Source organism: Sphingopyxis sp. 22461, assembly GCF_052044915.1.
Taxonomy (GTDB): domain Bacteria; phylum Pseudomonadota; class Alphaproteobacteria; order Sphingomonadales; family Sphingomonadaceae; genus Sphingopyxis.
Window position 1 is genome coordinate 283,633 of sequence record NZ_JBQENY010000001.1, and the last position, 57,671, is coordinate 341,303.

Here is a 57,671-nt window from a genome sequence, read left to right on the forward strand (position 1 = left end):
CAGGATTTCCGGCGCATCAGGGCCGATCATGTGCAGGCCGACGACCTGGTCGGTCGCGGCGTTGACGATCATCTTGTACAGCGCGCGCTCGTTGCGGCCCGCGAGGACATTCTTCATCGCGCGAAAATCGCTGGTGTAGACGCGGATCGAGCCGAGCTTGTTGCGCGCCTCGGCCTCGGTCATCCCGACCGCGCCGATCGGCGGATGGCTGAACACCGCGCTCGGGACATTGGCATAGTCGACGATCGTCGGCTTGCCGCCGAACACCGAGTCCGCAAACGCCTGCCCTTCGCGGATCGCCACCGGCGTCAGCTGGATGCGGTTGGTGACGTCGCCGACGGCGAAGATGCTTGGCACCGACGACTGGTTCGTCTCGTCGACCTTGATCGCGCCATCCTTGTCGAGTTCGACGCCGATGTCTTCGAGGCCGAGCCCCTTGCTGTTCGGAACGCGCCCCGCGGCGACAAGCACCGCGTCGGCCTGGATCGGATCGCTATTCCCCAGATGGACGGTCAGCGAACCGTCGTCATTCTTCTCGATCGACTGGAAGGGCGCGTTGAACTTGAACTCGATGCCCTTGGTCATCGAGATCTGAAGCAAGCGGTCGCGGATCTGCTCGTCATAGCCGCGCAGGATCGTGTCGCCGCGGTTGACGATCGTCACCTTGCTGCCGAATTCGTTGAAAATGCCGGCGAATTCGTTGGCGATGTAGCCGCCGCCCGCGATCACGACGCGCTTCGGCAGCGTTTCGAGGTGGAAGACCTCGTTCGACGTGATCGCATGTTCGCTGCCCGGGAATTCGGGGACGTGCGGCCAGCCGCCGGTCGCGATCAGGATGCGTTCGGCGCTGATTTCCTGCCCGTCGGCGAGGCGGACCTTCTGCGGGCCGATCACGGTCGCGCGCGTCTTGAACAGCGTGACCTTATGGTTGTCGAGCGTCTGGCCGTAGAGGCCTTCGAGCCGATCGACCTCGGCGAGCACATTGTCGCGGAGGCGGTTCCAGTCGAACTTGCAGTCGGGGACGTCCCAGCCGAATTGGCGCGCGTCCTTCAGATCCTCGGCGAAATGCGCGCCGTAAACGAGCAGCTTCTTCGGCACGCAGCCGCGGATGACGCAGGTGCCGCCGACGCGATACTCCTCCGCCAGCGCGACGCGCGCGCCGTGCGACGCGGCGATGCGCGAGGCGCGAACCCCGCCCGACCCGGCGCCGATGACAAACAGGTCGAAATCAAACTCGCTCATTCAAAACCCCTGATCCTTATGGTCGCGTGTAATTCGCGTCGGCGGCCTATGTGGTTACCCCGGCATGCGATGCCAATCGAATTTTGCGGTCACGGTGATGGAGCGGAGGGCTATTCGCAGCGCGCGGCCTTCATCAGTGCCTGAGTCGCGGCGTCGAATTCGACCGTTCCTTCGGCAAGACCCTTGGCCATTTCCTTGCCCAGCTCGACCCCGAACTGGTCGAACGGGTTGATGCCGAGCAGCACGGCATTGGCGAACACCCGATGTTCGTAGAAGGCGATCAGCGCGCCGAGGCTGCGCGGCGTGACCTGGTCGAGCAGGATCGTGGTCGACGGACGGTCGCCCGGATAGTTGCGCGCGCCATCCTCGCTGGCGCGCCCCGTCATCAACGCCGCGCCCTGTGCGATGCAGTTCGCGACGAGCGTTTCGTGATGCGCATCGTCGAGCAGATGGTCGGGCTCGCGCGCGACGACGAACTCGACCGGGGTCAAGTGCGTGCCCTGATGCAGCAGCTGGAACACCGCATGCTGCGCGTCGGTGCCGACCCCGCCCCAGGTGATCGGCGCGCTTTCGCGGCCGACGGGCTGGCCGTCCAATGTAACCGACTTGCCGTTCGATTCCATTTCGAGCTGTTGCAGATAGTCGGGAAGCAGACGCAGCCGTTCGTCATAGGCAAAGACCGCGCGCGTCTGGCAGCCGAGGCGGTTCGCATAAATCTGGTCGGCGAAGGCGGCGAGCAGGCAGATATTGTCGGCGCCGTCGGCAAGGCGGAAATGGCGATCCATCTCGGCAGCGCCCTCGAGCAGGTCGGCAAAAGCGTCCCAGCCGAGCGCGAGCGCGGCGGGAAAGCCGATCGACGACCAGAGCGAATAGCGCCCGCCGACGCTTTCGTTGAACGGCAGGATGCGCGTTTCGTCGATGCCCCACTCGATCGCGCGTTCGGGCTTTGCGGTCAGCGCGATGAAGCGGCCGAGCGGGTCGGTAACCCCGGCTTCTTCGAGCCAGAGCAGCGCCGAATTCGCGTTGAGCAGGGTTTCGGTCGTCGTGAAGGTTTTCGAAGCGACCGCGACCAAAGTATGTTCGGGGCTGAACCGGGCGAAGGCTTCGTCGAGCGCGGCACCGTCGACGTTCGACACCACCGCGACGTCATAACGGTCGCTGTGGCGGCCGAGCGCGTCGATGAGCAAATCGGGGCCGAGCGCCGATCCGCCGATGCCGATGTGGAGCAGGTGGCGGATCTCGCCGAACGCACCCGCCTCGATCGCGTCGATCATCATCCGCATCCGCTGGTGCAGCGCCTGCGCGGCGTGGACCGACTCCGGCGCACCGTCGCCGCGTTCGGCGCTATGCTCAGCGGCGCGGTCTTCGGTCGGATTGGCGATGCCGCCCGAGAAGAGCGTCTTGCGCCGGCCCCCGAAATCCTGTGCGTCGGCGAGGCCCGAGAGAATATCGACAGCCGCCGCATCGAGATGCGTCTTGGCAAAGTCGAAACGGATGTCGGCGACGCTCCGCACCAGCGCCTGCAGGCGCGTTTCGGGGTCGGTGGCGACCAGATCGGTCAGCTTCTGCGGCTGCCAGTTCGAAAGGGCCTGCCAGGCGTCGGATGCGGTTGTCATCGTCTATTGTCCTCGAAGGGGGAGTGAATCGCGGACTTTCTCTAAGCCCACGGCCACCCGCGCGCCAGTGTCGTCCACCGATATTTGCTTGACGTGGCAACCTATTCATCGCCAATGCGCGGCATGACCCAAGCCAGCTTTACCGCCGATGTCACGCCCCCGACCGGACCCGCGCCGTCGTCCCCGACCCCGGCACCGGTGTCCGCCAAGGAAGAGGCGGTCGACACCGTCCGCTTCCTCGCGCTGCTCGCGATCGCGGTGCTGATTTTCCGCAGCTTTTTCCTGTCGCCGTTCAACATCCCGTCGGAATCGATGCAGCCGCGGCTGCTGATCGGCGACTATCTGCTCGTGAACAAGATGGCTTATGGCTATTCGAAATACAGCCTGCCGTTCAGCGCGCCGCTGATCCCGGGCCGGATTTTCGCGCGTACCCCCGAACGCGGCGACGTCGTCGTGTTCAAGGCGCCGCCGGTCGCCGACAATGATTATATCAAGCGCGTGATCGGCCTGCCCGGCGACAGCGTGCAGGTGAAAGAGGGCATCGTCTGGCTGAACGGCAAGCCGCTGAAGCGCGAAGCCATCGCCGATTTCGTCATTCCGGTGACGCCGAACATGGTCGAAGCCTCGCGCATGACGGGCACCCTGCCCTGCTATTCGCCCGAGTTCGAGGAAGTCGCCGCCGACGGCCAGCGCCAGTGCCGCTACAAGCAGTTCAAGGAAACGCTGCCGAGCGGCAAAAGCTATAACATCCTCGACATCACGACGATCCCCGAGGACAATACCCCGCTTGTCGTCGTGCCTGCGGGCCATCTGTTCCTGATGGGCGACAACCGCGACCGCAGCGCCGACAGCCGTTTCCCCGCGATGGAAAATCAGGGCATCGGCCTCGTTCCCGAGGAAAACCTGGTCGGCCACGCACTGGTCGGCATGTTCTCGACCGACGGATCGGCGAGCTGGATCAACCCGATCAGCTGGTTCACCGCCGCGCGCTGGGGCCGCATCGGGGACGGTTTTTGAACGATCCGCTTAACACCGGGGCGCTCGCCGAGATCATCGGCTGCACCCCGGACGACCCGGCGCTCTACGATCTGGCGCTGACGCACGGCAGCACCGGGCGTGCCGATTATCAGCGGCTCGAATTCCTCGGCGACCGCGTGCTCGGGCTCGTCATCGCCTCCGAGCTCTACACGCGCTTTCCCTCGGCGAGCGAGGGCGAGATGTCGTCGCGCCTGCACGTGCTGGCATCGGGCGCGACCTGCGCCGCGATCGCGCAGCGGCTGAAGCTCACCGACCTCGTCCGCTTTGGCGCGCAGGCGCGGAGCGATGGCGGACGGTATAGCGACAATATCGCCGCCGACGCGATCGAGGCGCTGATCGGCGCACTCTATCTCGATCAGGGCGCCGACGCCGCACGCCGCTTCATCCTCACCCACTGGGATGATATGATCGACGGCCAGCAGGAAGCACCCAAGCATCCCAAGGCGGCGCTTCAGGAATGGGCGCTGGCGCGCAAACGCCGCCCGCCCGAATATGAAATCATCGCGCGCGAAGGCCCCGACCATGCGCCGCGCTTTCGCATCGCGGTCAGTATCGGCAAGCTCGCGCGTGCCGAAGCCGAGGGCGCCTCAAAACAAGCGGCCGAAAAAGCCGCGGCGGCGGCCTTGCTCGCCGAACTCGAAGGAATGAAGTTATGACCCACCGTTGCGGATTTGTCGCCGTCGTCGGCGCGCCCAACGCGGGCAAATCGACGATCGTCAACGCGCTCGTCGGCCAGAAGGTCGCGATCGTCAGCCCGAAGGCGCAGACGACGCGCACCCGCCTGATGGGCGTTGCGATGGACGGCGAGACACAGATCGTGCTGATCGACACGCCGGGTATCTTCGCCCCGACGCGCCGGCTCGACCGCGCGATGGTCGCGGCGGCGTGGAATAGCCTCGACCAGGCCGAAGCGATCCTCGTGATGATCGACGCCGCGGCGAAGCTCGGCGAACGCGCCGAGCGCGTGTTGCAAGGGATCGAGGGGCGGCCCGAGAAGAAGTTCCTCGTCCTCAACAAGGTCGACCTGACCAAGAAGGACAAATTGCTGACGATCGCGACGCAGCTCAACGAGCGCGTCAAATTCGACGAAACCTTCTTCATCTCGGCGAGCACGGGCGACGGCGTTCCCGAACTCAAGGCGACGCTGGCGGCGCTGATGCCCGAAGGCCACTGGCATTTTCCCGAGGACGAGGTCAGCGACGCGCCTGAGCGTATGCTCGCGGCCGAAATCACGCGCGAGCAGCTCTATCGCCAGCTCCACGAGGAACTGCCGTACCAGTCGACCGTCGAGACCGAGAAGTTCACGACGCGCCCCGACGGCAGCGCCGAAATCCACCAGCAAATCCTTGTCGCGCGTGACAACCAGCGCGCGATCATCCTCGGCCACAAGGGCGAGCGGATCAAGGAGATCGGCAGCAAGTCGCGCGCCGAGCTGACCGAGTTGCTCGGCCGCAAGGTCCACCTGTTCCTGCACGTCAAGGTCAAGGCGAACTGGGACGAGGACCGCGGCGTCTATCGCGACATGGGGCTTGATTGGGTCGATTGACCCTTTCCTCGTCATTCCCGCGAATGCGGGAATCCCGCTTTTTTCTCGCGGTCGCTGAAGCTTGATCCCCGCATCAGCGAGGATGACGAACAGAGGAGTTAAATCCGCCGGCAGTCGTTCGGCGGCGGGTTACCATCGAAGCGCGAGGTGATCCAGCCGATCGTTTCCTGCGAACTTTCGCGCGCGCTTGCCCCGTGATCGCCCGTCATGTCGATCCAGCGCAGCGGCGTTCCGCGCCGGCAGACCGATTTGGCGAACTTGCGCGTGACCGCCGGCGCGACGATCGTGTCGTTGCGGCTCTGCGCGATCAGCAGCGGCCCCGGCACGCGCGCGGGATCGACGCTGTTGGTGCGCGCGAAGGAGCCGAAGGGCTCGATCTGCGCGATATCCTTGTTCTTCGTTGCGCGGACGATGGTGAGGATGCCGAGGATGGTGCCGAGCTTCGGCTTCTTGTCGAAGCTCACGCAATTATTCTCGGCGAGCCGATGAATGATGCCCTGGTTCGTGCGGTTGGCGATGGAATCGAGCGAAAAGCCATAGAGCGTCGACCAGCTGTGCAGCGTGAAGGACAAGAGCAGCGCACGCGCATTCTTGTCGCTGCCTTCGCGGAGATTGGCGGCGAGATCGGTTGGCGGGGCGGCCGCTGCGGTCGCGATGAGCCGCAAATCGGGGGCATAGGAACGCGCGGCGATTGCGGTCCAGAGCGCTGCATGGCCTCCCTGCGATTCACCCCAGACCGCAAAATCGGCGCCGGCAGCAGCGCCGGGGATTTCGCGCGCTGCACGCACGCCGTCGAGGACCGACTGCGCTGTGTCCGGGCCGACGAGGAACGGATGCATCGTCGGGTTGGCAAGGCCGATATAATCGGGCGCGACGACGACATAACCGCTGCGCACCGCATCGATCCCCGCGGTGGCGGCGAAGAAATTCGGGCTGAGCGAGGGCGCGCATTTCCCGGCGACGCCCCAGGCGCCGTGGGTCCAGGCGATCACGCGGCGCGGACGCGGCGGAATCGCCTCCATCGGGGCGGCAACGATGCCGGTGACGGCGAAGCGTTGGCCATTGCCGTTGGTGGTCCAATATTGCACGCGCCACGCCTGCACGCCCGGGGGCGCGTCGGTCATGGGCTGGGCGGAGATCAAATATCGGGAAGACTGCGCCGCGGCGGGCAACGAAAATACCGAGAATATGGTAATCAGGGCGGCGGCAAGCAGGTGGCGCATGGACAGTCTCCCGGATGACCACCGTAACACGGCTTGGCGGCGACGGGAACGCGGACTGTAACGTCCCCCAAAAATTCGTCATTCCCGCGAAAGCGGGAACCCAGCGAGCAACCGTTGCAGCTGGGTTCCGCTTTCGCGGGAATGACGAGATAAAGGGGTGAATGCCTTTCCGCCGGCGTTATTCGGCCGCCTTCTTCTTCGCCGGAGCCTTCTTTGCAGGCGCTTTCTTGGCTGGGGCCTTCTTCGCCGCAGCCTTCTTTGGCGCTGCTTTCTTCTTGCCCTTCGCCGGCCCCTTTGCCGCGCGTGCGTCGATCAGCGCGATCGCCTCTTCGAGCGTCAGCGTCGCGGGGTCGGCGCTCTTGGGCAGCGTCGCGTTGGTCGTGCCGTCGGTGACGTACGGACCGAAGCGCCCTTCCATCAGCTTCATCTCGCCTCCGCTCGTCGGATGCGGGCCGAAGGTGTTGAGCGGTTCGGCCTTGGTGCGCCCGCGCCCGCCGCCGGCTGCCGCTTCGGCGATGCGGACGACCGCGGTGTTCATGCCGATGTCAAAGATTTCGGCGGTGCCGGTCAGCTTCGCATATTTGCCGTCGTGGAGCAGATAGGGGCCATAGCGCCCCAGCCCCGCCATGATCGGCTTGCCGCTTTCGGGGTGCACCCCGACCTCGCGCGGCAGGTTCAAGAGCCGGATCGCATAATCGAGATCGAAATCCTCGCCCGGGATATCCTTCGGGATCGACGAGCGCTTTGCCTCCTTGCCGTCGCCGAGCTGGATATAGGGACCGAAACGCCCGCTGCGCTTGGTAACCTCCAGCCCGGACTCGGGGTCGGTGCCCATCGTCTCGGGGCCGGTATCGGCACCGTCACTGCCGCCCGGCTGCGCAAATTTCCGCGTATATTTGCAGTCGGGATAATTGCTGCACGCGATGAACGGCCCGAACTTGCCGCCGCGCAGCGCGAGCTTGCCGGTGCCGCAATTGGGGCAGATGCGCGGGTCGCTGCCGTCGCCCTTGTCGGGGAAGAGATAGGGGCCGAGGAATTCGTCGAGCGCCGCGGTAATCTCCGACGGCTTCTGCTCCATCACCTCGCCGGTGCGCGGCTTGAAGTCGCGCCAGAAGCGTTCGAGCACCGCCTGCCACTGTGCGCGGCCGCCCGACACGTCGTCGAGCTCTTCCTCGAGCCCGGCGGTGTAATCATATTCGACATAGCGCGCAAAAAAACGTTCGAGGAACGCCGTCAGCAACCGCCCGCTTTCTTCCGGAATGAAGCGATTCTTTTCGACCGTCACATAGGCGCGATCCTTCAGAACCTGCAGGATCGCCGCCCAGGTCGATGGACGCCCAATCCCCAGCTCTTCCATCTTCTTGACCATGCTGGCTTCGGAATAGCGCGGCGGCGGCTGGGTTTCGTGGCTTTCGACCTCGACCCCCGTCTTCGCGGGTGCATCGCCCCTGGCCATTGCGGGCAGCAAACGTGCGTCATCATCGTCGCTGCTGTCATCGCGGCCTTCGTCATACAGCGCAAGAAAACCGGGGAATTTGATGACCTGCCCGGTGGCGCGCATCATCGTTTTTCCGGTGCCGTCGGTCAGGTCGATGCTGGTCCGCTCCAACCGCGCCGAGGCCATCTGGCTCGCCATCGCGCGCTTCCAGATCAGTTCGTACAGCCGTGCATGATCGCCGCTGCCCGCCTTGTCCTTTGAAAAGTCGGTTGGACGGATCGCCTCGTGCGCCTCCTGGGCATTTTTTGCCTTGGTCTGATAGAGGCGCGGTTTGTCGGGGACGTAGCCGCCATCATAGCGGTTCGCGATGGCGGCGCGCGCCGCGCTGATCGCGGCGCCGTCCATCTGGACGCCGTCGGTTCGCATGTAAGTGATCGCGCCGTCCTCATAGAGTCCTTGCGCGACCCGCATCGTGTGGCTGGCGGAAAAGCCCAGCTTGCGCGCGGCCTCCTGTTGCAGCGTCGACGTCGTGAAGGGCGGCGGCGGGTTGCGCGTGAGCGGCTTGGTTTCAACCGCATCGACGGTGAAATGCCCCGCCTTCACATCGGCTTCGGCGGCGCGCGCATCGGCTTCGCTGGTGATCGACAGCCGCTCGATCTTGTCGCCGCGCCATTGCGCAAGGCGCGCCTTGAATGGCGTGCCCGACATTTCGAACAGGCCGGTGATCGACCAATATTGCTGCGCAACAAAGGCTTCGATTTCGCGCTCGCGTTCGACGATCATGCGCAGCGTAACCGACTGGACGCGGCCCGCTGATTTGGCGCCGGGCAGCTTGCGCCACAGCACGGGCGACAGCGTAAAACCGACGAGATAATCGAGCGCGCGGCGGGCGCGATAGGCGTCGATCAGATCGTCGTCGAGCGCGCGCGGCTGCGCCATCGCGGTGAGCACCGCATCCTTGGTGATCGCGTTGAAGGTGACGCGGTCGACCTCGGCGGGCAGCGCCTTTTTGCTGCGCAGCAATTCCTGCACATGCCAGCTGATCGCTTCGCCCTCGCGATCAGGGTCAGTCGCGAGAATCAATCGGTCGGCGGTCTTTGCCGCATCCTGGATTTCCTTCATCCGCTTCGTCTTGTCGGGATACAGCTGCCACTGCATCGCGAAGCCGTCGTCGGGATCGACCGACCCGTCCTTGGGCGGCAGGTCGCGGACATGGCCATAGGACGCCAGCACCTTGAAATCGCGCCCCAGATATTTCTCGATCGTCTTCGCCTTGGCGGGCGATTCCACAATTACCAATTGCATGAAAAACCTTTAGTTCTGACTGTGCCTTACGTACGTACGCGTGAGGGTGGCGCCGACGGGCGCCGCGTCAACCGAAAATTTCGGCGCTGCGGGTCGTGCGGCGACCGATGGTCAGATACATGGTAGCGGCGGCGGCGATACCAAAGACCCACGCGGCCTGCGACAATGCATTTGTGACCAACAGCGTTCCAATGCGCGTGATGTCGCCCTCTGGGACGAGATACATGCCGGCGACAAGCGGCACCCCCTGGCACAGGAAGATCACCACGGCGATGATCGAGCACGCCAGCCAATGCTGCTCGGTCGCATCCCAACTCGCCTGGATCGCTTCGGACACCGATATATCTTCGGCGAAAAGCGCCGGGGCGGCGAGAAACCAGCGGCCAGCGAAAAATATCCCGGGGAGGACCAGCACCAGCAGTCCGAACGCAATCCCGAGCCCGGTCACCAGCCCGACGCCGAACAGCGAAGCGATCCGCCATTTCCGTGATGGAACGATCTGCCCGCCGCTGTTCAAGACCGCGATGATGATGCAGGCTTGCAAGAAGAGGTTGAAGAACATGAAAGCGAAAACGTAGAGGAGCGCGGCTTCGCCGAGCGCTGGACTGAGGTCCATCCCAACGCCCGCCGTCGTCGACGCCAGAAAAATCAGCGCGAACGTCCGCCAATTCGCTTTGATGTGGACAAATGTATCGCGCGCCACCGGCGCGACCAAGCTGGCATCGAATTGCATTTTATTCCCCCGGCCCCGTTCTCAGGCGCGCAAGGGTGGCTGGTGCCTCGCTATCCCGTCAAGAAGGATTTGGCCTTGCACCCGCCCGATGCGGGGGCAGGATGCATTTGCCCGCATCCTGCCTGCCGTCGCTACGGATGATTTCCCGATCGCCGGGTCACATGAGAGAAATCTTCGCTCCGGCATGGCGCTCGACCCGGCCCGCCAGCTCGAGTTCGAGCAGGACGAGCTGCACCGTCGAAGCATTCTGTCCCGACTGCCGCACCAATTCATCGACCGCGACCGGCGTCGGGCCGAGCAGGTCGATCAGCGACCGCCGTTCGCCCTCGCCCGCGTCCACCGGCGCGGGCGCGGCGGCGTAACGCTGCACCGGTTCGCGGACCATGCGCGCGTCGATCGGCCCGACCGCTTCGAGCACATCGTCGACCGTCTGGATCAGCGTCGCGCCCTCGCGGATCAGCAGGTTGCAGCCCTGCGCGCGCGGGTCGAGCGGCGAGCCCGGCACCGCCATCACCTCGCGTCCATAGTCGCCGGCGCGGCGCGCGGTGATCAGCGATCCCGACCGGGGCGCCGCCTCGATCACCACCGTTCCGTGCGCGACCCCGGCGATGATGCGGTTGCGCGACGGGAAATGACGTGCCAGCGGCTCGGTTCCGGGCGGCTGTTCGGCGATCAGCAACTGGTCGCTCGCGATCTTTTCCTGCAGCGCGGCGTTTTCGGGCGGAAAGGCGATGTCGATTCCGCTCGCGATGACGCCAACGGTCGATCCGCCGAGCGCGCCGATATGCGCGGCGGTGTCGACCCCGCGCGCCAGCCCGCTAATCACCGTCACGTCGCGCGCCGCCAGATCGGCGGCGAGCTGCCGCGCAAAGCGGCACGCGATCGCTGATGCATTGCGCGCGCCGACGATCGCAACGCACGGACGCCGCAGCATCGCGGTATCGCCGCGCACGACGACGACGGGCGGCGCGCCCTCGACCTCGCGCAGCATCGGTGAATAGCCATCCTCGTCGCTGAAGATATGGCGCGCGCCCAATTGGGCCACGCGCTCGATCTCACGCTCGGCGGCCTCGACCGGTGCGATGCGCGCCTTCCCTGCCCCGCCGCGCAGGACGAGATCAGGCAGCGCATCGAGCGCGGCCTCGCCCGATCCGAAGCGCAGCATGAGCTGATGCCAGCTGACCGGGCCGACATGCGGCGTGCGGATCAGCCGCAGCCGCGCCAGCCGCTCGGCGTGGGTCACGCTCCGCCGGCTCCTTTGGGGCCGTCTTTCTTTCCGCCGACCCGCGGCTCGGTCCCGGCGCGCAGCCGTGCGATATTTTCGCGGTGCCGCCACAATACGATCACCGCGAGACCGGCAAGGCCAATGGCATAAACCTGATGGCCGAAGGCAAGCGCGGCGAGCGGCGCCGACACCGCGCCGAGCATCCCGCCGAGCGACGAGATACGCAGCAGCAGGACGGTGCCGAGCCACACGATGGCGAACACCAGCCCGATCGGCCAGGCGAGCGCGAGCGCAAGGCCGAGCAATGTCGCAACGCCCTTCCCACCGCGAAATTTCAGCCACACGGGATAGCAATGGCCGATCATCGCCGCGGCGCCCGCGATCATCGCGGCATGGTCGCCGAGTTCGGGGACGAAATGGCGCGCGAGCAGCACCGCCACCGCGCCCTTTGCGCCGTCGAGGATCAGCGTCGCCGCCGCCAGCCCCTTGCGCCCGGTGCGCAACACATTGGTCGCGCCGATATTGCCCGACCCGATCTGGCGGAGGTCGCCCGCACCGAACAGGCGCGTCAGGATCACGCCGAACGGGATCGACCCCAACAGATAGCCCGCGGCAATCAGCAAATATAAAGTCATGACGCTCCCCGCTCCGTTCGGCACCAGTGTGGCGATGTTGGACGATGCAATCAACGGATTAGGATGGCTTGGCCGCCAAAACGGATTAACCCGTCGCCCCCGCCTTCGCGGGGGCGACGGGAAGCAATTGAGCACCGCTCTTTCCGCTGCTAGGCGAAAGCCCATGAACGCTCCCGCGCCCGATGCGCCCATTCTCTTCTTCGACAGCGGCCTTGGCGGGCTCACCGTGCTGGGTCCGACGCGCGCGCTGCTTCAGACCGCGCCGTTCGTCTACGCCGCCGATTATGCCGGGCTGCCCTATGGCAAGAAGAGCAACGACGAACTCGCCGCACGGGTTCCCGCGCTGCTCGGCCGCCTCGTCGAACGCTATCAGCCGCGGCTTGCGGTCATCGCGTGCAACACCGCCTCGACGATCGCCCTTGCCCACGTCCGTGCCGCGCTCGACCTGCCGATCGTCGGCACCGTGCCCGCGATCAAGCCCGCCGCCGAACTCACCAAAAGCGGCGTCATCGGCGTGCTCGGAACCGAGGCGACGGTGCGCCAGCCCTATGTCGACGATCTCAGCGCCAGGTTTGCGGACAGCAAGACCGTGCTGCGCCACGGCAGCCCGGGTCTGGTTACCGGCGCAGAGGCGAAGCTGCGTGGCGAGGCGGTAGATCCCGACACGATCGCGCGCGCGATTGCGGGCCTGCGCGACCAGCCCGGCGGCGACCGGATCGACGTGATAGTCCTCGCCTGCACGCATTTTCCGTTGTTGCAGGACGAATTGCAGGCTGCGGCGGGGCCCGGGGTGACCCTGATTGATGGCGCCGCGGGCATCGCACGGCGCATCGCCTATCTGACCGAAGGCCAGCCGTGGCCCGCCGCGGCCGCCCCCGGTGTCGCGGTCTTTACCCGCAGCGACGACCACCCGCCGCCGCCGCTCGCCGCGCTGGCTCCCTATGGCATCGGCTCGATCGAGACGATCTGATAGGACAATTTGTCCCATAAGTTGCGAATCGTTCGCACTGGATTTCAGCCAGATTCGGCGTTATTGGCCCGCCTGTTAATCGCCGCCGGAGGGAGCGGCCCAAGAGCCTGATTGGCACCTGACTGCGGGGCTGAAACGTGAACTATAACGACATCTTCGCTCGGGCCATCGACCGGCTGCATGAAGAAGGACGCTACCGCGTCTTTATCGACATCCTGCGTAATCGCGGTGCTTTTCCGAACGCACGCTGCTTTGCCGGCCACAACGGGCCGAAGCCGATCACCGTCTGGTGCTCGAACGACTATCTCGCGATGGGCCAGCATCCCAAGGTCATCGAGGCGATGGAAGGCGCGCTGCACGACGTCGGCGCCGGTTCGGGCGGCACGCGCAACATCGGCGGCAACACGCATTATCATATCGATCTCGAGCATGAACTCGCCGACCTCCACGGCAAGGATGGTGCGCTGCTGTTCACCTCGGGGTATATCTCGAACGAAGCGACGCTCGGCACGCTCGGCAAGCTGCTCCCGAACTGCATCATCTATTCGGACGAGCTCAATCACGCGTCGATGATCGCGGGCATCCGCAACTCGGGCTGTGAAAAGCGCGTGTGGCGCCACAATGACCTTGAACATCTTGAGGAACTGCTCGCCGCCGACGATCCCGAGGCAGCGAAGCTGATCGCGTTCGAAAGCGTCTATTCGATGGACGGCGACGTCGCCCCGATCCACGCGATCTGTGACCTCGCCGACAAATATAATGCGCTGACCTATTGCGACGAAGTCCATGCCGTCGGCATGTACGGCCCGCGCGGCGGCGGCATTTCGGACCGCGATGAAGCGGCCGATCGCATCACCATCATCGAGGGCACGCTCGGCAAGGCGTTCGGCGTGATGGGCGGCTATATCGCCGCCGACAAGAATATCATCGACGTGATCCGCAGCTATGCGCCGGGCTTCATCTTCACGACCAGCCTGTCGCCGGTGCTCGTCGCGGGTGTGCTCGCGAGCGTGCGCCACCTGAAGGCGTCGAGCGTCGAACGCGACGCGCAGCAGGAAGCCGCGGCTTACCTCAAGCAATGCTTCCGCGACGCCGGCCTGCCGGTGATGGATTCGACGACGCACATCGTCCCGCTGATGGTCGGCGACCCGGTGCGCGCGAAGAAGATCAGCGACATATTGCTCGCCGAATATGGAGTCTATGTGCAGCCGATCAATTTCCCGACCGTGCCGCGCGGCACCGAACGCCTGCGCTTCACCCCGGGTCCCGCTCATGACGAGGCGATGATGCGCGAGCTGACGAGCGCGCTGGTCGAGATCTGGGACCGGCTCGAACTGCAGCTTCAGAAGGCCGCGTGACGACGGCACCCGGTTTCGATGACGTCGTCGTCGGACGCCGCTCGATCCGCGGCTTCCTCGACAAGCCCGTTCCGAAGGCATTGATTGCCGAAATCCTCGGGGTCGCGATGCGTGCGCCCTCGTCGTTCAACAACCAATGCTGGAATTTTTCCGTCGTCACAGGCGAACCGCTCGCGGCGATCCGGCGGGGCAACACCGACGGCATCCTCGCGGGCAATCCCGACAGCCGCGAATTCCGCCGCTTCGACGGCATCGCCGACGATCATCGCGCCCGCCAGATCGAGATCGCGAAGCAGCTTTTCGGCGCGATGGGCATTCAGCGCGACGACAAGGATGGGCGGCAGGACTGGCTGCTCCGCGGTTTCCGCCAGTTCGACGCGCCGGTGAGCGTCGTCGTCACCTATGACCGCGTGTTGCTGGGCAGCGACATCGCACCGTTCGATTGCGGTGCCGTCACCAACGCGCTCGTCAACGCCGCCTGGTCGCGCGGGCTTGGCTGCGTGATCAACAGCCAGGGCATCATGCAAAGCCCCGTCGTGCGCGAGCATGCGCGCATCCCCGACGATCAGGTCATCATGATCTGCGTCGCGATGGGCTGGCCCGATGCCGATTTTCCGGCCAATGCGGTGGTGTCGAACCGCAAGAGCGTCGATGACGCGGTGCGGTTCGTCGGCTTCGACGACTAGCGCACCCTTCGACAAGCTCTGCATGACGCGATAGGGTGGAGGCCGAATCCCCTCCCCGGTCGCGAAAGATTGTCATGTCGACACAGCGTTATAGCTATACCGCCATCACGCTTCACTGGCTCATCGCATTGCTGCTGGCATTCCAGATCGCGCTCGGCTGGGCGCTTGAGGGGAATAACAGCCCCGAATTGTTCGCGCGATACCAGCTGCACAAATCGATCGGCATCACGATCCTGCTGCTCAGCCTTGCGCGCCTTGCGGCGCGCCTGTTCACACCGCGCCCGCCCGCATCCGACGGCCCGGTATGGACGCGCGCGCTCGCCAGCACGGTCCACTGGCTTTTCTACCTGGTGATGATCCTCGGCCCCCTCACGGGGTGGCTGCTCGTCTCAACCGCGCGGGTTCAGGTGCCGACTTTGCTCTACGGCCTCATCCCCTGGCCACACCTGCCCGTTGGCCGGAGCTGGCACGAACCCGCGGAATCGATCCACGGCGCGATGGCTTGGCTCGCGATCGGACTGTTCGCGCTCCATATCGCGGGTGCGCTGCGTCACCAGTGGCTGCTCGGCAAGCCCGAACTCCAACGAATGCTTCCCTTTGCGCGCGGCAAGGCCGCGGGGGTCGCCATCGGCGCGCTGGCGCTCGTCGGTGCTGCTTTTGTCGCGGGCCAGACGGTCTATCCCGAACGGCCCCGGCCCGCTGCCAAAAAAGCGGCGCCGCCTTCGGTCGCCACGCCAACCACATCGGCTATCGTTCCCGTAGCGAAGGATGACGAAACGACGGCGATCGAGGCGGCGGAGGAAGTGCCGGAGGATACAGCCCAGCCGCTCGCCGACTGGACGGTCGCGCCCGGCGGACGGCTCGGCTTTACGGCGCGTTGGAACGGCGAAGCGGTCGATGGCCGTTTCGATCGCTGGCGCGCCGCGATCCGTTTCAGCCCCGACGAGCTCGCCAAATCGACCATTCGCGTCACGGTCGACCTCGCTTCGGCCGACACCGGCGACGGCCAGCGCGACGATTCGCTGAAGAGCAGCGATTTCTTCGATGTCGGCGCACACCCGAGCGCGGTCTTTGCCGCGCGCGACATCCGCCACCTTGGCGGGGACAAATATGAAGCGCGCGGCACGCTCGACCTGCGCGGCGCCAGCAAGCCCGCGACCCTGCGCTTCACGCTGCGCATCGACGGCGACCGCGCACGCGTTGCCGGAACTGCGCGCATCGATCGCACCGCCTTTGGCGTCGGTCAGGGCGAATGGGCGGCAACCGACGCGATCGCCGCCGCGGTGGATATCGCCTTTTCCTTCAACGCGACGCGCCCGGCGTCCTGATCGATCAGGATGACGGGCGCATCATGCCCCAGAAATGCGGGCCGTCGGGGACGTCCCACTCCACTTGCGTGATGAAGCCCAGCCGCTCGTAGAGAGGTACATTTTCGGGCGTCGCGGTCTCCAGCCAACAGGGCAGACCTTCGGCATCCGCAACAGCGGTCTGCGCGCGGATAATCCGCCCGCCATGCCCCTTGCCCTGATGGTCGGGGCGGACGCCGACATAATGGAGATACCAGAAGCGCCCCTTGGGCCGGTGGGCGTCGATGCTGCCCTGCACCTTCAGCCCGCGCGGCAGAGCGGTGCCGAAGGTCGCGACGAGCGGGATGACGGTGCGCAGGAATTCGACTGTACCGCTATGCGCCTGTCCCGGTGTGCGCCAGAGCGCCGCCGCCTCGTTGCCCGGCGAGCGCAGCGCGATCCCTGCACGGACGTCGGCGGGGACAAGGGTCCGAAACAGGCTGCGGAGCGCGCGGGCGCGATGATCGGGATCGGGCAAGATCCACGATAGCGCGGGGTCGGTCTGAAAGGCCTGCGCCAGCGTTTCGGCAATCGACGGCAGTTCGGCGGTCCTCGCCGGCAAGATCATATCGGTCATTGCGCCTCCCCCAAATGAGAGGAGCAGCTGTTGCGCCGCTTGGCAAGGCTAGCGCGGGCGTTTGTCGAGCCGCAACGCCCACGCATAGCCGCGATAAAGGCGCGTCACCGCGAGCCGCGCGCCGGCGTCGTTCGCAGCCTCGCGCGCCGCTTCGATCAACAGCGCGCGCGGCTCGACATGAAAGCGCGCGAGCCAGGCGAACAGCGCAGCGCGGAACCAGTCGGGCATATCCTCCTGTTGCCCGAAATCGACAATGTGCAGCGATCCATAGGTCGACAGGTGGCACATCGCTTCGCGGATCGCGCCTTGCCAGTCGGGGATCATCGACAGCGTATAGCTTTGAAAGATGCGGTCGAAACTGGCGGTGCGGAACAGCGCGTTCGGATCGAAACCCGTCGCGTCGGCCTGCGCCACGCTCACCCTTCGGGTCAGCCCCGCGTGGGCGATCGCGGCGCGCGCGGTCTTCAGCATTTCTTCCGAAATATCGATGCCATGGAATTTTGCGCCGGGCCAGCAGCGCGCCGCCGCGATCAGGTTGCGCCCGGTGCCGCAGCCGATTTCCAGCACATGCCCGCCGACCGGCGGCGTCAGCTCGTCGATCAACCGGTCGCGCCCCAACAGATAATATTTGCGCGTCAGGTCATAGATATGCCGCTGACCGCGATAGACGCCGTCCATACGTGCGGCGTGACCCTCCCCCCCGGTCATGGCATCAGTCTTTCAGGATATAGAGATGGACCCCGCCATAAATGGCCGAACGATCGCGCCGCGTAAATGCAAGCGATTCAGCCGCGCGATAATCCCACCGCCGCAGCAGGTCGTCGGGGAGCCGCCCGGGGAGCAACGTCGGTTCGGCAGCGGTACGGAAGAGAACGCGCGCGCCGGGACGCGCGGTGCGCGCGACCTCGCTCCACAGCGCGGTCAATTGCGCGTCGCTCATCCAGTCCTGCGCGTCGAGGAAGATATAGCGGTCGAAGCTCGCGGCGTCGGCGGCGGCCAGCATGTCGGTCATATTCGCGTGCAGCATCGTGACCCGCTCGGCGCGCGCGCGGACGGCGGCATAATGGACTGCCTGCAAATAGGGCGGCAATGACGCCCCCGCACCCTTTCCATAGCTGCGGCCAAAGGCCTGCCAGGCGAAATAATTGTCCTCGAGTGGGAAGTCGCAGGTCAGTTTTTCGAGGCGCGCGCGCAGGACATCGGCCATCGGCTTCCCGTCCGCCAGCGCGTCATATTGGGTCGGCGGAATGCCCAGCCCGAACAGCGACGAGCGCTGGTCGGTAACCCAGCGGATGAACTTGCGGTCGAAGAAAGGCGCAAACTTCGTCTCGAAAATCGCGCGCTGTTCCTCGATCGTCTTTGCTTCGAGGAACTGGCGCGGATCGACGCGGTGCATCCGCGCGACCAGGTGGGCGAGCCCGATAAAGCTGCCGAGCAATCCGCGCTTGTAAAGCCCGTGCGCAAAGCCGTTGATCCGGCGCCGCCCGACGAGGTCGCGGCCTTCCCAATAGCGCCGGCTCACCTCGTCGAGGTGCGGACGGACGAAGGCGCGATAGTCGGCGATGTTCCCGCTGCTGTCGGCGTCGGCAAAAAAGCGGCGAAGGCTGGCGTGATCGGGCAGCCGCTGGATCGCGACGCGTTTCAGATTGTTGAGGGCAACATGCGCGGTGTTGAGGTCGACCGCGACGATCTCCACCGGGTCGGCCGTCAGATAGGAAAAGACGTTGCAGCCCCCGCTCGCGATCGTAGCGATCCGGTTGCCCGGCGCGATCGCCAGCGCCTCCATGTCGACGACCGGGTCTTCCCAGATCTGGGCATAGACGAGGCCCTTGAACGCCAGCGCAAAAGCGCGGTCGAGCAGGCGTTGTTTCTGTTCGCCATCCTCGCGAACGACGGCGGCGGCGATCTTGCGATTGGGTTGGCTGGCCATTCGAATGGGTTCCCCGGACAATGTTGATCCGGGGCCGCGCATGGCAGGCTTTCATGCGATTTCCGTGCCGGTTCGATGACAATCCGGCGACATGGGTGAAATTCTTTCCTCGTCATTCCCGCGAAGGCGGGAATCCCGCTTTTGCCGCATTAGCGGGATTCCCGCCTTCGCGGGAATGACGAAGTTATTTGCTAGTCCCGGCAATAGCCCTCGCCCGACTTCACGATCAGGCATTCCTTCTTGCCGAAGAGATTTTTGAGGCCGGTTTCGTCGCCGTTGCCGCGATGCAGACTCAGCTCCTCAGTGCCGCGCTTGAACTTGATGCCATGCTCGCTGTCCTCGCCGTCATAGGTCCCCTTTGTGTCGAGGTCCGACTGCATCTCCAGCTTATACTTGCCCGGCTCGGCGGGGGTGATCGTGGCGTACATGCCCTCGACCCCGGTCCATTTGCCCGCCCAGCTCGCAAAGCGATGCGGCGCGGTCGCGGGATCGGTCGCCTCGGCGCCTTCGGGCGGCATGGTTTCGACCGGAACCTCGGTGGTCGTGGCATCGGTCGGCGCAGGCGCGGGCGCCTCGGCCTTTTCGCAACCGGCCAACAGGACCAGCGCCGCGGCGCTCGCCAAAATTACACTCTTCTGCATCATGCTTCTCCTTCCCCGTTCAAACGCTCGGGCGCGGATAAGTATCCGCGAGCCTATTCGGTGATGATCTCCGCGAACTTCAACGGGTCGACATTGCCGCCCGACAGCGTGACGAGCGTCGAGTCGGTCAGTGGCACCTTGCCCGCGAGTACCGCGGCGAGCGCGGCGGCGCCGCCAGGCTCGACGACGAGGTGCAGTTTCTCGAACACCGTCCGCATCGCATGGCGCACTTCGCTCCGCGTCACGACGACACCGCGCACGCCGCGCGCCTGCAGCACCGCGAAGTTGATCGGCCAGGTCTCGGGGGTCTGGAGCGCGTCGCACTCGGTCGGATAGGCCATATCCTCGACCGACAGGATTTCGCCGGCGGCAAGGCTGCGCGTGACATCGTCCCAGCCCTCGGGCTCGACCGCGACGATCTCGGCATCGGGAAGCGCAAGCGCGAGCCCCGCCGACAGGCCGCCGCCACCGCAGCACGCAACGACCTTGTCGGGACCGCCAATCCCGCGCGCGGCCATCTGCGCCTTCGCTTCAGTCCCGGTGCTGCCCTGCCCCTCGATGATCCACGGGTCGCCATAGGCATGGACGAGCGTCCCGCCGCGCTGTTCGAGCAATTTCGCCGCGACCGCATCGCGCGATTCGGTGACGCGGTCGTAAAGCACGACCTCGGCGCCCAATTGGCGCGTCGCGGCGAGCTTCATCGCCGGCGCATTGCTCGGCATCACGATCGTCGCCTTGATCCCCAGCCGCTTGGCGGCCCAGGCGACGCCTTGCGCATGATTGCCGCTCGACACGCCGACGACCCCCGCCGCCGCCTGTTCGGGCGTCAGGTCGGACAATCGGTGCCACGCGCCGCGGATCTTGAACGCGCCGACGGGCTGCAGGCATTCGGCCTTGCACCAGATGGTCTTGCCGTCGACTTCGAGCGGCAGCAGCGGCGTTTGCGGGAGCAATGCAGCGACTTTCGCCGCGGCGCGTTCGACCCCTGCAAGCGTGGGTGCGCGGTTCGGATCGAGCAGGGGATCGGGGCTTTGCTGTGTCATGGCTTCGTCCTATAGGGCCGGCCATACAAGACAAGCCACATAGCTAGGCGCAGGAGATTTTTCGATGAGCAAGGTTCTGGTGATCGGCGCAGGCGGCGTCGGTTCGGTCGCGGTGCACAAGATGGCGATGAACCCCGACATTTTTCCCGACATCACGCTGGCGAGCCGCCGCAAGTTCAAGTGCGACGCGATCGCCGACTCGGTGAAGGAACGCACCGGCGTCACGATCAAGACCGCCGAGGTCGACGCCGACCATATCGACGCGACCGCGGCGCTGATCCGCTCGATCGGCGCGACGCATGTCGTGAACCTCGCGCTCCCCTATCAGGACCTCACGATCATGGAGGCGTGCCTGTCGACCGGCGCGCATTATATGGACACCGCGAACTACGAACCGCGCGACGAGGCGAAGTTCGAATATCACTGGCAGTGGGCGTATCAGGACCGCTTCAAGGACGCCGGCCTGATGGCACTGCTCGGCTCGGGCTTCGATCCCGGGGTGACGAGCGTCTTCACGACCTGGCTCAAGAAGCATCATTTCGACCGCATCGACACGCTCGACATCCTCGACTGCAACGGCGGCGATCACGGCCAGCATTTCGCGACCAACTTCAATCCCGAGATCAATATCCGCGAAGTCACCGCGGTCGCGCGTCACTGGGAAAATGGCGACTGGGTCGAAACCCCGCCGATGTCGGTGAAGCAGAAATTCGACTTCGAGGCCGTGGGCGAAAAGACGATGTACCTCATGTATCATGAGGAGATCGAAAGCCTCAAAACCCACCTGCCCGAAATCAAGCGCATCCGGTTCTGGATGACCTTTGGCGAGGCGTATATCACCCATCTCACCGTGCTGCAGAATGTCGGCATGACGCGCATCGATCCGGTGATCTACGAAGGCCGCGAGATCGTCCCGCTGCAATTCCTGAAAGCCGTGCTCCCCGAACCGTCGAGCCTCGGCGAGACGACCAAGGGCAAGACCAATATCGGCGTCATCGCGACCGGTCTCGGCAAGGACGGCAAGGAAAAGACGCTCTACCTCTACAATATCTGCGACCATGAGGACGCGTTCGCCGAAACCGGCAACCAGGCGGTGAGCTACACCACCGGCGTTCCCGCGATGATCGGGGCGGCGATGATGGTCACCGGGACGTGGAGTGGCGACGGCGTGTTCAACATGGAGCAGATGGATCCCGATCCCTTTATGGAGATGCTGAACCAGCATGGCCTGCCGTGGCAGGTGAAGGAACTCGACGGCCCGCTGGATTTCTGATCGACCTTCCATTTTCGTCATTCCCGCGAAAGCGGGAACCCAGTAGCCACGGCGGAACTGGGTTCCCGCTTTCGCGGGAATGACGAGAGGTGGTTGATATGAAATTGCGAATTGCGGCGTTCGCGTTGCTTGCTGCTTTCGCCGCGCCTGCGGCGGCCCAACCCGAAGATGCCTATGCCCCCGCCCGCGCGATCGTCGCCGACATCGGCAAGATCGTCACCCCGAACGGGGTGCAGGAAACCTTTGAGGTCACGCTGGGCGGTGCACGGCAGGTCGTGAACGTGCGCGGTGCCGACCGCGACAATCCGATCCTGATTTTCGTCCACGGCGGCCCCGGCGCGGTCGAAATGCCCTTTGCCTGGGCGTTCCAGCGGCCGTGGGAGGATGTCTTTACGGTCGTCCAGTACGACCAGCGCGGTGCCGGTCGCAGCTACCCGCTGAACGATCCCGCGACGCTCGCGCCGACGATGACTCCCGATCGCTACCGCGACGATACCATCGAATTGATCGAATTGCTGAAGAAGCGCTATGCCAAGCGCAAGGTCGTGCTGATGGGCCACAGCTGGGGTTCGATCGTCGGCCTGTCGGTCGCGGTGAAGCGCCCCGATCTGCTCTACGCCTATGTCGGCGTCGGCCAGGGCATCGATTTTCGCGAAGGCGAGAAAGCCGGCATGGCGTGGACGCGCGCCAAGGCGCTTGCGGCGGGCAACAAGGAAGCCGTCGCCGCGATCGACGCGCTCGCGCCCTATCCGCAGGGCGAGTTCACCATCGCCAAAGCCGACGGCTGGCGCAAATATGCGATCCCCTATGGCTCGCTGATCTACAACAAGCCCGACCTCAAATATTATTTCCAGACCCCGCGCCTTTCGCCCGAATATAGCGAGGCCGATCGTCAGGCGTGGGGCAAAGGCAGCGAGTTTTCGGTGACGACGCTCTGGCCGCGCCTCGCCGACGTCAGCTTCACGAAGGTGAAGAAGGTCGAGGTTCCGCTGATCTTCCTGCTCGGACGGCACGACTATACGGTCCCTTCGCCGGTGGCGGCCCAGTGGTTCGGACAGGTCAAGGCACCCTCGAAGAAGCTCGTCTGGCTCGAGCATTCGGCGCATATGCCGATGGTCGAGGAACCGGGGCATTTCTTTGCCGCGCTGCTTCGCGATGTACTGCCGCTGACGAAAGACCCCAAATGACCGCCTATCTCGCGCCGATCGGCCTGTTGTTCGTATCGAACATCTTCATGACCTTCGCCTGGTACGGGCAGCTCGGGGCCGTGTCGCGGCCGATCTGGCTCGCGGTGCTGATCGCATGGGGAATTGCCTTTTTCGAATATTGCCTCGTCGTGCCGGCGAACCGCATCGGTTACGGCGTTTACACCGCCGCCGAACTCAAGACCTTGCAGGAAGTGATCACACTGGTCATATTCGCCGGGTTCGCGGTCTTCTGGCTCGGTGAGAAGCTGACCTTGAACCACCTCGTCGGCTTCGGTTTGATTGCGGCGGGGGCGTTCTTCATCTTCAAGGGACCGATTGCGGTCTGACAGGAATATACAGCGACATGGAAACCCGTGCCGGCGACCCCGGAGCCTTTGCCCGCTTCGACCTGACCAGCGTGCCCTCTCCCGCCTTCGTCGTCGATGCCGCGAAAGTGCGCGCGAACCTGGCGGTGCTCCGCCAGATCGGCGATGCGTCGGGCGCGCGCGTGCTTGCGGCGCTCAAGGCCTTTTCAATGTGGTCGCTGGGGCCGGTGGTCGCCGAATATCTCGACGGCGTCTGCGCGTCGGGCCTCTACGAAGCCCGGCTCGGCCGCGGCGAATATGGCGGTGAAGTCGCGACCTATTGCGCCGGCTATAAGGAAGCCGACCTGCCCGAGATCGCGGCGCTGTCGGATCACCTCATCTTCAACTCGCCCGGTCAGATCGCGCGTTTCCGCCCGCTGCTCGACGAGCTTCGCGCCAAGGGTGTGACCTTCGACATTGGCCTGCGCATCAATCCGATGCACAGCGAGGGCGAGGTTGCCAAATACGACCCCGCCGCGCCGTGCAGCCGCCTCGGCTTCCCGGTCACCCAGCTGCTCCCCGAACATATGGAGGGCATCGACGGCGTGCATATGCACAGCCTGTGCGAGCAGGATTTTCCGCCGCTCCAGCGGACATGGGAAGCCGTGCAGCCGATGCTGCGTCCCTTCTTCAACCAGCTCAAATGGATCAACTTCGGCGGCGGGCACCATGTCACGCGCGCCGATTATCAGGTCGACGACCTGATCGCCTTCCTGAAGCAGGTCCGCGCATCGACCGACTGCGACGTGATGATCGAACCCGGCGAGGCGATCGCGCTCGACGCCGGCATTCTCGTCGGCGAAATACTCGACCTGTTCGACAATGGCATGCCGATCGGCATCACCGACATTTCGGCGACCTGCCACATGCCCGACGTGATCGAAGCGCCGTATCGCCCCGCGATGCTCAATGAGGGCAGCGAAGGCATGCCGACGCGCCTCGGCGGCCCGTCGTGCCTCGCAGGCGACGTCATCGGCGACTATCGTCTGCCCGGCGGCGCGCGCATCGGCCAGCGCTTCGCCTTCCTCGACCAGGCGCATTATTCGATGGTGAAGACCAACACCTTCAATGGCGTCCCGCTGCCGTCGATCTGGCTTTGGGACAGCGAAAGCGATAAGCTCCGGCTGATCCGCGAATTCGGTTACGAGGATTTCAAGACGCGGCTGGGTTAGCGACGAGCCGCGCGACGGCGGGAGTGGAGCGTTGGATCGACGGCATTTTCTGCGCGCCGGCGCGGGCGCGGCATTGGCACCCGCGATATGGGCCTGCGGCGAGGTGAACGACAATATGGTCCAGGCCGGCGCCCGTTACGAAATGCCGCTGGAAGCGGAACCGCACGAGCGGACGCTGATGCAGTGGCCGGTCAATCTGGACGTCTATGACCGCGCGTCGTTAAGGCGCGTACAGCGTGCCATCGCACGGATCGCCAACACGATCGTTTGCCATGAGCCCGTCGCGATGCTGGTGGCGAATGCCGATGCGGCGAGCGCGCGCGCCCTGCTGGCCGGCGAGGTCGAGCTTTGGGACATCCCGACCGACGATCTGTGGTGCCGCGATTCGGGACCGACCTTTGTTCGCGACGCTGCCGGCAAGCTCGCGGTCGCGCATATCCGGTTCAATGGCTGGGGCAATAAACAGCCGCATGCCAATGATGCCCGAATTGCGGAGCGGGTAGCGCAGCGGCTCGGAATGCCGCTGATCGAAACGGGACTTGTCGGCGAGCAGGGCGGGGTCGAACATGATGGCGCGGGAACGCTGCTCGCGCATGCAAGCTGCTGGGTGAATCCCAACCGCAACCCGATGAGCCAGGACGAGGTCGGCGAAAAGCTGCTCAAGGCGCTCGGCGGCAAGAAGATGATCTGGGCGCCCGGGATCGCGGGCAAGGACATCACCGACTATCATATCGACGCGCTGGCGCGGTTCGTCGGGCCGGGCAAGCTGCTGATCCAGTTGGGCGACGAAATCGACCCCGATGACCCATGGTCGGTGTCGGGGCACGAAACGCTGGAAATCCTGCGGCGGTCAACCGACGCGCGAGGGCAAAAGCTCGAAATTCTTCGCCTGCCCGATCCGGTCGATATTCGGTCGGCCGAGCCCGATTTTGTCGCCAGCTATGTCAATTATTACGTCTGCAACGGCGCCGTCATCGCGGCACAGTTCGGCGACACGGCCGCCGACGGCCGCGCGCGCGAAATGCTGCAATCGCTCTATCCCGGGCGGACGATCGAGATGATCGAAATCGATGCGATCGGCGAATCGGGTGGAGGCATCCACTGCGCGACGCAACAACAGCCGAAAATCTGACAATTCGGGAAGTCAAAATTCCGCTGCACCGATCTCGGCCAGCGCCTGATGGATGTCGCTGACCACCACCGACCCCTCGCCGACTGATGAGGCGACGCGCTTCACCGATCCCTTGCGCACGTCGCCGACGGCATAGATGCGCGGCCAGCTCGTTTCGAACCGGCTCGGCATGCGGTCGAGCGACCAGCCCGCCTTGACGAGTTCAAGCGGCGCGATGTCGGTGCCCGTCTTTACGAAGCCGCGCTCGTCGCACACCATTTCCTTGGGCAGCCAGGTCGTGTTCGGGCTCGCGCCGAGGAAGAGGAACAGGAAGCCGCAATCGCAATGACCCTCGTCGCCCGTTTCGCGGCAGCGATAGGTCAGCCCGGCGAGCCGGTCCTCGCCATGCAGCGCGACGACGTCGGTCGACGGGATGATCTCGATATTCGGATGCTCTTCGAGGCGCTTGACCAGATATTCGGACATCGTTTCGCGCAGGCTTCCACGGCGGAAAATGACATGGACCTTCTTCGCGACGCTCGCGAGATAGATCGCGCCCTGCCCCGCCGAATTGCCCGACCCGACGATCGTCACCTCGGCGTCGCTGCACAGCTGCGCTTCCATCGGCGTCGCGCCGTAATAGATGCCGCGGCCTTCATAAGATTCGATGCCGTCGATCGGCAGGCTCTGATATTTCGCGCCGCTCGCGACGACCACCGCGCGGCTGCGCAGCTTGCGCCCGTCGGCGAGGTGCAGGCAATAGGCGTCGCCGTCGCGGTTGATCGACGCCGCGCGCACCGGCGACACCAGCCGCGCGCCGAATTTCTGCGCCTGGACGGTCGCGCGGCGCGCCAGCTCGTTGCCCGAAATGCCGGTCGGGAAACCGAGGTAATTCTCGATCTTCGACGAGGTCCCCGCCTGCCCCCCGGGCGCGAGCGAATCGAGCGCGATCACGGTCAGCCCTTCGGACGCGGCATAGACCGCCGCCGCGAGCCCGCCGGGGCCGCTGCCGACCACGAGCACATCGGCGGTCGCGCCGTCGGGCAGCAGGTCGAGCCCGAGCCCCGCAGCAAGCTGTTCGGGTGTCGGCTGGATCAGCACGTCGGCGGCGCCGAGGATGGCTACCGGAAGCTGGTCTTCGGTTAGCCCGCGCTCCGCCAGCAGATGCGCGGCGACGGGGCCGTCGGCGGGGTCGAACCAGCGATGCGCGACGCCATGCTTCATCAGCAGGTCGCGCAGCGCATAGACGCTGCGGTCCATCGCCGCGCCGATCACGATCGTCACTGCAAAGCCGCGATGCTTGCTGAACTCGCGCCGCGCCGACAGGACGCGAACGAAAATGTCCGAATAATGGCTGTTGCCCGCGATCAGGCGCTGGAAATCGGTGTGGGCGATGCGGATGATCTCGCCGTCGGCGCCCATCTCGACGCGCGACAAATGCCGTTGTCCAGTCAGCACCGACAGGTCGCCCGCGAATTGCCCATGCTCCATCCAGCCGACGCGCTTGCGGCCTTCGTCGGTCGACGCAAAGATGTCGGTGTGTCCCGACAGGGTGATGATGCAATCGGGCGCCATCGCGCCTTCCTCGACAATCAGATCGCCCGCTTTGTGCGATTCGACCGTGCCGAACGCGCGCAGTTCGTCCAGTTCCGCGTCGGTGAAATTATAATTGACCTCGGCGCGAGACACCATGGCGAGCAGATCCTTTCCGGGTTCGATAACGTTCATCCCTAGCGCCGGCGAGCGACCTTGTCTCGCATTCGCGCGGTTTGGCGCACGCCCGCCCCGGTTCGCCCTTCATGTTACCGCGCTATTACAAAATTGCGCGATAGGGTCTTTACAGGGGGGACCCCCCTGCATATATCGCCCTCCGCTGCCCCAGGGGGACTTCCAATAACCGCAAGGCAGCCTTTGTGTTGAACGTTATTTTTGGGGGTCCCTTGAGTTGCACCAGCATCATAGCGCCCACGGGCTGATTCAGGCACTTTCGCCGATCGAACCTGTTACGCTTGTCCGCCCGCACGCCGCGCGGCGCGCAGCGCGTTTCTTCATCGAGCGTTTTCCCGGCACGACCATGTATGCGGTCAAGGCGAATCCGTCGCCCGACCTGCTGCGCGTGCTGTGGGATTCGGGTGTCACGCATTATGACGTCGCCTCGATCGCCGAGGTCCGGCTCGTCGCGCGTACGCTGCCGCAAGCGACGCTCTGCTTCATGCATCCGGTAAAGGCCGAGGAAGCGATTTCCGAAGCCTATTGGAAGCATGGCGTGCGCACCTTTTCGCTCGACACGCTCGACGAACTCGAAAAGATCGTCCGTGCAACCGAAGGCGCGGCCGACCTGAACCTGCTCGTGCGCCTCCGCGTTTCGTCCGACCATTCGAAGCTCAGCCTCGCCGCCAAGTTCGGCGCCGAGGCCGACGAGGTCGTCGAACTGCTGATGGCGACCCGCCAGGCGGCCGATGCGCTCGGCATCTGCTTCCATGTCGGCAGCCAGGCGATGACCCCGCACGCTTATGCGCAGGCGATGGAACGCGTCCGCGCGGCGATCGTCGCGGCGTCGGTTACCGTCGACATCATCGATGTCGGCGGCGGTTTCCCGTCGTCTTATCCGGGCATGGAACCCCCGCCGCTCGACGCCTATTTCGACACGATCCACCGCAGCTTCGAAAGCCTGCCGATCAGCTATTCGGCGGAACTGTGGTGCGAACCGGGCCGTGCGCTGTCGGCCGAGTATAGCTCGCTGATCGTGCGCGTCGAAAAGCGCCGCGGCGACGAGCTCTACATCAACGACGGCGCCTATGGCGCGCTGTTCGACGCCGCGCACGTCGGCTGGCGCTTCCCGGTGTCGCTGCAGCGCGACGTCGAAAGCGACGCCGAGATGGTGCCGTTCAGCTTCTATGGCCCGACGTGCGACGATCTCGACCATATGGCTGGGCCGTTCTTCCTGCCCGCGGACATCAAGGCGGGCGATTTCATCGAGATCGGCATGCTCGGCGCCTATGGCTGCGCGATGCGGACCAAGTTCAACGGCTTCGGCGCCGATGAAACCCATGTCGTCAGCGACGAACCGATGGTCAGCCTCTACACCGGCGAAGTCGAGCAGGAACGCCGCAGCGCGACGGTGACCAAGCTGTTCTGACGGACAGCCACACGAAAAAACCGAGGGCCGGCGCAGCGATGTGACCGGCCCTTTTCCTTTTGGACCAAGGCGCTAGATTGCGCGGCCCATGCAGCCCTTCCATCACCTTCTTGCCAATAATCTGGTGGCCAACATCACCAATTTCACGGTGTGGTTCGCGCTGACCTTCTGGACCTTCCTCGAAACCCAGTCGGTGTTCGCAACGGGAATGATCGCGGGCATCTATCTCGTCCTGACGTCCGCGCTCGGTATCTGGTTCGGCAGCCTCGTCGACCATCATGGCAAGCGCAACATGATGCTGGTGTCGAGCCTCGCCTCGCTGACCCTCTACGCGCTCGCGCTCGCGGGCTATATGCTCGACCCCGACATCCGCGGCGCTGAGGTCGCGAGCGTCTCTCTGTGGCTCTTCATTCTCGTCTCGATGTTCGCCGTGATCGCCGGCAATATCCGCATGATCGCGCTGCCGACGCTGGTGACGTTGCTGGTACCCGAGGACCGGCGCGACAAGGCGAACGGGCTGGTGGGGATGGTCAGCGGGATCGGCTTTCTCACTACCTCGGCGATCAGCGGGTTTCTCGTTGCATGGGGCGGGATGGTCGCGACGCTCGGATTCGCGGTCGGCCTTTCGCTGATTGCGATAGTCCACCTCCTGTTCATTCGCGTCGACGAGCCGCGCGACGCCGAAGCGCACGATACACCGCGACGCATCGACCTGGCCGGGACGCTGCGCGTCGTGCTCGGTATCCCCGGTCTGTTTGCGCTGATCCTCTTCTCCTGCTTCAACAATTTTCTTGGCGGCGTGTTCATGGCGTTGATGGACGCCTATGGCCTGTCGTTGATGAAGGTCGAGCAGTGGGGTTTGCTCTGGGCGGTCCTGTCCTGCGCCTTCATCCTCAGCGGTATCGTGATTTCACGCACCGGCCTCGGCGCAAACCCAATCCGCACATTGCTCTTCGTGTGCCTCGTCGAATGGATCGTCGCCGCGGTGTTTACAATCCAGTCGTCGATCCCGCTGCTCGCCGTCGGCTGTTTCATCTGGATGTTCCTCGGCCCCTATGCCGAAGCGGCCGAACAGACGGCGCTGCAGAAGGTCGTGCCTTTCGAACGGCAGGGGCGTGTGTTCGGCTTTGCCCAGTCGGTCGAGCAGGCCGCCTCGCCGCTCACCGCTTTCCTTATCGCGCCGCTCACCCAATTCGTCTTCGTGCCGTTCATGACCGACGGTGCGGGCGCCGATGCGGTCGGCGACTGGTACGGCCGCGGCCCCGAACGCGGGATCGCGCTCGTCTTCACGATCGCCGGCGTCCTAGGGGTAGCGCTGACGCTGGTCGCGTTCGCTTCGCGATCCTATCGGCGGATTTCCGCCGCCTATGCTGCCGGAAATGGCAGTGGCGAATCGGCGCCGGTTACGGCGTAAGGAAAATCGCGGAAGCCTCTTCCGTTTTACTTTGCAATCATTCTATCCTGCGCGCCGGAAGAGGAGGAGTTATGCCTATGCTGTCGGGGATCCGGATCATCGACCTCACCACGGTCATCTTCGGACCCTATGCGACGCAGATGCTCGCCGACCTTGGCGCCGAGGTGATCAAGGTCGAAACGCCGGGGACGGGCGACATTTCGCGCTACCTTGGCAGCGGGGTTCCCGACCCGACGATGGGGTCGATCCACCTGACGGTGAACCGCGGCAAACGCTCGATCGCGCTCGACCTCAAGAAGCCCGAGGATGCCGCAACGCTGCGCGACCTGATCGCGACCGCCGATGTCTTCTTCCACAACGTCCGTGGCCGGGCGATCGCGCGCCTCGGCTTCGACTATGAGGGCTGCAGGGCGATCAAGCCCGATATCATCTATGTCCATGGCACCGGCTTCGGGCAGGACGGTCCGTATGCCGATCTTCAGGCGTATGACGACGTCATCCAGGCGGCGACCGGGACGACCAGCCTTCTCCCGCGCGTCGACGGGAACCCCAGCCCGCGTTATTTCCCTTCGCTGATCGCCGACAAGATCGCCGGCCAGTTCGGCGCGCAGGCGATCCTTGCCGCGCTGGTCCACAAGCTGCGCACCGGCGAAGGGCAGGAAGTCGAGGTGCCGATGTTCGAATGCTTCGCATCGTTCATGCTCACCGAGCATCTGCGCGACGCGGCGCTCGACCCGCCGATCGGGCCCGCGGGTTATCCGCGCCAGCTCGACCCGACACGCCAGCCCTTCCCGACCAGCGACGGACATCTCGCGATCGTCCCCTATACGCCCGAATCGACCGCGCGGCTGATGGCGCTGCTCGGGAGCGCCGACCTGCTCGAAACGCCCGAATATGCGGCGGCGAAAGCGCAGGGACAGCATATGCAGATCATCTACAGCGAAATCGCGCGCAAGACCCCGGCGAAGTCCAGCGCCGAGTGGCTGGCGCTCTTCGCCGCCAACGACATTCCGGCGATGGCCGCGCGTGATCTTCAGGACATCAGGGAGGATCCGCATTTCATCGCGACGGGTTTTTTCCGCCACCGCACGCATCCCGATGTCGGCGCTTTCCACGAAATGCAGCCGCCGGTTCGATATGGTGCGATGCCGCCGCACGAGCTGGGCTTCGCGCCGCGCGTCGACGGCGACGGGACGGCGATCCGGGCGGAACTGGCGAGCGACAAGGCCTGAACGTCTGCCGTTGCATTGTCGGCGATGCGCTCTAGCATCCCGGCCCACAAAATAAGGGGGAATATATATGCCTGAAAGCCTGCTCGCGCCCGGCGCGGTCCTTGCGCTGTGGACGCTCATCATGCTCGGCTGGGTCGCCGCGACGCGGTTTCCGGCGCTTGCCAAGTCGGGCATCGATCTGAAAGCGGCGCCGCCGGGCGGCCGCGGGGCCGACCTCGAAAACATCCTGCCGCCGCAGGTGAACTGGAAATCGCATAATTACACGCATCTGCTGGAACAGCCGACGCTCTTTTATGCGGTGATCATCTTCCTGCACCTGTCGGGCGGAAGCACCGATCTGACGCGCGGCCTTGCATGGGCCTATGTCGTTCTGCGGATCGTTCACAGCCTGTGGCAGGCGCGCGTGAACCGTGTACCCATTCGCTTCGCGATCTTCGGACTGTCGACTTTCTGCCTGCTCGCACTGGCGTTGCTGGCGGTGATTGCCACTTTGGGTTGAAGGGGAAGAGACGATGGAAAATAACGCAATATTGGGGCCGGTCGCGGTGCTGGCACTCTGGTCGATGGTGATGTGGGTTTGGATGTACGCGACGCGTATCCCCGCGATGAGCCGCGCCAAGATCGACGCCGCAAAGATGGTCGGCGGCACCGGCAAGGGACTCGACGATGTGCTGCCGCAGGAAGTGCAGTGGAAGGCGCACAACTATAATCATCTGATGGAGCAGCCGACAGTCTTCTACGCCGTCGCGCTCGCACTCGCGATCGGCGGTATGGGCGGTGGACTCAACGCGCAGATTGCGTGGACCTATGTGGCGTTGCGCATCGTGCATAGCCTGATCCAGGTGACGGTCAATCGGGTGCTGTGGCGCTTTGGCGTGTTCGCGCTGGCGAGCCTTGCGCTGCTCGCGCTGTGCCTGCACGCCTTCATCGGCTTCGTGCTGCACTGAAAAATCCGTCGCCCCCGCGAAGGCGGGGGCCGCTGGCAGCATGGCCCAAGGCCGATAGCGGTCCCCGCCTTCGCGGGGACGACGATTATTTCGAAAACTTTGCCGCCAGTTCCACATGGGTTGACCAACGGAACTGGCCGACGGGCTGCACCCAATCGAGCGTGTAGCCGCCCTCGATCAACGTCTTTGCGTCGCGTGCGAAGCTTGCGGGATTGCAACTGACATAGGCGATCACGGGCGCCGCTGACGCCGCCAATTGCTTCACCTGCTCCTCCGCCCCGGCGCGCGGCGGGTCGAGGATGATCGCGCCGAAGCGGTTCAGTTCGGCGGGGACGAGCGGGCGGCGGAACAGGTCGCGATGCTCGGTTGCGACGAGCGCGCGCGCGCGGTTCGCCGCGCCCGTCAGCGCCGCGATCGCATCGCGCGCACCTTCGGCGGCATAGACTTTGCGTCCCGCCTGCACCGACAGCGCAAAGGTACCGACACCGGCGAACAGGTCGGCGACCGCGCCGGCATCGCCGATTGCCTTGGTCACCGCTTCGATCAGGGCGGCCTGTCCCGCGCTCGTCGGCTGCAGAAAGGCAAAGGGCGGCACTTCGACGAGGATGTCGCCAAAGCGCATCGTCGGCGGCTCCGGCTGCCACAGGATTTCTAGCCCGTCGCCCTGATCGATCGCGAAGCGCGCCAATTTATGCGCGCCGGCAAAATCCTGCAGCGCCATCGCGGCATCGAGCCCTTCGGCTTTCACGCCTTCCAATATCAGCTCGACGCCCTGATCGAGCATCTGCAGCTTGACCTTCACCGGGCGCCGCGGCTGCGCGATCATCACCAGCAGGTCGCGCACCGGCGCGATCAGCGCAAAGAGTTCGGGGAGCAGCAGCGGGCACATCCGCATGTCGACGATCTGGTTGCTCTGCGCGGCGTTGAAGCCGATCGCGACTTGCTTGCCGGTACGAAGCGCAGTCAGGACAGCGCGGCGGCGGCTTTGCTCGGGTGATAGCATGGCGGGCAAGACCTGAATGCCCGTCACTTCCTGCCCTTCCAGCCCGCCTGCCACGCGGTCGCGAACGAAGTCGGCGAGCGCGGGTTCGGCCACATGCTGCAACTGGCAGCCGCCGCATTTGCCGAAATGACGGCACATGGGATCGGTGCGGTTCGGTCCCGGAATGATGATCCCGTCGTCGCGAACGCGGTCGCCCGGCACGGCGCCCGCCACATGGCGGCCGTCGCCCGTCACGCCATCGCCGCGCGCGGCAATGCGCTCGATCAGCGCAGCTTCAGTCATTTCATTCCCTAACCAGATCGTCGGCGACAAGGCCGGGGCCTATACGCGCGGCCTGCGCGATATGCCAGCCCACCGCCGCGACCGCCGCATCGAACGCATCGCCGCCGCACGCGAGCATCGCGCCGCACGCGCCCGCGAGCACATCGCCCGTCCCCGCCGTCGCGAGCCAGGGGCTGCCCGGCCAGGCGGCGGCGACGCGGCCATCGGGCGCGGCGACGATGGTGTCGGCGCCCTTGTAGATCACCACCGCCTGCGTCCGCACCGCGGCCGCCTTCGCGCGGTCGATCTTGCTGCCGTAAAGCTGCGGGAAAGCGCGCGCGAACTCGCCCTCATGCGGGGTCAGGATCGCCTTGCGCGGCGTTTCGGACAGGCGCGGCAGTGCGGCATCGATCGCGGCCGCGTCGAGCACGAGCGGCTTGCCCGAATCGAGTGCCGCCTCGACATCGAACAGCAATTCGTCGCCCGCCGGAAACCCGGGTCCGATCACGACCGCGCCGACGCGCGGATCGTCGAGCCGCTCGCCGAATTTTTCGTCGCTTTCGGTAATGATCGCCGACAACGGCGCGCGCTGGGCGCCGTCGAGCACGACATAGCCTGCACCCGCGCGCAGCGCCGCCGCCGCGGTCAGTCCGGCGGCGCCGCGCATCGGCCCGGCGAAGACAAGCACCATGCCGCGCGTGAATTTGTGCGCCGTCACATCGGGCTTGGCCGTCTGCGGCGCGGGCAAGCTGCGCATCGCCTTGCTCGCCGATATGCCGATGGGTGCGAGCAAGACGCGTCCGCACCCCGGCGCGGTCGGCAGCAGGACATGCGCGGGCTTGAGCGCGCCCAGCGCCAGCGTCACATCGGCGGCGAGCGGCGGTGTCCAGTCTTCGGCGCCATCGCTCTCCACCCCGCTCGGAAGGTCGACCGCCAATATGCGCCGGTCGGAAAAATGCCGGAGGATTATGGCCAGCCCGTCCGGGATCGGCCGCGACAGCCCGACGCCGAACAGCGCGTCGACGATCAAAGGCGCAGACGCAAGACGGCCGTTCAGCGGCTCGACCGGCCCGCTCCACCCTGCCCGCGCAGCCTTCGCAAGATCGGTTGCCGGCTCGGCCAGCGCCGCGACCCGCACGGTGGCACCGCGCGCCGCGAGCAGGCGCGCCGCGACATAACCGTCGCCGCCATTGTTGCCGGGGCCGCACAGGATGAGGATAGGGGCGCCCGCCGCCATACGCCATGCAGTGTCGGCAACCGCGGCGCCCGCGAGGTCCATCAATTCGGAGAGCGATGTGCCCTGGATCGCGCACGCTGCCTCGGCCTCGCGCATCGCCTTGGCGGTCAGGATCGGGGCATCGGCGGGAACGGACATGAGGCGTGCCCTATCACGATCGCGCGAAAGCGCCTACTTCGTGCCGCCCGTATTGGCGGGCAGGCGATAGCGGTCGTTGCCGATCGCGACCTCGATGACATTGTCACCGACGATGCTCACCTTCGCCGCCTCGGCGCCGTCGGCGGACACCACGCCGCGACCGTCGGTGGTGATCTGCAGGCGGCGATAGCCGACGTTGCTGCGCCCGACGACGAGCACCGCCCCGCCCTCGCCGCTCATCTCCTCGACGGTGCAGGTGCGGTCGAACAATTTGGCGCCCTCGAGCGCGCATTCGATGCGGCCGTTTTCGGCGGCCTCGCGCGATCCGCGCGCTTCGGCTTCGGCGAGGTCGCTGTTGTCGGATGTGCGATTGCAGCCAGCGAGCGCAACCAGCGCCAGCAATGCCCCCCCGAGTTGTCTCATCCCTTGCCCTTCAGCTGCGACAGGTCGCGCACGGCGCCGCGCGCCGCACTCGTCGTCATCGCGGCATAGGCTTGAAGTGCTACCGAAACCTTGCGCGGGCGGGGCTTCGCGGGCTGCCAGGCGGCATCGCCCTTCGCTTCCATCGCCGCGCGGCGGTCGGCGAGCACCTTGTCGGCGACCATCAGGTTGATCGTGCGCTTCGGAATATCGATCTCGATCAGGTCGCCATTCTCGACCAGCCCGATCGTGCCGCCCTCGGCGGCTTCGGGCGAGGCATGGCCGATCGACAATCCCGACGTGCCGCCCGAGAAGCGCCCGTCGGTGACCAGCGCGCACGCGGCTCCCAGCCCCTTCGATTTCAGATAGCTCGTCGGATAGAGCATTTCCTGCATTCCCGGTCCGCCCTTGGGCCCTTCGTAGCGGATGACGACGACATCGCCCGCCTCGACCTGACCGGTGAGGATGCCCGCGACCGCCGCGTCCTGGCTTTCATACACCTTCGCCGGGCCCGTGAATTTCAGGATGCTTTCGTCGACACCTGCGGTCTTCACGATGCAGCCGTCGCGCGCGATATTGCCCGACAGCACCGCGAGCCCGCCGTCCTGGCTGAAGGCATGCTCGGCCGAGCGGATCACGCCCGCTTCACGGTCGAGATCGAGCGAGTCCCAGCGCCGCTCCTGGCTGAACGCCACCTGCGTCGGCACGCCGCCGGGCGCAGCCATGAAGAATTTCTGCACCTCGGGGTCGTTGGTGCGCGAGATGTCCCATTTGTTGAGCGCATCGCCCAGCGTCGCGCTGTGCACCGTCGGCAGATGGGCGTGGAGCAGCCCCGCGCGCTCGAGCTGGCCGAGGATCGCCATGATCCCGCCAGCGCGGTGGACGTCCTCCATATGCACGTCCGACTTGGCGGGCGCGACTTTCGACAGGCACGGCACGCGGCGCGACAGCCGGTCGATGTCGTCCATCGTGAAATCGACCCCCGCCTCGAACGCGGCGGCGAGCAGGTGGAGCACCGTGTTGGTCGATCCGCCCATCGCGATGTCGAGGCTCATCGCATTCTCGAACGCCTCGAAGGTCGCGATATTGCGCGGCAGCACGCTGTCATCGTCCTGCTCATAATGGCGCTTGCACATCTCGACGACGATCCGTCCCGCGCGCAGGAACAATTCCTTGCGGTCGGCATGCGTCGCGAGCGTCGATCCGTTTCCGGGCAGCGACAGCCCCAGTGCTTCGGTCAGGCAATTCATCGAATTGGCGGTGAACATGCCCGAGCATGAGCCGCACGTCGGACACGCCGCGCGCTCGATCTCGTCGACCTCGGCATCGGTATATTTCTCGTCGGCAGCGGCGACCATCGCATCGACCAGGTCGAGCGCGACCTCCTTGCCCTTGATCACGACCTTGCCCGCCTCCATCGGCCCGCCCGACACGAACACGACCGGTATATTGATCCTGAGGGCCGCCATCAGCATGCCCGGCGTGATCTTGTCGCAGTTCGAAATGCACACCATCGCGTCGGCGCAATGCGCGTTGACCATATATTCGACCGAATCCGCAATCAGGTCGCGCGACGGCAGCGAATAGAGCATGCCGTCATGCCCCATCGCGATGCCGTCATCGACCGCGATCGTGTTGAATTCCTTGGCAACCCCGCCCGACGCCTCGATCTCACGCGCGACCATCTGACCGAGATCTTTCAGGTGGACGTGGCCGGGCACAAACTGCGTGAAGCTGTTGACCACCGCGATGATCGGCTTGCCGAAGTCGCTGTCCTTCATCCCTGTCGCGCGCCAGAGGCCGCGGGCACCGGCCATATTGCGGCCGTGGGTGGTGGTGCGCGAACGATATGAAGGCATTCCAAACAGTCCTGAAAATTTTATTTCAAAAATAAGCGAAGAGACGCGCCTCTACACGCCTATTTGGCCAGATTCAATGCAACTTTGCTGCACATGCGAGAAAGCCGCCCGGCGAACAGCGCCTGCCCCGCCGCATCGCCAACCAGATCCTGCCGCATCTCGATCCCAACATAGGGAATCCCATTGCCCTCGGCATGGCGGTTCATCGTCGCGTTGAGCAGCTTGCCCGAATAGGGCTGCTGGTCGCCGACGATCATGTCTTCGGCTTCCAAGGCCGCAATCGCCGCCGCCGCGAGCCGGTCGTCCTCATTATAGAGCACCCCGACGTGCCACGGCCGCGCCTGATCGGGATGTGCGGCAAGCGATGGCGTGAAGCTGTGTAGCGACAGGATCATCGCCGGGCGCCGTGCGGCGATCGTCGCGGCGATATGCGCATGATAAGGACGGAAAAAGCGCGCCAATCGCGCCTCGCGCGCCGCATCGCCCAGCGCATTGCCCGGCACCGCATGCCCGTCGCTGGCGATCGGAAGCACCCCGGGCGCATCCTCTTCGCGATTGCAGTCGACGACGAGCCGCGACACGCCGCCGAGGATCGCCGCATCGACCGCGCTGCTTTCGACGAGCAGCGCCGCGACCTCGGCGACGCCGATATCGATCGCGATATGATTGGCCAGCAACGTGGGATCGATGCCGAGCTCGACGTCGTCCGGCACATGGGCCGAGGCATGATCGGCGATCAGCAGGATGCCGTCCGCGCGCGCTTCGCCGATCTGCCGCCACGCTTCGCTCATCGCAATGTCCCCGCCATCGACCACCAGCCCGGATGCCGTTCTGCCAGTATGGCGGCTGCGGTATCGCGCTCGGCCGCCGCTTCGAACAGCGCGAAACAGGTCGCGCCCGATCCCGACATGCGCGCGAGCCATGGGCGCAGTCCGCCGAGTTCGAGCAAGATGTCGGCAATCGCCGGGCACTGCGCGATCGCCGGACGCTGCAGATCGTTGCGCGCGCCGAGCAACCCGGCGCGCAGGTCCGCACCGGTGAACAGCGGCCCGCGATCGATGCCGTCCCACGCTGCAAAAACCGGCCCCGTCGCGACTGGCTGGCGCGGATTGACCAGCAGCACCGGCGTTCCGCCAAGCCGCAACTCGGGCACGGCGCTCAATTCTTCCCCGACGCCGACACCCAAACAGGTCGTGCTCGCGACACAGGCGGCGATGTCGGCGCCGAGCGGGCCGACGAGACGCGCCAGCGCCGTATCGCCCAGCTCGGGCAGGAAATGCGTCCGGATCAGCCGCGCCATCGCCGCAGCGTCCGCCGACCCGCCGCCGATCCCCGCCGCGACCGGCAGTTTCTTGGTCAACGTCACCGCAAGCTGCGGCACCCGCTCCGCACCATAGCGTTCGCGCAGCAACGCCAGCACCTGCATCACCAGATTGTCGCCGCCCGTGCTCAATCCCTCGGCGAATTCACCGTCGATCGTCAGCGCATCACTATCGGCGAACTCGGCGGCGATCGCGTCGCCGTCGTCGACGAAAGCGAACAAGGTCTCGATCGCATGGTAGCCATCGGCCCGGCGCCCACGGACGTGGAGCGCGAGGTTGATCTTGGCCCAGCCCGTCTCGCGAAACGCGGTCACGGTGCGGTGGTTGCGGGGGTCAGCCCGTCGCGCAGCTTCGCCTCCAGTCGCGTCGCCATTTCGGCTTCGGCGAGCAGCGCGGCGGCGCGCCAATTGTAGCGCGCCTGAAACTTCTGCCCCGCCTTCCAATAGGCGTCACCCAGATGCTCGACGATCACGGCATTCCCGGGTTCGCCGAGCTGTGCCTTTTCGAGCAGCTTCACCGCATCGTCGGTACGACCGGTCAGGAAATAGGCCCAGCCAAGCGAGTCGGCGATGCTCGCATTCTGCGGCTCCTGCGCCCACGCTGCCTCGATCCGCGCGAGCGACTGCTTCACATCCTTGCGCCGTTCGAGCGCCGAATAACCCGCGAAATTGAGGATCGAGGCATCATCGGGCCGCAGTGCGACCGCCTTTTCCATCAAAGGCGCCGCCGCATCCCACCGCCCCGCCTGCAGCAACAGTTCGGCACGTGCGATCAGCAACGTGCCACGGAGCATATTGTCGCCCCCGCTGTTTCCCAGCGAAGCTTCGAGGCGCTCATAGGCGCGTGCTGCCGCCGCCGGATCACCCGATCGGCGCGCGATATCGGCAAGACGGACGAGCATGCTGCGCGCGTCATTATCCTTCGCAGCGGCCTCGGCCAGCTTGGCCGCACCGGGCAGGTCGCCGGCATCGGCCATCAATTCGGCGCGCCGCATTGCGAGAACCGGCGGGAGCGGCGCTCGCACGGTTTCGAGCAGCGCCATGGCATCGCCCCGCTGGCCATTGCGATCGAGCGCCTCGACGAGCGTCGTCCGCACCGCCAAATCCTCCGCGTTGAGCCAATAGGCGGCGCGCGCGAACAGCAGCGGCAGCTTGGCGCTGCCTCCAGGCGTGCGGGCCAGCCCATCGGCGAGCAGGCCAAGCCATTGCGCTACACCCGCCTGCGGCGTCGAGACGGGCTGATCGGGTAGCAACAGCATCGGGTCCTCACGCTGTCCCGACGCGAGCGCGATCCGCCCGCGCAGCCGCTGCGCCGTATCCTGTTGCCCCGCCTTGTCGAGCGTTGCCGCCACGCGCAGCCCGACGAGTTGGCTGGTCCGGTCGGTCAAGGTTATGCGGTCGGTCAGCGTCGCCGCCTCGCCGACCCGCTTGGTCGCGATCTGGACGAGCGCGACCTGCAGCGTCAGCGCCGGTTCGGGACGCGTGCGGCTGTTCACTGCAAGCAAATGCTGTTCAGGTATTTTTTCGCGGGAACCGACATCGATCCAGGCGTTCACCGTGGGCAGGATCAACCGCCCGATCGTGTCGGCCCCCGCCTTGTCGATCCGGCCCGCCGCATAATCGCGCGCGGCCTTCCAGTCCGACCGGCGCATCGCGTCGACCATCAGCACGAGCTGTGCGTCGAAGCGGCGGTCGCCCGTCGTCCATAGGCGCAGCGCCGCGGCGCGTGCTGCCTCCAAATCGCCCGCCTCGATCGCCTGTTCGAGCATCCGTCCGCGCAGGCCCGGCAGGTCGGGCGCGACGCTCGAAACCGCGGTCAGCGCCGACAGCGCGGCAGCGGGCTCGCCGCCTTCCTCCGCGAGCCGCGCCCGCACCAGCGCGTTCAAGGCCGCGCCATTGTCGTCGACGGCATGCGCCGGAACCGCCGCCGCAATCGCGGCGACGATCAGAAAGAAGCGCGCGGGCTTACATGTTCGGGTAATTGGGGCCTCCGCCGCCTTCGGGGGTGACCCAGTTGATATTCTGGGTCGGGTCCTTGATATCGCACGTCTTGCAATGGACGCAATTCTGCGCGTTGATCACGAATTTGGGATCGCCCTCGGCTTCGCCGACGATCTCGTAAACCCCCGCCGGGCAATAACGCTGCGCAGGCTCGTCATAGAGCGGCAGGTTGTACGCGACCGGAATCGACGGATCCTTGAGCTGAAGGTGGACCGGCTGGTCTTCCTCATGGTTGGTGTTCGAGACGAACACCGATGACAGGCGGTCGAAAGTCAGCACGCCGTCGGGCTTGGGATAATCGGGTTTCGGCATGATGTCGGCCCGGTACAGGCTTTCATTGTCCGGATGATGCTTCATCGTGAAGGGGACTTTGATCTTCAGCGTTTCGAGCCACATCGTGATACCCGACAGGAGCGTCCCCGCCAAATCGCCATATTTTTCGACGAGCGGCAATACGTTGCGGACGACACTGAGCTCTTTCTTCACCCAGCTGTCGTCAAAGGCGGCCTGATAGGCGTCGAGCGTGTCGCTGCTGCGACCCGCGTTTACTGCGGCGAACGCCGCCTCGGCCGCCATCATGCCCGACTTCATCGCGGTATGCGTCCCCTTGATGCGAGGGACGTTGAGGAAGCCCGCGGTGTCGCCGATCAAAGCGCCGCCCGGGAAGGCAAGCTTGGGCACCGATTGCAGCCCGCCGTCGCTGATCGCGCGTGCGCCATAGGACACGCGCTTGCCGCCCTTCAAAATCTTCGCGATCTCGGGGTGCGTCTTCCACTTCTGCATCTCCTGGAACGGGGAGATATGCGGATTGCGATAGTTGAGCCAGGTCACGAAGCCCAAGGCGACCTGTCCGTTCGCCTGATGATAGAGGAAGCCGCCGCCATTGGCGTTTTCGTCGAGCGGCCAGCCCTGCGTGTGGATCACGCGGCCCTCGGCGTGGTTCTCGGGCTTGATGTCCCAGAGTTCCTTGACGCCAAGGCCATAGACCTGCGGCTCGCAATCGGCGTCGAGCGCGAACTGCGGCTTGATCATCTTGGTCAGATGCCCGCGCACGCCCTCGGCGAAGAAGGTGTATTTCGCATGGAGTTCGAGCCCGGGCGCATAATCGCCCTTGTGGCTGCCGTCGCGCGCAACGCCCATGTCGCCTGTCGCGACGCCTTTGACCGAACCATCCTCATTGTAGAGGATCTCGGCGGCGGGGAAGCCGGGGAAGATTTCGACGCCAAGACCTTCGGCTTGTTCGGCGAGCCAGCGGCAAAGATTGCCGAGGCTGCCGGTATAGGTGCCCTTGTTGTGCATGAAACCGGGCGAGATGAATTCGGGAAGCGCGAATTTTTTCGCCTTCGTCAGCACCCAATGCTGGTTGTCGTTCACGGGAACTTCGGCAAGCGGACAGCCCTGCGTGCGCCATTCGGGAAGCAGTTCGTCGAGCGATTTGGGATCGATCACCGCCCCCGAGAGGATGTGCGCGCCGACCTCGGACCCCTTTTCGAGGATGCACACCGACAATTCGCTGCCCGCGTCATTCGCCAATTGTTTGAGGCGGATCGCCGCCGAAAGCCCCGCCGGCCCTGCGCCGACGATGACCACGTCATAGGGCATCGATTCCCGTTCGCTCACCGCAAATACCTTTCTGCCGTCCCCGCGCGGGATCATTCATCGTGTCCCGCGCTCATTCTGTCACGAAATGCGATGCCCGCCAATTGACGCGTCCGTCAACTGCCTGTTTGAAACAAATTCATGGGTGGGCAAAATTCAGCCTTGATGGCGGAAAGCTATAGCGACTGGTGGTCGCTGGCAGGCGTCGACATGCTTGTCGGTGAGGAACCGGCGGGCTGGCTTGCCATGCCGCCGGCAAATGACGCCGCGGCGGCCAAGCCGAAACGCGTCGTCAACGCCGAACCCGAACTGCCCCCGCTCCCCGCCGCGCTCCAGCGACAGGAAGCGCCCGAGGTGGCCGAAGCCAAGGGTCCGGTCGTGTTCCCGGAGGATTGGGACGAATTTCAAAGCTGGCTTGCGACGAGCGACGATGTGCCGGGCAGCCAGTGGGACGCGCGCCGCGTGCTTCCCGCCGGTGAAGCCGGGGCGCCGCTGATGCTGCTCACCGCCTGGCCCGAAATCGACGATCAGCGCGACGGCACGCTCTTCGCGGGGCCGGCGGGCAAGTTGCTCGACGCGATGCTGCAGGCGATCGGCAGGGCGCGCGGCGATTGTTATGTCGCCAGCCTCGCGGTCACGCGTCCCGCCGGCGGGCGCTGCGACGGCGAGGAGGCGGCCGAGCTCGACCGGCTGCTCTGGCATCACCTGCGGCTCGCGAAACCGGGACGTTTGCTGCTGATCGGTGGCGACATCGTCCGCATGGCCGCCGGCCTGCCGCTGCCCGATGCGCGCGGAAAGTTACTCAATATTAACCAAGATGGCGGCAAGATGGAGGCCGTAGCAGTCGCCCATCCCGCGATGTTGCTGGCTCGGCCCGCGCAGAAAGCGGCGGCATGGGATAGCCTGAAACTGTTCAACCGGGGACGTTGACGGATGCAGAATATGACCAAAACCCTGATTTCATGCGCCGTTCTGGCGATCTCCCTTGGCTCCGCACCGGCGTTCGCCGCCGATGCCGGCAATCGCGATCTCGCGTCGGCGCCGCAGACGGTGCCCGACATCTTGTCGTCGAAACAGAAGCAGCTCTACACGCAGGTGCTGACCGCGATCCGCAGCGAGCGCTGGGCGGAAGCCAAATCGCTGCTCGATGGCGCGGACAATGGCCCGCTGGGTGATTTCCTGCGCGCCGAGCTACTCACCGCGGCGAACAGCCCGCGCGCCGAAGTCAGCGACATCATGCCGATCCTTTCGCGATCGCCTTTCCTGCCGCAGGCCGAACAGCTTGGCCGGCTGGCGACGCGGCGCGGTGCAACCGACCTTCCGGCGCTGCCGTCGCAGTCGCGGCTCGCCTGGTCGGGCAGCGCCCCGCGCCGTCTTGGCGCCGATGCGATCAGCGGTGACCCCGCGGCGGCCGCGCTCGCCCGCTCGATTCCGGACCGGATCAAAAATGACGATCCCGCGGGCGCCGAAGCGCTGCTCAACGCCGTCGGCGACCAGCTGAGCCCCGAGGCGCGCAACGAATGGCGGCAGAAGGTCGCCTGGTCCTATTATATCGAGAATGACGACGCCAACGCGCTCCGCCTCGCCAGCGAGTGCAGCGAGGGTCAGGGCGCCTGGTCGACGCAAGGCGCGTGGGTCAAGGGACTCGCTGCGTGGCGCACCCGCGACTATCGGACCGCGCTGACCGCGTTCGACCGCGTCGCGAAGGAGGCGCCCGACAGCGAACTGCGCGCCGCCGCCTATTATTGGGCCGCGCGTGCTGCCGTCGCCGCGGGCGAACCCGCGTCGGTCCAGTCGCGCCTCCGCGCTGCTGCTGCCAACGAGGAGACCTTCTACGGTCTGCTCGCGGTCGAAACGCTGGGCGTCGAAGTGAACCGCCAGCGCGAGAATGTCCGCGCCGACCGCAGCGCCTGGCGCGCACTCGAAGATCTGCCCAATGTCCGCGCCGCAATGGCATTCGCCGAGATTGGTGAGGATAAATATGCCGGGGCGCTGCTCCGCCATCAGGCGCTGATCGGCGACGTGCGGCAGCATGAACAATTGCTCGCGATGGCGGGCGCGCTCAGCTTGCCCGAGACGCAGCTCTATCTTGCACACAACACGCCGCAGGGCCGCAAGCCTGCCGCCCAAGCTCGCTATCCGCAGCCGAAATGGGAGCCGAACGGCGGCTGGCGCGTCGATCCGGCGCTGGTCTTTGCCCACACGCTCCAGGAATCACGCTTCCAACGCGGCGTCGTGAGCCCGGCGGGCGCTACCGGGTTGATGCAGGTGCGCCCCGGCACTGCGCGCGATATCGTGCGTTGGGAAGGCGCAGTCGCGGCACTGGGCGACCTCAAGACGCCCGCGGTGAACATGGATCTCGGCCAGCGTTATCTGCAATATCTCAGCCGCGATCCTGCGACGGGCGGCCAACTGCCCAAGGTTATCGCCGCCTACAACGCCGGTCCCGCGCCCGTCGCGCGTTGGCAGACCGAAATCCGCGATAACGGCGACCCGCTGCTCTACATGGAATCGATCCCCTATTGGGAGACGCGCGGCTATGTCGGCATCGTGCTGCGCAACTACTGGATGTACGAGGCGCAGCAGGGCAAGCCGTCGGTCAGCCGCGCCGCGCTTGCGCAGGGCAAATGGCCGCGCTTCCCCGACGGCAAGGACCGCACGCGCCTGACCTACGCCGGCGGCGGTCTTGCGAATGCCGATTGACGAAAGCCTCGCCTTCAAGCCCGTCCGCATCGCGCTGCTGACGATCTCGGACAGCCGCAGTGCTGCGGATGATCGGTCGGGCGACAAGCTCGAGTTATTGCTGACCGGCGCAGGGCATATTCTTGCCGCGCGCGCGATCATCAAGGACGAGACCGACCTGATCGTCTCGCGCCTCCATAACTGGATCGACGACACGCAGGTCGATGTCGTGATCACCACTGGCGGCACGGGGCTGACAGGACGCGACGTCACGCCCGAGGCGCTGCACCGGCTAGACGGCAAGGACATTCCCGGATTCGGCGAGCTGTTCCGCTGGCTCAGCTATCAGACGATCGGTACTTCGACGATCCAATCGCGCGCCTGCGCCGTCGTCGCGCGCGGCACTTATATCTTCGCGCTCCCCGGTTCGACCGGCGCGGTGACCGACGCGTGGGAAGGCATATTGTCGACGCAGCTCGACAGCCGCCACAAGCCCTGCAATTTTGTCGAACTGATGCCGCGGCTGACCGAGTAACCGTCGCCCCCGCGAAGGCGGGGGCCGCTGGCGACGCAGCGCAAGGCCGATAGCGGCCCCGGCCTTCGCGGGGGTGATGAGAATGTTCTTTATTTGTTCTCACCGGGCGCGTAGTTTGGCCCGATGGAATCGCCCAAACCCCTCCCCCCGATCGCGGGCCGCGGCGCGCCGACCAATTTGCGGCCGACGCGCACCGGATCGGCCGAGCGCGTTCTCGACGGCGACTGGCTCGACGCAGCGGAGGAGATAGACGGCGACGCCCCGCCGCTGCGCACGACGGTCACGGTCGAGCACCCGAAAACGATCATTTCGCGCAACAAATCGCCCGACATCAGCTTCGACCGCTCGATCAATCCCTATCGCGGCTGCGAGCATGGCTGCATCTATTGCTTCGCGCGCCCGACTCATGCGTTTCACGACCTGTCACCGGGGCTCGATTTCGAAAGCAAACTCTTCGCCAAACCCGACGCCGCAAAGCTGCTGCGCGCCGAACTGGCAAAGCGCGGCTATACGCCGGCGCCGCTGGCGATCGGCACCAACACCGACGGCTACCAGCCGATCGAGCGCGACTGGGGCATCACCCGTTCGATCGTCGAAGTTCTTGCCGAAACGCGCCACCCGCTGATCATCACCACCAAGTCCGACCGCGTCCTGCGCGATATCGACCTGCTCGCCGACATGGCGCGCGACAATCTGATTGGGGTCGCGGTGTCGGTGACGACGCTCGACCCTGCCATCGCGCGCACGCTCGAACCCCGCGCACCGCACCCGCGCCGCCGCCTTGCCACGATCCGCAAGCTGATCGATGCGGGCGTGCCGACGCAGGTCAATATCTCGCCGATCATCCCCGCGATCACCGATTATGAGATCGAGGCAATCATGGCTGCCGCAGCCGAAGCCGGGGCAATCCGCGCATCCTATATATTGATGCGCCTGCCCTTCGAGGTCGCGCCCTTGTTCCGCGCATGGCTCGCGGCGCATTATCCCGACCGCGCCGACAAGGTGATGCATATGGTGCAGGACATCCGCGGCGGCCGCGACAATGACCCCGAATTCTTCACGCGCATGCGGGGCCACGGCGTCTGGGCGCAGCTCATCCGCACCCGCGTCAAACGCGCCGCCCGCGAACATGGCATGGACCGGAGCTTTCCGCCCATCCGGAGCGACCTGTTCCGTCCACCTGAACGCGACGGGCAGATGGAGCTGTTCTAGGCGCCCACCAGCGACTTCAGCTTGTAATCCTTATAATCGTCGCGGATCTGGCGTTTCAAAATCTTGCCCGTCGCCGTGTGCGGCAGTTCGTCGACAAAGACGATCTCGTCGGGCAGCCACCATTTGGCGACCTTGTCCTTGAGGTATTCGACGATCGCCGCCTCGCTCACCTCGGACCCCGGCTTTTTGACGATCAACAGGATCGGCCGTTCGTCCCATTTCGGGTGATAGACGCCGACCGCAGCCGCCTCCTGCACCCCGGGCGCACCCACCGCAGCATTTTCCAGCTCGATCGAGCTGATCCACTCCCCGCCCGACTTGATCACATCCTTGGCGCGGTCGGTGATCTGCATGACCCCGTCGGGATGCAGCACCGCGACATCGCCGGTGTCGAACCAGCCGTCGCCATCGGCGGCATCCCCATCGGCCTTGAAATAGCGCTGGATGATCCACGGTCCGCGGCACTGTAGCCGCCCGCTGGTCACTCCGTCGCGCGGCAAATCCTTGTCCTCGTCGTCGACGATGCGCAACTCGACCCCGAACGGCGGGCAGCCCTGGCGGCACACGATGTCGACCTGTTCATCGAAGCTCAGCTCGTCCCAGTTCCACGGCCGCTTGCCCATCGTCCCGATCGGGCTGGTTTCGGTCATCCCCCACGCATGACCGACCGCGATTCCCGCCCGCATGAAGCGTTCGATCATCGCGCGCGGCGCCGCCGATCCGCCGATGATCACGCGTTCGAGCTTGCCGTAACCGATGCCGGTCGCATCCATATGCGCGAACATCGCGATCCACACCGTCGGTACACCGGCGCTGTGGGTGACTCCCTCGTCGTGCATCAGGTCGCACAGCACCTGCGCGTCGTTGGTCGCCGAGAACACCAGCTTGGCCCCGACCGTCGCAGCGGCAAAGGGCACGCCCCAGCTGTTGGCATGGAACATCGGCACGATCGGCAGAATCACGCTGCGGTTCGACAGGCCGAAGACGTCGGGCTGGATCTCGGTGATCGCATGGATGACGTTCGAGCGATGTTCGTAGAGCACGCCCTTGGGATTGCCCGTCGTCCCGCTCGTATAGCAAAGCCCGACCGGATCGCGCTCGTCGAGCTGCACCCATTCGAAGCTGCCGTCCTCGGCGTCGATCAGGTCGCGGTACGAGAGATAGCCTTCGCGAGCCGGGCCATCGAACAGGATGAAATGCTCGACCGTTGGCAACTGCGGGCGCAGCCGCTCGACGATCGGCAGGAACATCGCATCGAACAACAGCACGCGGTCGTCGGCATGGTTGACGATATAGACGAGCTGCTCGTCGAACAGCCGGGGGTTCACCGTATGAAGCACCCCGCCCATCCCCGCGCTGCCGTACCAGCTGACGAGATGATGCCCATGGTTCATCGCCAGCGTCGCGATGCGGTCGCCCTTGTTCATCCCCAACCGCGTCATCGCCGCGGCGAAACGGCGCGCATCCGTCCCGACCTCGCCCCACGTGGTGCGTGTCACGCTGCCATCGGCCCAACGCGACACGATCTCGCGGTTCGCATGTTCGCGCGCGGCATGGTCGATCAGGCTGGTGACCAGCAGCGGCTGGCTCTGCATTCCGGACATCAGGCATTCCTCTCATTTCTTTGCCCTAGGGATAAGGCGAGGAATGCGGTTTACGCAAGCGTCAACGGATCGGTCGGCGCGAAAACTGCGACGCGATCAGCCGGGAAGCCCGCCGATCTTTGGAACCGTTTCCAGATCGGCGTCCCATCCGGCGCGGCTGTCACAACAGATATGCGCGGTCGGCCGGATATCGATCGCGCTGTCGATGCTTCCGGCCGGGACGACGAGCATCGCTCCCTTCATCACTTCGCGCGGCAGTCCCGACCCGCAATCGGTGCAAAAGTCTCTTTGATGGCGGGTCGCGGGAAGGTGATAGGATTTCACCTTGTCCTCTCCCGACAACCAGCTGAGCTTTGCCGTTGCGGAGAACAGGTTTGCGCCATGCGCCGACCCGCTACCCTTGCGGCATCGCGAGCAATGGCAAAGATAGAAGGCGTGAAATTCGCCGACAATCTCGAAACTGACCGCACCGCAAAGACATGCGCCGGCAATCGTTCGGGTCATTCCGTACCTCCTGTTTCATGCTGGATAGTTACCGAAGGAGCGCGGCGACCGTGGATCGCTAACGCGCCCGAAAATCCTTGGGAGTGAACAGCGACAGCGTCACGTCGCTGACACCCGCGACCGTTTCGAACCGCGAGACGAGATCAGGACCCAGCGCGAAACCGCGGCCGAGGTTGATGCGAAGTTCGTCGCCGGTGTCGGGATCCTCGGTCAGAACGAACACGCGGCCGCGCGCATCGTCGCGCCGCTCGAGCAGGCGCGCCATCTCCGCGATCGCATCGGGCAATGCGACGCGGCATGTCAGTTCCAGCGCCGCGGTCGCCGCCATTTCGGCCAGCGGCTGCGCGCCGCGTACCGTGACGCGCGGCGTTTCTTCGCCCTCGAGCAGGTCGAGCTCGACCGACAGGATCGCGCAGCCGCCGTCGGCCGCGAGTGCTTCCAATATCTTGCCGGCCTGTTCGTCGAAACAACTCGACTGGAATTGCCCGCTGCGGTCGGAAAGCGTCAGGTTGAGGAAACGATTGCCGCGCTGCGACACGCGCGGCCGCGCGCTTTCGACCATGCCCGCCATCGTCATCGGAATGCGCGTACCCGGCGTCATTTCGACATTGGCGCAGATGTCGCCATAGGACCGCGCGCCGCGCGCCGCGACGATGGCCTCATATTGCTCGACTGGATGCGACGAGAAATAGAAGCCGAAGGCGTCCTTCTCGCGCGTCATGCGTTCAGCGAGCGTCCACGGCTCGGCGGCGGGCAGCTGCAACGCCGGGGCGATCGCGATATCGCCGCCGAACAGGCCGCCCTGCCCGGTCGAGCGTTCGTGCGCCGAACTGTTCGCGCAGGCGAGCAGGCTTTCGGCGCCGGCAAAGGCGCGTGGACGGTCGGGCTCGACAGGATCGAACGCCCCTGCGCCCGCCAGCGCTTCGATCTGGCGCCGGTTGAGCAGCTTGGGATCGATGCGGCTCGCGAAATCGTCGAGCGATGCAAAATCGCCCTTGGCACGCTCGGCGACGAGTGCCTCCATCGCCTTTTCGCCGACACCCTTGAGCGCGCCGAGCGCGTAACGGACCGTCAGCCCATCGTCGTTGCGGCCGACCGAGAAATCGGCTTCGCTGTCGTTGACCGACGGCGGCGCGATTCCGACGTCGAGGCGCCGCATATCGTCGATGAAGATCGACAATTTGTCGGTCTGGTGGCTATCGAACGACATCGATGCCGCGAAGAATTCGTGCGGATAATGCGCCTTCAGCCACGCGGTCTGGTACGACAGCAGCGCATAGGCGGCGGCGTGGCTCTTGTTGAAACCATAGCCCGCGAACTTGTCGATCAAGTCGAACAGCTCGTTCGCCGCCTTGGGAGCGATCTGGTTATGCTCGCCGCAGCCCTTCACAAAGGTCTCGCGCTGCGCGTCCATTTCGGCCTGGACCTTCTTGCCCATCGCGCGGCGCAGCAGGTCGGCGCCGCCGAGACTGTAGCCCGCCAGGATCTGCGCCGCCTGCATCACCTGTTCCTGATAGACGAAAATGCCATAGGTTTCGGCAAGGATGCCTTCGAGCAGCGGGTGCGGATAGGCGATCGCCTCGCGCCCGTTCTTACGCGCGCCGAACAGCGGGATATTGTCCATCGGACCAGGACGGTAGAGCGCGACGAGCGCGATGATGTCGCCGAAATTGGTCGGTTTCACCGCCGACAGCGTGCGCCGCATGCCTTCGGATTCCAGCTGGAACACCCCGACCGTCTCGCCGCGCTGGAGCAGCTCGTAAACCGCGGTATCGTCCCACGCCAGCGTGTCGAGATCGACGTCGATCCCGCGCAGCGCGAGCAGGCGTCGCGCCTCCTTGAGCACCGACAAAGTCTTGAGCCCGAGGAAGTCGAATTTTACCAGCCCCGCGCTCTCGACATATTTCATGTCGAACTGTGTCACCGGCATGTCCGAACGCGGATCGCGATAGAGCGGGACGAGCTGGTCGAGCGGGCGGTCGCCGATCACCACACCCGCGGCATGGGTAGAGCTGTGCCGCGGCAGGCCTTCCAATTGGCGCGCCATATCGAACAGGCGCCGCACCCCGTCGTCCTGCTTATATTCGGTCATCAGCTCGGCGACGCCGTTCAGCGCGCGTTCGAGCGTCCACGGGTCGGTCGGATGGTTCGGCACCAGCTTCGCGAGCCGGTCGACCTGGCCATAGCTCATCTGGAGCACGCGCCCGGTGTCCTTGAGCACCGCGCGCGCCTTCAGCTTACCGAAGGTGATGATCTGCGCCACCGTGTCCCGGCCATATTTCTCCTGCACATAGCGGATCACTTCGCCCCGCCGCGTTTCGCAGAAGTCGATGTCGAAGTCGGGCATCGACACGCGTTCGGGATTGAGGAAGCGTTCGAACAGCAGGCCGAGCTTCAGTGGATCGAGGTCGGTGATCGTCAGCGCCCAGGCGACGACGCTGCCCGCGCCCGAGCCGCGCCCGGGACCCACCGGAATGTCGTGATTTTTCGCCCATTTGATGAAGTCGGCAACGATCAGGAAGTAGCCGGGGAAGCCCATTTGGACGATGACGCCAACCTCGAAATCGAGCCGTGCGATATAGGCGTTTCGTTCGTCTTCGCCGAGGTCGGGATAGAGCGCGAGCCGTGCCTCCAGCCCCGCGCGCGCATCCTGTGCAAGCTGCGCCGCCTCGCCCTCGCGGTCGCCCGCGAGGCTTGGCAGGATCGGCGCGCGCTTCGGCGCCATGAACGCGCAGCGCTGCGCGACGACCAAACTGTTGCGGATTGCCTCGGGCAGGTCCGAGAAGGCGTCTTCCATCGCTTCGGCGGGTTTCAGCCAGGCTTCGGGGCTCGAAACGCGCCGGTCCTCGCTCTCGACATAGGCCGACTGCGCGATACACAGCATCGCGTCGTGCGCGGGATGGAAGTTCGGTTCGACGAAATTCGCCGGGTTCGTCGCAACGATCGGCAGCGCGCGCGCATAGGCCAGATCGATCAGCGCCGCTTCGGCCGCGACCTCGGTTGCGTCGCCGCGCCGCGACAATTCGATATAGAGCCGCCCGCCGAACAGCGCTTCCAATTGCTCGACATAATCCTCGGCCGCGCTCTTCTGCTCGCCCGCGAGCAATCGCGCGAGCGCACCCTCGCCGCCGCCGGTGAGGCAGATCAGCCCGTCGGTCCTGCCCGCGATGTCGGACAGCAGCACATGCGGGTCCTGCTCGACCGGACGGCCGAGATGCGCCGCCGACACGAGCGCGCATAGATTGTCATATCCGGCATTGTCCTGCGCATAGAGCGCGAGCCAGTCGATGATCGGAGCGCCGTTCGCGAGGCGCTGTCCGGGGCGTGCGACGCTCAGCAGCGTGCCGACGATCGGCTGCACCCCCGCCGCCTTGCACGCCTCGCCAAATGCCATGACGCCGTAAAGCCCGTTGCGATCGGCGACCGCGATCGCCGGAAACCCGCGTTCGCGGGCCGCCTTGGCGATCAACTTGGGCTCGATCGCCCCTTCGAGCATCGTGTAGCTGGAAAAGACGCGAAGGGGGACAAAGGGGCTGAAGGCCATCGGATGACGCTACAGTGACAGCACCGATTCTGCCAAGGGTTAACCCAGCAGTTCCTCAATCTCTTTGCGCAATTGTTCGGGCTTCGTCGTCGGCGCGTGGCGCGACACCGTCTTGCCATCGCGACCAACCAGGAATTTGGTGAAATTCCACTTGATCCCGCTGCCGAGGAGACCGGTCTTTTCCTTCTTCAGATGCTTGAAGATCGGATCGGCGTCGTCGCCATTGACGTCAATCTTGGCCATCAAAGGAAAGCTGACATCATAGGTCAGCGAACAGAAATTCGCGATTTCCGCCGCATCGCCGGGCTCCTGCGCGCCGAACTGGTTGCACGGAAAGGCAAGGATCTCGAGCCCGCGGTCCTTATAGTCGCGGTAGAGCTCTTCCAGCCCCTCATATTGCGGGGTGAAGCCGCATTTCGACGCGGTGTTGACGATCAGCAGCACCTTGCCGCGATAGTCCGCCAGCGATTGCGTGCCGCCGCCGGGCAGCTTCGCCGAAAGATCGTATAATGCCATAGTCCGTCCCCTTCTGACCAATCCGTTCGTGTCGAGCGAAGTCGAGACACCCCTCAGTTTGGCGCTTGATCGATGGGCATCTCGACTTCGCTCGATGCGAACGGAAACTGGGTCTGTAATAGCTCTGGCGAGCCTACGCCTCGATCCGCCCATCGTGCAAGCGCAGCACGCGGTCCATCCGCGCCGCGAGCCGCTCGTTGTGCGTCGCGACCAGCGCCGCCGAGCCATGGTCGCGCACGAGCTTGACGAACTGGTCGAACACGCGATCGGCCGTCGCCTCGTCGAGATTGCCCGTCGGTTCGTCGGCGAGCACCAGCAGGGGCCGGTTGGCCAGCGCGCGCGCCACCGCGACGCGCTGCTGCTCGCCGCCCGACAGCTTGCTTGGTTTGTGCTGCAAGCGCTCGCCCAGTCCCAGCCGCCCGAGCAAGTCGGCCGCGCGTTCCTCGGCCTCGGCCTGCCCCGCCCCGCGGATCAGCTGCGGCAGGATCACATTCTCGATCGCGTTGAAATCGGGGAGCAGGTGATGGAATTGATAGACGAAGCCGATCTTCTCGCGCCGCGTCTTCGTTCGCTCGCCCTGATCGTATCGCGTCACGTCATGGCCATCGATGCTGATCGTCCCGTCGAACCCGCCTTCGAGCAGGCCCACGGCCTGCAGCATCGTTGACTTGCCCGACCCCGACGGCCCGAGCAGCGCGACGATTTCGCCGCGTTTCAGATGGGCATCGACCCCGCGCAGCACGTCGATGGTGACGTCGCCCTGCGTGAAGCTGCGCTTCAGTGCGTGAAGCTCCAGAACCTTGTCACTCATAACGCAGCACCTGCACGGGGTCGGTATTGGCGGCTTTATATGCAGGATAGAGCGTCGCGAGGAAGCTGAAGACGATCACCATGATGACGATCGCTGTAATCTCGAACGGATCGGGCTTCGACGGCAGTTCGGTAAGGAAACGGATCGACGGATCCCACAGCGGCTGGCCGGTCAGGAACTCGACCCCGCGCAGCACGCCCTGGCGGAAATAGAGCAGCGAGAAACCGACGATCATCCCGGCGATCGTTCCCGCAACACCGATCGAAAGCCCTATCGCCATGAAGATACGCATCACCGCGTCGCGCGGCGCGCCCATCGTGCGCAATATCGCCATGTCACGCGTCTTTGCGCGCACGAGCATGATCAGCGACGAGACGATGTTGAATGCGGCGACGAGGATGATCAGCGACAGGATCACGAACATCGCGACGCGCTCGATCGACAGCGCCTCGAACAGGCTCGCGTTCATCGAACGCCAGTCGGACACGACCGCCTGCGCCGCGACCTTTTCGGCGAGCGGCCGCAATATTTCGCCGACCTTGTCGGGATCGCTGGTCTTCACCTCGATCATGCCGACCTGGTCGCCGGTTAGCAGAAGCAATTGGGCATCTTCCATCGGCATGACGACATAGGCCTTGTCGAAATCATAGACGCCGATCTCGAAAATCGCGGTAATCCGATAGCTGATCTCGCGTGGCACGGTGCCGAAAGGGGTCGAGCGCCCTTGCGGATTGATGATCGTCAGGTTCGATCCAACCGTCGCGCCCAGATTGCGCGCCAGTTCGCTGCCGATTGCGATATTGCCCGAACCGGGGGTCAGCGTATCGAGACTGCCTTGCAGCACCTTACCATTCAGTGTTTCGTTGTTGCGGATGTCGGGCACCAGCATGCCGCGCACCAATATCCCTTCGACGCGCCCGCTGAAGCTTCCGAGCAGGGGCTGCTCGATCAGCGGCGTCGCCGAAACGACGCCGGGCGTCGCTTTTGCCTGCTTCAGCACGTCCTGCCAGTCGTCGAGCCGCCCGCCAAAGCCCTGCACGACCGCATGGCCGTTGAGGCCGACGATCTTGTCGAACAGGTCGCTGCGCACGCCGTTCATCACGCTCATCACGATCACCAGCGCTGCGACGCCGAGCATGACGGCTGTGAAGCTGAACGCCGCCGCGACGAAGATGAACCCTTCGCCGCGCTGCGGAAGCATATAGCGTTTGAAGATGGTGCGTTCGTACGGACGCAGGATCATGGAGCGATGTGCCTTTGCGGCGCATGAGGAATGACACGCATAGCGCCGCTTTAGGCAGCCCTGCCACCGCTGGCAATGGTCGCCGGCATGGCGTCAAACCGCAAATGATTTGCTGAATGTGTTGCCGATAGGTCACAGCGCCCGGCAAAAGCAGGACCAACTGCCCGTCAGAGAGTGACAAAGCCCCCCCGCGGACCTACCCACGCTGCTTCTGGTTCAACGCGGCCCAAAGGCCCGGCTCCAGGGAGTGCAGGCCTTTCGCCAGGCCTGCAACAAAGGGGGATGGCGAGTGTTCGTCACAGGCGCCCGGGTTTCGCAAAGCGAGGCCCGGGCGTTGTGATTCAGGGCCGATCATAACGAGCTCCAACATCGTCATTCCCGCGAAAGCGGGAACCCAGTTGTGACGCTGGCTCGCTAGGTTCCCGCTTTCGCGGGAATGACGAGCTTTTGTTACCCCTCGCTCTCGCTAATATCCTCGAGCATATCGGCATCGAGCACGCGCACGCGCCCCTGCTCGAGCGAAATCACCCCCGATTCCTCCCAGCTCTTGAGCTGGCGGTTGATATGCTCGCGGCTCATCCCGGCAAAATTGCCGAGTTCGGTCTGGCTGAGTTCGACGCGCTGCGATGCCTCGACATCCTTGCGAATCAGGCGCTTGAGGTAACGCGCAAGCCGCGGTCCCGACGCGTAAGCACGGTCGCTTTCGATCGTCTGATCGGCAGTGCGCAGGCGCCGTGCGAGCTGCTGCATCAGCGACCAGGCGAATTCGGGATGGCTGGCGGCGAAATCCTTGAGCGCATTGCGGCCAAGCTGGAGCGCGCTTCCCGCGCTCGTCGCGGTCACCGATGCGGTGCGCTCGCCGCCGTCGAGCAGCGCGATCTCGCCCAGTATCGCGCCGGGTTCGGCATAGGCGAGCACGATTTCGCGCCCGCCCGAGGTCAGCATCGACACACGCGCGGTGCCTTCGGTCAGGATCAGCATCATGTCGCCCGGGTCGCCCTGGACGAGCAATTCCTTGCCCTTGACGAAATTGACCTGCACCGCGCGGCTGGCGATTTCGGCCCAATCTTCGACCGAGAGCCCGGAAAAGATGCTGTCGGGGCCCTGCAACTCGGCGAGTCTCGCGTGATCCATGCCCCTACACCCCTTTTTCCCGGCGCTAGACCAGCCGGCTCTGCTTCACCGCCGCTTCGATGAAACCCGCGAACAAGGGATGCGGATCGAACGGCTTCGACTTGAGTTCCGGATGGAACTGCACCCCGATAAACCACGGATGGTCCGGGCGCTCAACGATTTCCGGCAGCATGCCGTCGGGCGACATGCCCGAAAAGACGAGACCGCCCTTCTCCAGGCTTTCGCGATAGGCGTTATTGACCTCGTAGCGGTGGCGATGGCGCTCGCTGATGTCGTTCGCGCCATATACGCTCGCGACATGGCTGTTCGGCGACAGTTTCGCCTCATAGGCGCCAAGGCGCATCGTGCCGCCCAGATCGGTGTCGGCGCCGCGCTTCTGCAAGCCTTCGTCGCTCATCCATTCGGTGATCATCCCGACGACGGGCTCGTCGGTCGGGCCGAATTCGGTGCTCGACGCGTCGGCGATGCCGCTCGTGTTTCGCGCGCCCTCGATGCACGCCATCTGCATGCCGAGGCAGATGCCGAAGAAGGGCACATTGCGTTCGCGCGCGAAGCGGACGCTCGAAATCTTGCCTTCGGACCCGCGTTCGCCGAAGCCGCCCGGGACGAGAATGCCGTGCATCGGTTCGAGATTGGCGGCGAGATCCTCGTCGCGCTCGAACATTTCGGCGTCGAGCCAGCGGATGTTGACCTTGACGCGGTGCGCCATGCCACCGTGGACCAGTGCTTCGTTGAGCGACTTATACGCGTCGGGCAGCGACACATATTTGCCGACGACGCCGATCGTGACTTCGCCTTCGGGGTGCTGCTTGCGGTCCATGATGTCGTACCAGCGCGACAGATCGGGCGCGGGCGCGTCGTGGATGCCGAACGCGCGCAAAACCTCTGTGTCCAGCCCTTCGCCATGGTACTGGACCGGGACCGAATAGATGCTGTCGGCGTCGAGCGCCGGGATCACCGCTTCCTTGCGGACGTTGCAGAAGAGCGCGATTTTCGCGCGTTCGCTTTCGGGCAGCGGCTTTTCGCAGCGACAGAGCAGGATGTCGGGCTGGACGCCCAGCGACGCGAGTTCGCGCACGCTGTGCTGCGTCGGCTTGGTTTTCAGTTCGCCCGCGGCCGCGATGTACGGCACCAGCGTGACATGGACCGAGATCGCGTTTTCGCGTCCCTCTTCATTCTTGAGCTGGCGGATCGCCTCGATGAAGGGCAGCGATTCGATATCGCCGACCGTCCCGCCGATCTCGCACAGCACGAAATCGAGGTCGTCGATCTCGGCGCGCGCAAATTCCTTGATCGCGTCGGTGACGTGCGGAACGACCTGCACCGTCGCGCCCAGATAGTCGCCGCGGCGCTCCTTGGCGATGATGCCCTGATAGATGCGGCCCGAGGTGACATTGTCGCTCTGCCGCGCGGCAACGCCGGTAAAGCGTTCATAATGCCCCAGATCGAGGTCGGTTTCGGCGCCGTCGTCGGTCACATAGACCTCGCCGTGCTGATAGGGCGACATCGTGCCGGGATCGACGTTCAGATAGGGATCGAATTTCCGGATACGGACGCGATAGCCGCGCGCTTGCAACAAGGCGGCGAGGCTAGCCGCCATCAAACCTTTGCCAAGCGAGGAGACCACGCCGCCGGTGATAAAAATGAACCGCGCC

At 65.1% G+C, this 57,671-nt stretch carries 50 protein-coding genes (2 of these 50 only partly in view); 21 read left to right on the forward strand and 29 right to left on the reverse strand.

Going from position 1 to position 57,671, the window contains the following annotated elements:
* Together gor and pgi are read right to left on the reverse strand one after the other, a co-directional pair.
* Positions 1-1,242 carry the 5' portion of a glutathione-disulfide reductase gene (gor, locus tag ACTJI5_RS01380; protein ID WP_440859141.1) on the reverse strand. The gene continues 105 nt to the left of window position 1, outside the view, so 1,242 of the gene's 1,347 nt are visible here — the first part of the coding sequence; the start codon lies at positions 1,240-1,242; its stop codon lies beyond the left edge, outside the window.
* A 110-nt stretch (positions 1,243-1,352) separates the two neighbouring features.
* On the reverse strand, positions 1,353-2,858 hold the full coding sequence (gene pgi / locus ACTJI5_RS01385) for a glucose-6-phosphate isomerase (protein ID WP_440859142.1): 1,506 nt from the start codon (positions 2,856-2,858) through the stop codon (positions 1,353-1,355).
* A gap of 198 nt (positions 2,859-3,056) precedes the next feature.
* Between pgi and lepB the strand changes: the two genes are divergently transcribed.
* Genes lepB through era form a run of 3 tightly spaced genes read left to right on the forward strand, consistent with a single transcriptional unit; the run spans position 3,057 to position 5,442 of the window.
* The gene (lepB, locus tag ACTJI5_RS01390) at positions 3,057-3,875 is read left to right on the forward strand and encodes a signal peptidase I (protein WP_058538624.1); all 819 of its coding nucleotides are present in this window, start codon (positions 3,057-3,059) and stop codon (positions 3,873-3,875) included.
* Entirely contained in the window at positions 3,872-4,552 is a 681-nt protein-coding gene (gene rnc, locus ACTJI5_RS01395) for a ribonuclease III (RefSeq protein WP_440859143.1), read from the forward strand. Before lepB ends, rnc begins: the two co-directional genes overlap by 4 nt.
* A complete protein-coding gene (era, locus tag ACTJI5_RS01400) occupies positions 4,549-5,442 on the forward strand; it encodes a GTPase Era (protein WP_056374665.1) in 894 nt (297 codons plus the stop codon). Before rnc ends, era begins: the two co-directional genes overlap by 4 nt.
* Before the next feature lie 98 nt (positions 5,443-5,540).
* Here era and ACTJI5_RS01405 read toward each other — a convergent pair whose 3' ends face one another.
* The 5 genes from ACTJI5_RS01405 to plsY form a co-directional block, all read right to left on the reverse strand.
* Complete coding sequence (locus ACTJI5_RS01405; protein WP_440859144.1) at positions 5,541-6,566, reverse strand: lipase family protein; 1,026 nt, start codon at positions 6,564-6,566, stop codon at positions 5,541-5,543.
* A 277-nt stretch (positions 6,567-6,843) separates the two neighbouring features.
* Positions 6,844-9,408: a type I DNA topoisomerase gene (topA, locus tag ACTJI5_RS01410; protein WP_440859145.1), complete on the reverse strand. Its 2,565-nt coding sequence runs from the start codon at positions 9,406-9,408 to the stop codon at positions 6,844-6,846.
* A gap of 67 nt (positions 9,409-9,475) precedes the next feature.
* Positions 9,476-10,141 carry a hypothetical protein gene (locus tag ACTJI5_RS01415; RefSeq protein ID WP_440859146.1) on the reverse strand — a complete coding sequence of 222 codons (666 nt, stop codon included), beginning with the start codon at positions 10,139-10,141 and terminating at the stop codon, positions 9,476-9,478.
* A gap of 157 nt (positions 10,142-10,298) precedes the next feature.
* Entirely contained in the window at positions 10,299-11,384 is a 1,086-nt protein-coding gene (gene dprA, locus ACTJI5_RS01420; RefSeq protein WP_440859147.1) for a DNA-processing protein DprA, read from the reverse strand.
* On the reverse strand, positions 11,381-12,001 hold the full coding sequence (gene plsY / locus ACTJI5_RS01425; RefSeq protein WP_440859148.1) for a glycerol-3-phosphate 1-O-acyltransferase PlsY: 621 nt from the start codon (positions 11,999-12,001) through the stop codon (positions 11,381-11,383). The genes dprA and plsY overlap by 4 nt, the downstream gene beginning before the upstream one ends.
* A gap of 163 nt (positions 12,002-12,164) precedes the next feature.
* On the opposite strand from plsY, the gene murI reads away from it, so the two are divergent.
* The 4 genes from murI (at position 12,165) to ACTJI5_RS01445 (ending at position 16,343) form a co-directional block, all read left to right on the forward strand.
* A complete protein-coding gene (gene murI, locus ACTJI5_RS01430; protein WP_440859149.1) occupies positions 12,165-12,971 on the forward strand; it encodes a glutamate racemase in 807 nt (268 codons plus the stop codon).
* A 137-nt stretch (positions 12,972-13,108) separates the two neighbouring features.
* Positions 13,109-14,329: a 5-aminolevulinate synthase gene (gene hemA, locus ACTJI5_RS01435; RefSeq protein ID WP_058538532.1), complete on the forward strand. Its 1,221-nt coding sequence runs from the start codon at positions 13,109-13,111 to the stop codon at positions 14,327-14,329.
* Complete coding sequence (locus ACTJI5_RS01440; protein ID WP_440859150.1) at positions 14,326-15,015, forward strand: nitroreductase; 690 nt, start codon at positions 14,326-14,328, stop codon at positions 15,013-15,015. Before hemA ends, ACTJI5_RS01440 begins: the two co-directional genes overlap by 4 nt.
* Positions 15,016-15,089: 74 nt before the next feature.
* Positions 15,090-16,343, forward strand: coding sequence for a YceI family protein (locus ACTJI5_RS01445; protein ID WP_440859151.1), 1,254 nt, complete (start codon positions 15,090-15,092; stop codon positions 16,341-16,343).
* A gap of 4 nt (positions 16,344-16,347) precedes the next feature.
* Here ACTJI5_RS01445 and ACTJI5_RS01450 read toward each other — a convergent pair whose 3' ends face one another.
* The 5 genes from ACTJI5_RS01450 to ACTJI5_RS01470 form a co-directional block, all read right to left on the reverse strand.
* On the reverse strand, positions 16,348-16,938 hold the full coding sequence (locus ACTJI5_RS01450; protein WP_440859152.1) for a GNAT family N-acetyltransferase: 591 nt from the start codon (positions 16,936-16,938) through the stop codon (positions 16,348-16,350).
* A 48-nt stretch (positions 16,939-16,986) separates the two neighbouring features.
* Positions 16,987-17,646 (reverse strand): class I SAM-dependent methyltransferase, encoded by a 660-nt coding sequence (locus ACTJI5_RS01455; RefSeq protein WP_440859153.1) that lies wholly within the window; start codon positions 17,644-17,646, stop codon positions 16,987-16,989.
* A 4-nt stretch (positions 17,647-17,650) separates the two neighbouring features.
* Complete coding sequence (locus ACTJI5_RS01460) at positions 17,651-18,868, reverse strand: DUF3419 family protein (RefSeq protein ID WP_440859154.1); 1,218 nt, start codon at positions 18,866-18,868, stop codon at positions 17,651-17,653.
* 191 nt (positions 18,869-19,059) lie between these two features.
* Positions 19,060-19,509: a hypothetical protein gene (locus ACTJI5_RS01465; RefSeq protein ID WP_440859155.1), complete on the reverse strand. Its 450-nt coding sequence runs from the start codon at positions 19,507-19,509 to the stop codon at positions 19,060-19,062.
* 53 nt (positions 19,510-19,562) lie between these two features.
* Positions 19,563-20,552, reverse strand: a complete 990-nt coding sequence (locus ACTJI5_RS01470; protein WP_440859156.1) for a threonine ammonia-lyase — start codon at positions 20,550-20,552, stop codon at positions 19,563-19,565.
* Positions 20,553-20,616: 64 nt separating this feature from the next.
* Here ACTJI5_RS01470 and ACTJI5_RS01475 point away from each other — a divergent pair, with 64 nt between their 5' ends.
* The 5 genes from ACTJI5_RS01475 (at position 20,617) to ACTJI5_RS01495 (ending at position 25,681) form a co-directional block, all read left to right on the forward strand.
* Entirely contained in the window at positions 20,617-21,825 is a 1,209-nt protein-coding gene (locus ACTJI5_RS01475) for a saccharopine dehydrogenase family protein (protein WP_440859157.1), read from the forward strand.
* Positions 21,826-21,923: 98 nt separating this feature from the next.
* A complete protein-coding gene (locus ACTJI5_RS01480; protein ID WP_440859158.1) occupies positions 21,924-23,012 on the forward strand; it encodes an alpha/beta fold hydrolase in 1,089 nt (362 codons plus the stop codon).
* The gene (locus ACTJI5_RS01485; RefSeq protein WP_056374698.1) at positions 23,009-23,359 is read left to right on the forward strand and encodes a DMT family protein; all 351 of its coding nucleotides are present in this window, start codon (positions 23,009-23,011) and stop codon (positions 23,357-23,359) included. The genes ACTJI5_RS01480 and ACTJI5_RS01485 overlap by 4 nt, the downstream gene beginning before the upstream one ends.
* Positions 23,360-23,376: 17 nt before the next feature.
* Positions 23,377-24,549 carry a carboxynorspermidine decarboxylase gene (locus ACTJI5_RS01490; protein WP_440859159.1) on the forward strand — a complete coding sequence of 391 codons (1,173 nt, stop codon included), beginning with the start codon at positions 23,377-23,379 and terminating at the stop codon, positions 24,547-24,549.
* A gap of 31 nt (positions 24,550-24,580) precedes the next feature.
* Positions 24,581-25,681: an agmatine deiminase family protein gene (locus ACTJI5_RS01495; protein ID WP_440859160.1), complete on the forward strand. Its 1,101-nt coding sequence runs from the start codon at positions 24,581-24,583 to the stop codon at positions 25,679-25,681.
* 12 nt (positions 25,682-25,693) lie between these two features.
* Here ACTJI5_RS01495 and ACTJI5_RS01500 read toward each other — a convergent pair whose 3' ends face one another.
* Positions 25,694-27,388 (reverse strand): FAD-dependent oxidoreductase, encoded by a 1,695-nt coding sequence (locus tag ACTJI5_RS01500; protein ID WP_440859161.1) that lies wholly within the window; start codon positions 27,386-27,388, stop codon positions 25,694-25,696.
* A 217-nt stretch (positions 27,389-27,605) separates the two neighbouring features.
* Between ACTJI5_RS01500 and ACTJI5_RS01505 the strand changes: the two genes are divergently transcribed.
* The 5 genes from ACTJI5_RS01505 (at position 27,606) to ACTJI5_RS01525 (ending at position 32,392) form a co-directional block, all read left to right on the forward strand.
* The gene (locus tag ACTJI5_RS01505; protein WP_440859162.1) at positions 27,606-28,799 is read left to right on the forward strand and encodes a type III PLP-dependent enzyme; all 1,194 of its coding nucleotides are present in this window, start codon (positions 27,606-27,608) and stop codon (positions 28,797-28,799) included.
* Positions 28,800-28,887: 88 nt separating this feature from the next.
* Positions 28,888-30,213, forward strand: a complete 1,326-nt coding sequence (locus tag ACTJI5_RS01510; protein WP_440859163.1) for an MFS transporter — start codon at positions 28,888-28,890, stop codon at positions 30,211-30,213.
* Positions 30,214-30,290: 77 nt separating this feature from the next.
* Positions 30,291-31,445: a CaiB/BaiF CoA transferase family protein gene (locus ACTJI5_RS01515; RefSeq protein ID WP_440859164.1), complete on the forward strand. Its 1,155-nt coding sequence runs from the start codon at positions 30,291-30,293 to the stop codon at positions 31,443-31,445.
* A 67-nt stretch (positions 31,446-31,512) separates the two neighbouring features.
* Entirely contained in the window at positions 31,513-31,944 is a 432-nt protein-coding gene (locus ACTJI5_RS01520; protein ID WP_310253617.1) for an MAPEG family protein, read from the forward strand.
* A 13-nt stretch (positions 31,945-31,957) separates the two neighbouring features.
* A complete protein-coding gene (locus tag ACTJI5_RS01525) occupies positions 31,958-32,392 on the forward strand; it encodes an MAPEG family protein (protein WP_440859165.1) in 435 nt (144 codons plus the stop codon).
* 85 nt (positions 32,393-32,477) lie between these two features.
* On the opposite strand, the gene ACTJI5_RS01530 is transcribed toward ACTJI5_RS01525, so the two are convergent.
* The 8 genes from ACTJI5_RS01530 to ACTJI5_RS01565 all read right to left on the reverse strand — a co-directional run bounded on the left by ACTJI5_RS01530 (position 32,478) and on the right by ACTJI5_RS01565 (position 42,252).
* Positions 32,478-33,677, reverse strand: a complete 1,200-nt coding sequence (locus ACTJI5_RS01530; protein ID WP_440859166.1) for a class I SAM-dependent RNA methyltransferase — start codon at positions 33,675-33,677, stop codon at positions 32,478-32,480.
* 1 nt (position 33,678) lies between these two features.
* Positions 33,679-35,031: an NAD(P)H-hydrate dehydratase gene (locus ACTJI5_RS01535; protein WP_440859167.1), complete on the reverse strand. Its 1,353-nt coding sequence runs from the start codon at positions 35,029-35,031 to the stop codon at positions 33,679-33,681.
* A 33-nt stretch (positions 35,032-35,064) separates the two neighbouring features.
* Complete coding sequence (locus ACTJI5_RS01540; protein ID WP_440859168.1) at positions 35,065-35,454, reverse strand: hypothetical protein; 390 nt, start codon at positions 35,452-35,454, stop codon at positions 35,065-35,067.
* A complete protein-coding gene (gene ilvD / locus ACTJI5_RS01545; RefSeq protein ID WP_440859169.1) occupies positions 35,451-37,310 on the reverse strand; it encodes a dihydroxy-acid dehydratase in 1,860 nt (619 codons plus the stop codon). Before ilvD ends, ACTJI5_RS01540 begins: the two co-directional genes overlap by 4 nt.
* 59 nt (positions 37,311-37,369) lie before the next feature.
* On the reverse strand, positions 37,370-38,101 hold the full coding sequence (locus tag ACTJI5_RS01550; protein WP_440859170.1) for an N-formylglutamate amidohydrolase: 732 nt from the start codon (positions 38,099-38,101) through the stop codon (positions 37,370-37,372).
* Complete coding sequence (locus ACTJI5_RS01555) at positions 38,098-38,946, reverse strand: 4-(cytidine 5'-diphospho)-2-C-methyl-D-erythritol kinase (protein ID WP_440859171.1); 849 nt, start codon at positions 38,944-38,946, stop codon at positions 38,098-38,100. Before ACTJI5_RS01555 ends, ACTJI5_RS01550 begins: the two co-directional genes overlap by 4 nt.
* Positions 38,943-40,517, reverse strand: a complete 1,575-nt coding sequence (locus ACTJI5_RS01560) for a tetratricopeptide repeat protein (protein ID WP_440859172.1) — start codon at positions 40,515-40,517, stop codon at positions 38,943-38,945. The genes ACTJI5_RS01555 and ACTJI5_RS01560 overlap by 4 nt, the downstream gene beginning before the upstream one ends.
* Before the next feature lie 79 nt (positions 40,518-40,596).
* Positions 40,597-42,252, reverse strand: coding sequence for an electron transfer flavoprotein-ubiquinone oxidoreductase (locus tag ACTJI5_RS01565; protein WP_058538621.1), 1,656 nt, complete (start codon positions 42,250-42,252; stop codon positions 40,597-40,599).
* A 144-nt stretch (positions 42,253-42,396) separates the two neighbouring features.
* Here ACTJI5_RS01565 and ACTJI5_RS01570 point away from each other — a divergent pair, with 144 nt between their 5' ends.
* The 4 genes from ACTJI5_RS01570 to ACTJI5_RS01585 all read left to right on the forward strand — a co-directional run bounded on the left by ACTJI5_RS01570 (position 42,397) and on the right by ACTJI5_RS01585 (position 46,660).
* On the forward strand, positions 42,397-43,161 hold the full coding sequence (locus ACTJI5_RS01570; protein WP_440859173.1) for a uracil-DNA glycosylase family protein: 765 nt from the start codon (positions 42,397-42,399) through the stop codon (positions 43,159-43,161).
* 12 nt (positions 43,162-43,173) lie between these two features.
* Positions 43,174-44,934, forward strand: a complete 1,761-nt coding sequence (locus ACTJI5_RS01575) for a lytic transglycosylase domain-containing protein (protein WP_058538620.1) — start codon at positions 43,174-43,176, stop codon at positions 44,932-44,934.
* Positions 44,924-45,448, forward strand: a complete 525-nt coding sequence (gene moaB, locus ACTJI5_RS01580; RefSeq protein WP_058538508.1) for a molybdenum cofactor biosynthesis protein B — start codon at positions 44,924-44,926, stop codon at positions 45,446-45,448. Before ACTJI5_RS01575 ends, moaB begins: the two co-directional genes overlap by 11 nt.
* A 123-nt stretch (positions 45,449-45,571) precedes the next feature.
* Positions 45,572-46,660: a PA0069 family radical SAM protein gene (locus ACTJI5_RS01585; RefSeq protein ID WP_440859174.1), complete on the forward strand. Its 1,089-nt coding sequence runs from the start codon at positions 45,572-45,574 to the stop codon at positions 46,658-46,660.
* Here ACTJI5_RS01585 and ACTJI5_RS01590 read toward each other — a convergent pair.
* The 8 genes from ACTJI5_RS01590 to ACTJI5_RS01625 all read right to left on the reverse strand — a co-directional run.
* Positions 46,657-48,255: a long-chain fatty acid--CoA ligase gene (locus tag ACTJI5_RS01590; protein ID WP_440859281.1), complete on the reverse strand. Its 1,599-nt coding sequence runs from the start codon at positions 48,253-48,255 to the stop codon at positions 46,657-46,659. The two genes, ACTJI5_RS01585 and ACTJI5_RS01590, sit on opposite strands and share 4 nt — an antisense overlap.
* Positions 48,256-48,360: 105 nt before the next feature.
* On the reverse strand, positions 48,361-48,768 hold the full coding sequence (locus tag ACTJI5_RS01595) for a GFA family protein (protein WP_439512356.1): 408 nt from the start codon (positions 48,766-48,768) through the stop codon (positions 48,361-48,363).
* A gap of 58 nt (positions 48,769-48,826) precedes the next feature.
* Positions 48,827-52,312, reverse strand: coding sequence for a DNA polymerase III subunit alpha (gene dnaE, locus ACTJI5_RS01600; protein ID WP_440859175.1), 3,486 nt, complete (start codon positions 52,310-52,312; stop codon positions 48,827-48,829).
* A gap of 39 nt (positions 52,313-52,351) precedes the next feature.
* Positions 52,352-52,828 carry a glutathione peroxidase gene (locus tag ACTJI5_RS01605; protein WP_058538503.1) on the reverse strand — a complete coding sequence of 159 codons (477 nt, stop codon included), beginning with the start codon at positions 52,826-52,828 and terminating at the stop codon, positions 52,352-52,354.
* 133 nt (positions 52,829-52,961) lie between these two features.
* A complete protein-coding gene (locus ACTJI5_RS01610; RefSeq protein ID WP_310253651.1) occupies positions 52,962-53,639 on the reverse strand; it encodes an ABC transporter ATP-binding protein in 678 nt (225 codons plus the stop codon).
* Positions 53,632-54,882, reverse strand: coding sequence for a lipoprotein-releasing ABC transporter permease subunit (locus tag ACTJI5_RS01615; RefSeq protein WP_137888314.1), 1,251 nt, complete (start codon positions 54,880-54,882; stop codon positions 53,632-53,634). Before ACTJI5_RS01615 ends, ACTJI5_RS01610 begins: the two co-directional genes overlap by 8 nt.
* Positions 54,883-55,332: 450 nt before the next feature.
* Positions 55,333-56,016 carry a Crp/Fnr family transcriptional regulator gene (locus tag ACTJI5_RS01620; RefSeq protein WP_037515365.1) on the reverse strand — a complete coding sequence of 228 codons (684 nt, stop codon included), beginning with the start codon at positions 56,014-56,016 and terminating at the stop codon, positions 55,333-55,335.
* Positions 56,017-56,041: 25 nt separating this feature from the next.
* Positions 56,042-57,671, reverse strand: partial view of a CTP synthase gene (locus ACTJI5_RS01625; RefSeq protein ID WP_058538500.1) — the 3' portion only. The gene runs 2 nt beyond the window's last position; 1,630 of the gene's 1,632 nt are visible here — the last part of the coding sequence; only part of the start codon is in view: it crosses the right edge, with 1 base visible at position 57,671; the stop codon is at positions 56,042-56,044.

Coding starts and splice junctions, on each gene's coding strand:
- ACTJI5_RS01500 (WP_440859161.1), bottom strand. CDS start 27,388: ATGAACGTTATCGAACCCGGAAAGGATCTGCTCGCCATGGTGTCTCGC.
- ACTJI5_RS01460 (WP_440859154.1), bottom strand. CDS start 18,868: ATGGCCAGCCAACCCAATCGCAAGATCGCCGCCGCCGTCGTTCGCGAG.
- ACTJI5_RS01590 (WP_440859281.1), bottom strand. CDS start 48,255: ATGCAGAGCCAGCCGCTGCTGGTCACCAGCCTGATCGACCATGCCGCG.
- plsY (WP_440859148.1), bottom strand. CDS start 12,001: ATGACTTTATATTTGCTGATTGCCGCGGGCTATCTGTTGGGGTCGATC.
- topA (WP_440859145.1), bottom strand. CDS start 9,408: ATGCAATTGGTAATTGTGGAATCGCCCGCCAAGGCGAAGACGATCGAG.
- ACTJI5_RS01450 (WP_440859152.1), bottom strand. CDS start 16,938: ATGACCGATATGATCTTGCCGGCGAGGACCGCCGAACTGCCGTCGATT.
- ACTJI5_RS01520 (WP_310253617.1), top strand. CDS start 31,513: ATGCCTGAAAGCCTGCTCGCGCCCGGCGCGGTCCTTGCGCTGTGGACG.
- ilvD (WP_440859169.1), bottom strand. CDS start 37,310: ATGCCTTCATATCGTTCGCGCACCACCACCCACGGCCGCAATATGGCC.
- ACTJI5_RS01585 (WP_440859174.1), top strand. CDS start 45,572: ATGGAATCGCCCAAACCCCTCCCCCCGATCGCGGGCCGCGGCGCGCCG.
- ACTJI5_RS01535 (WP_440859167.1), bottom strand. CDS start 35,031: ATGTCCGTTCCCGCCGATGCCCCGATCCTGACCGCCAAGGCGATGCGC.
- dnaE (WP_440859175.1), bottom strand. CDS start 52,312: ATGGCCTTCAGCCCCTTTGTCCCCCTTCGCGTCTTTTCCAGCTACACG.
- ACTJI5_RS01550 (WP_440859170.1), bottom strand. CDS start 38,101: ATGAGCGAAGCGTGGCGGCAGATCGGCGAAGCGCGCGCGGACGGCATC.
- ACTJI5_RS01490 (WP_440859159.1), top strand. CDS start 23,377: ATGGAAACCCGTGCCGGCGACCCCGGAGCCTTTGCCCGCTTCGACCTG.
- ACTJI5_RS01470 (WP_440859156.1), bottom strand. CDS start 20,552: ATGACACAGCAAAGCCCCGATCCCCTGCTCGATCCGAACCGCGCACCC.
- moaB (WP_058538508.1), top strand. CDS start 44,924: ATGCCGATTGACGAAAGCCTCGCCTTCAAGCCCGTCCGCATCGCGCTG.
- pgi (WP_440859142.1), bottom strand. CDS start 2,858: ATGACAACCGCATCCGACGCCTGGCAGGCCCTTTCGAACTGGCAGCCG.
- ACTJI5_RS01610 (WP_310253651.1), bottom strand. CDS start 53,639: ATGAGTGACAAGGTTCTGGAGCTTCACGCACTGAAGCGCAGCTTCACG.
- era (WP_056374665.1), top strand. CDS start 4,549: ATGACCCACCGTTGCGGATTTGTCGCCGTCGTCGGCGCGCCCAACGCG.
- ACTJI5_RS01465 (WP_440859155.1), bottom strand. CDS start 19,509: ATGCAGAAGAGTGTAATTTTGGCGAGCGCCGCGGCGCTGGTCCTGTTG.
- ACTJI5_RS01475 (WP_440859157.1), top strand. CDS start 20,617: ATGAGCAAGGTTCTGGTGATCGGCGCAGGCGGCGTCGGTTCGGTCGCG.
- ACTJI5_RS01570 (WP_440859173.1), top strand. CDS start 42,397: ATGGCGGAAAGCTATAGCGACTGGTGGTCGCTGGCAGGCGTCGACATG.
- ACTJI5_RS01510 (WP_440859163.1), top strand. CDS start 28,888: ATGCAGCCCTTCCATCACCTTCTTGCCAATAATCTGGTGGCCAACATC.
- ACTJI5_RS01480 (WP_440859158.1), top strand. CDS start 21,924: ATGAAATTGCGAATTGCGGCGTTCGCGTTGCTTGCTGCTTTCGCCGCG.
- ACTJI5_RS01575 (WP_058538620.1), top strand. CDS start 43,174: ATGACCAAAACCCTGATTTCATGCGCCGTTCTGGCGATCTCCCTTGGC.
- ACTJI5_RS01540 (WP_440859168.1), bottom strand. CDS start 35,454: ATGAGACAACTCGGGGGGGCATTGCTGGCGCTGGTTGCGCTCGCTGGC.
- ACTJI5_RS01530 (WP_440859166.1), bottom strand. CDS start 33,677: ATGACTGAAGCTGCGCTGATCGAGCGCATTGCCGCGCGCGGCGATGGC.
- ACTJI5_RS01445 (WP_440859151.1), top strand. CDS start 15,090: ATGTCGACACAGCGTTATAGCTATACCGCCATCACGCTTCACTGGCTC.
- ACTJI5_RS01485 (WP_056374698.1), top strand. CDS start 23,009: ATGACCGCCTATCTCGCGCCGATCGGCCTGTTGTTCGTATCGAACATC.
- ACTJI5_RS01455 (WP_440859153.1), bottom strand. CDS start 17,646: ATGACCGGGGGGGAGGGTCACGCCGCACGTATGGACGGCGTCTATCGC.
- ACTJI5_RS01415 (WP_440859146.1), bottom strand. CDS start 10,141: ATGCAATTCGATGCCAGCTTGGTCGCGCCGGTGGCGCGCGATACATTT.
- ACTJI5_RS01515 (WP_440859164.1), top strand. CDS start 30,291: ATGCTGTCGGGGATCCGGATCATCGACCTCACCACGGTCATCTTCGGA.
- ACTJI5_RS01620 (WP_037515365.1), bottom strand. CDS start 56,016: ATGGATCACGCGAGACTCGCCGAGTTGCAGGGCCCCGACAGCATCTTT.
- ACTJI5_RS01595 (WP_439512356.1), bottom strand. CDS start 48,768: ATGACCCGAACGATTGCCGGCGCATGTCTTTGCGGTGCGGTCAGTTTC.
- ACTJI5_RS01405 (WP_440859144.1), bottom strand. CDS start 6,566: ATGACCGACGCGCCCCCGGGCGTGCAGGCGTGGCGCGTGCAATATTGG.
- ACTJI5_RS01525 (WP_440859165.1), top strand. CDS start 31,958: ATGGAAAATAACGCAATATTGGGGCCGGTCGCGGTGCTGGCACTCTGG.
- murI (WP_440859149.1), top strand. CDS start 12,165: ATGAACGCTCCCGCGCCCGATGCGCCCATTCTCTTCTTCGACAGCGGC.
- ACTJI5_RS01605 (WP_058538503.1), bottom strand. CDS start 52,828: ATGGCATTATACGATCTTTCGGCGAAGCTGCCCGGCGGCGGCACGCAA.
- ACTJI5_RS01615 (WP_137888314.1), bottom strand. CDS start 54,882: ATGATCCTGCGTCCGTACGAACGCACCATCTTCAAACGCTATATGCTT.